Below are 54320 nucleotides of genomic sequence, written 5' to 3' on the forward strand. Positions count from 1 at the left end.
TTGGGGAAAACGGCGGGTACTATTCCATATTGGGGCGGCGCGATCAAAACACATTCTCATTAACACCGACAATCACGTGTGGGGGCAGGCAAGCCGGCCTCCCACACTTTTGATCGGTGTACGGCCGTTAGAAGTCGATGGTGGCTGACAGCAAGTAGGTACGCGGTGTCGACAAGGTCAACCCCGGCTCGCTGTCGTCCGACGCCCCGGCCGAGCTCCAGTAGCGTTTATCGGCGACGTTCTCCACATTCGCGCGCAAGGTGATGTGCTTGTCATCCACGTTGAACCCATACCGCGCGCCGACGTCGACGCGGTTCCACGCATCGATTTCCTTGACGTTGGACTGGTCCAGGTACTGCGAGCTGGAATAAATGCCACGGCTGGTCAACGTCAGGCCTTCAAGGCCCGGCACATCCCATTCGGCGCCCAGGTTAACGTTGTATTTAGGCGTCGCCGGGGCGCGGTTGCCGTCCCAGGCGCCGTTGGTGGTGTCCTTCAGTTCGCTGTCGATGTACATCACCCCGCCCAGCAGGCGCACGCCCTTGAGCGGCTCGCCGAATACACTCAGCTCCACACCGGAGTTCTGACGCTTGCCGTTGGGGCCGAACAACCGCGAGGTGGCGTTAGTTTCATAGGCCGGCTGCTTGATGCGGAACACAGCGGCGGTCACGGCAAAGGCGCCGGCGTCGTATTTGGCGCCCACTTCCACCTGACGGCTGATGAACGGCGGGAAGATTTCGTCCTCGTTGCTCGAGGTCGACGGCGCGATCTTGCCCTGGCTCAAGCCTTCCATGTAGTTGGCGTACAGCGACAGCTTGTCGGTGGCCTTGAACAGGAGGCCACCGGACGGCGAGACCTTTTCTTCGTCATAGCCAGTTTTGCCTTTGATGCCGTCGCTCCAGTCATCCACCTTGACGCGCTGCCAACGCGCGCCGAGGGTGAGCAGCAGGCGGTCGTCGAAGAACCCCAGGGTGTCGGACAAGGCCACGCCGCTGAATTTGTTTTCGGTGTAGACCTTGGCGTCCTGACGTATCGCCGTGGACGGCGCGGGCGTTTGCACCGGGTTGTAGAGGTTACTCGTCGCCGTCCCGAAGCGGGCGCCGCCGTTGGTGAAGTCCATGTCGAAGTAGCTGGCCGCCAGGTTGACCTCATGGCTCACCGGCCCGGTATGGAACCAGTTGCGCACGCCAGCGGTGTAGGTGCGTACGTTTTCATCGCGGGTGAAATCCCGCGGCTGCACAGTGAACGCGCCAGCCGCATTGGTGACGGACACCGCGTGACGCAGAAAGTCGTGGTTGCTTTTACGCGCGCCCACGCCGCCATACAGCATCATGTTATCGCTGAGGTCGTACTCAGCGTTGACCGTGCCGAAGGTGTCGTTGGTGCTGGCCTTGCTCCAGGATTGCGCGTAGTTGCGGCGCACATCGTTGGCGCTGGGCACCGGCGCTGCGGCCGCCACCTGCACGCGCTCTTGCGGTGCATCGGTATCGCGTTCGGTGTGGCCGATATCGGTGGAAAGGCGCAGGCGCTCGCCGCGAAAGTCCAGGCCCAACACAGCCATTTCGCGGTCGACGCGCTGGTGGTCCCACTCGGTGTCGCCGGACTGCTTCACGCCGTTGAAGCGGATGCCGAACATGTTGTCCTCACCGAAGCGTCGCCCCACATCCACCGCGCCGCCAGCCTGGCTGTCGGAGGTCCAGTTGCCGGTAAACGAGTTGATGTCCTTGTCGGTGGCGCGCTTGGGCACTACGTTGATCCCGCCACCGACGCTGCCGCGCGGTGAGATGCCGTTGATCAACTGGGTGGGGCCTTTGAAGATGTCGACGCGGTCGGCCATTTCCATGTCGATGGTGTAGGTCGGCAGTACGCCATAGAGACCGTTGTACGACACATCGCTGTTGAACAGGCTGAAACCGCGAATGGTGAACTGCTCATAACGCCCACCGGCCGGGTTGGTCGCGCGCACTGACGGGTCGCTGGCGATCAGGTCGCCCAAGGTGCGCGCCTGCTGGTTTTTCACCGCGTCAGCGGTGTAGGTGGTCATGCTGAACGGGGTTTCCATAAAGTCCCGTGTGCCCAGCAAACCCTGCGAGCCACGGCGCGCCACTTGCCCACCGGCGTAAGTGTCGCCGTCATACAGGCCGGTGGTGCCAAGGATTGAGGTCGGCGCCAGTTCCAGGCGGCTGCCATCCGGCGCCGGCACCAACATGTAGGCCTGTGCCCCCATGGGTTGCAGTTGCAGGCCGGAGCCTTGCAGCAAGCGGGCGAAGCCCTCCTCCACGGCGTACTCACCGGACAAACCACTGCTGGTACGACCGCTGACCAGGGCCGGGTCTACCGACAGGTTGACGCCTGCCAACCCGGCAAACCGGGTGAGTGCCGCGCTCAGGCTGCCGGCCGGCACCTGGTAGCTGCGGCGGGCGGCAGTGTCTTCGGCATAGCTGACGGCAGCGAATAACGGGCTGGCGCTGAGGCTCAGCAACAGGCTCAGTTTCAGCAAGGGGCGGACTACGGGCATTGGCGGAAGCTCTCGATATTGTTCACTTGCCTTGAATGACAGGCGAGATGAAAAAAAGGGACAAGCTCCGCCAATTTTCCGCTTACCACACTGCGATCGTTGAATCCGCCCTGGGCTCGGTGCCGCCGCACAATACACCACTGACCGGATCACGCAGGATGATCTGCCCACGCCCGAAGTCAGTGAGGTCGCTGGCGATTTGTACCTGATGCCCACGCCGCGCCAGGGCATTGGCCAGGTCGCGGGAGGCGCCCTGCTCAATGCCGACTTTCATGTCGCCCAGCCATTGCCAGCGCGGCGCGTCCAAGGCCGCTTGCGGGTTGAGGCCGAAGTCCACCAGGTTCATCACCATCTGCACATGGCCCTGGGGCTGCATATAGCCGCCCATCACGCCGAACGGGCCCAGCGCCTGGCCGTCCTTGGTGAGGAAGCCGGGAATGATGGTGTGGAAGGTTTTCTTGCCCGGCGCCAGGCAGTTGGCATGGGCCGGGTCGAGGCTGAATTCCTGACCACGGTTCTGCAGGGCGATGCCGCTGTCGGGCAGCACCACACCGGAGCCAAAGCCGTGGTAGTTGCTCTGAATGAAGGAGACCATATTGCCTTCGGCGTCCGCCGTGGCCAGGTAGACCGTGCCACTGGCGTGGGGGTCTCCTGGCTTCGGTGGCTGAGCTTGATCACCGATCTGGCTACGGCGACGGGTGCTGTAGTCATCGCTGAGCAGATCGGCGACGGCCACGCGCATGTGCAGTGGGTCGGTGATGTAGTGCAGGCCGTCGCTGTAGGCAAGTTTCATCGCCTCCAACTGGCGGTGCCAGGTTTGCTGACTGTCGCGGTGATCGAAGCTGAAGCCTTCGAGGATGTTCAGCGCCATCAGCGCCACAAGGCCCTGGCCGCTGGGTGGAATTTCCCAGACATCCACGCCCCGGTAGTTGATGTGGATCGGCTCCACCCACTGGGCGCGGTAGTCCTTGAGATCGCTGGCGCGCAGGTAACCGCCGCTGGCGCGGGAGTGGGCGTCCAGGCGTTCGGCCAGGGCGCCGCGATACAAGCTTTCGCAGCGAGTGGCGGCAAGCTCTTCCAAGGTGCGGGCCTGCGCCGGGTTGCGGAAAATCTCCCCAGCCCGTGGTGCGCGGCCGTCGATCAGGAAAGTGTCGAACCAGGCCGCCAGCACTGGGTCGCGATGAGGCGTGAACTCATCCAACGCAATCTGCCATTGATGAGCAACCACCGGCGACAGCGGGAAACCGTCGCGCGCCAGGCTGATCGCTGGTTGCAGCAACTCGGCAAACGGTAACTTGCCGAAGCGTTGCGACAGCTCGGCCCAAGCCGATGGGCAGCCCGGTACGGTGACTGGGGTCCACCCGTACAGCGGCATTTGATCGTGCCCCGCCGCCTTGACCGTCTCGATACTCAGGGCCGCCGGCGCATGGCCGTTGCCGTTCAGGCCGTGCAACTGGCCTTTGCACCAGACCAGGGCAAACGCATCGCCGCCCAGGCCGCAGCCAGTGGGCTCGACCACCGTCAACGCGGCCGCCGTGGCGATGGCGGCATCAATAGCGTTGCCGCCCTTTTGCATGATCTCGATGCCGGCCTGGGCGGCCAGGGGCTGGGACGCCGCGACCATGCCACGCTTGGCAAACACGCTCTGGCGTTGCGAGGGATAGGGATACTCGTGCGCAGAAAATTTCAACATGGCAAAGGCTCTTCAATTCATTGGCCGAACTTGATGCGGTTCCATTCCCGGGTCATCAGGCGCTGGATATTTTCCGGCAGGTCGGCGGAGACAAAGGTATGGTTGATTACGTCGTCAACGGGGTAGATACCCGGGTTACCGCCGACTTTCGGGTCCATCAGCGGCGTCCAGGCGTTGCATCAGGCGTGGGTCGAGGTGCTTCCAGTTATCCAGCACGTTGCGTTGCAACGGTTGGTAGGCGCCGGCACGAATCTGCTTGGTCAGGAACTGGCTGGACGGCACCACCAGGTCGTAACCCGAATGCCTGGAAAGCAACTTGGCTTCAAGCATTTCATTGGTGTCGAAGATGTCGTATTGCACCTTGATGCCGCTGTCTTTCTCGAAGTTCTTCAAGGTGTCAGGGCCGATGTAGTCGGACCAATTGTAGACCTTGGCCACAGGCGTGGCAGCCTGGCTCATCGGCACAACGGCGGCGCAGCACAGCACCGCAAACAAACTTGATACACGCATGACGGATTTCCTTGGAAAGGTCATAACACGCGGCTGAGAAAGGCCCGGGTACGGGGGTGGCTGGGGTGGCTGAAAATCTGTTCCGGCGGCCCTTGTTCGATGAGTTCGCCCTGGTCGAGCACCACCACGCGGTCCGCCACTTCACGGGCAAAGCCCATTTCATGGGTGACCACCACCATGGTCATGCCCTCCTCGGCGAGCTCCTTCATCACCTGCAGCACTTCGCCGACGGTTTCAGGGTCGAGGGCGCTGGTGGGTTCGTCAAACAACATGGCCTGGGGTTTCATCGCCAGGGCACGGGCAATGGCCACCCGTTGCTGCTGGCCGCCGGAGAGCATCGACGGATAATGGTTGGCCTTGTCCGCCAGGCCCACGCGCGCCAGTAATCCATGAGCCTGTTCCAACGCTTCGGCGCGTGGCGTGCCGAGCACCTGGATCGGCGCTTCGATGATGTTTTCCAGCGCAGTCATATGAGGGAACAGGTTGAAACGCTGGAACACCATGCCGATGTCGCGGCGCTGGCGGGCGATAGTGCGCTCCGAATCGCGCACCAGGCTGCCGTCGTTGCGTTCGCGGTAGCCCATGGCGCGGCCGTTGACGCGAATACGCCCGCCCTGGATGTCTTCGAGCAGGTTGATGCAGCGGATAAAGGTGGTCTTGCCGGAGCCGGAGGCGCCGATCAGCACCACCACTTCGCCGCGTCGTACTTGCAGGGAAATGCCCTTGAGGATCTGCAGCGTGCCAAACGACTTGTGGATATCCAGCGCTTCAATGATCAGTTCTTCACTTTGGTGCGCCATGGTTAGCGTCCCCTCAGCAATTTAAGGGTGTTGCGCCCGAACATGCGACTGGCCGCCGGCGGTGGCGCGGAAGGCCGGTCGGACTGGCCGAAACGCGCCTCCAGCCAGCGCTGGAAAAAGCCCCACAGCGTGGTGAGCATCAGGAAGTAGATCGCCACCACCAAGTACAGCTCGAACACGCGGAACGTTGCCGAGGTGACCATTTGGGTGCTGAGCAGCAACTCCTGCACGCCGATCACGCTGACCAGGGTGGTGTTCTTGAGCATCACGTTGAACTCGTTGCCCAGCGGCGGCACGATCACCCGGAACGCCTGGGGCAGCACGATGCGCCGCATCAGCTTGGCGAAACCCATGCCGAGTGAACGTCCGGCCTCATACTGGCCCTTGTCCACCGCACCGATGCCGGCACGGATGATCTCGGCCATGTACGCACCTTCATTCAGGCCCAACGCAATAATCGCCGCCTGGATGTTGCCGGGGACAACCAGGCCAAACAGATCGATATCCTCAAAGCGGAAAATCCCGCCCGCCGCCAGCGCCGTGTACAGAAACACGATCTGCACCAGCAACGGCGTGCCGCGCATCAGCCACACATAAAAACGCACCGGCAGGTGCAGCAGCGGGTTCTTTGACAAGCGCAACAGCGCCGCCGCCAGGCCCAGTGCGCAGCCCAGCAACATCGCCGACACGGCGATCAGGCACGTCAGCCACAGCCCGGTGAGGTACACCCCGCTGGGCTGCAACAGGTACTGCCAGAACACATCCCAATTGAAGTTCATTGCGGGAAACCTCAGTCGAGAGTGTCGCTGCTGACATGCCATTTATTCAGCAACGCGACGTAGCTGCCATCGCTGCGCATGTCGCTGATCACCTGCTGCACGGCGGCGGTCAGTTGCGGGTCGTCCTTGCGCATGCCCAAGCCGGTGAGGATCCGGCTGAACGCCGGCACGCCTTCCTGGAACAGGTCCGGGGCCATCGCGGCGTAGTAGCCGGCGGTTTCCACGGTAGTGCCGTAGGCGTCAACTTGGCTGATGCGCAGGGCCTGGAACGCATCGGTGTCGGTGTTGTAGACCACCAGTTTCATCGGCGGCTTGCCGGCCTTGGCCAGGTTGTCGTTTTGCGTGTCCAGCAGGGTCTTGATGGTAGAACCGTTGAGTACGGCAACCTTGTGCCCGGACAGGTCATCGAGGGTCTTGATGCCTTTGGGATTACCCTTGGGCACTACTACCGACTGGCTGGAATACATGTAGTTGACGATGTCGATCACTTGGCGGCGTTCGGGCTTGTCGAACAGCTGGTCGACGATCATGTCGCACTGCTGGGCGAGCAGCGCCGGCACCAGCCCGGAGAAAGGGATGACCCGCCACTGCACCTTTTTATCGCCCAGGCGCTTGGCGATCTCCAGGCCGAGGTCGACCGTGAGCCCACGCGGTTTCTGCGCTTCGTCGAAGGACACCAGGGGCGGTGAATCCATCCCCGAGCAGTAGGTGAGTTTGTCGACCGTTAACAGGCGATCCGGCACCTGCGGTGCAGCGCAGGCCCATTGGGTACAGAGACCGAGGGAGACAGCCACCAGCAAGGCGCGGCGTTTATGCATGACCAGACACTCCAGTTCGTGGGTACAACGGGGGCAGGACTCAACGTCAAAACACAGCAGGTCTTTGTTATTTTTCGGTTTGCAGGAACTGGATCAGCGCCGGCACGGTGCCTTCGATGTGCTCGCGCACCACGGCTTCGGCGCGGGCGGCGTCACCGGCGCGAATCGCATCGAGGATCACTGCATGTTCCTGGCGTGCGCTGAGGGGTTTTTCGCCGTGTTGCAGCCACAGGCGCATGGGCGCTTCCACCAGGGAATAGAACGCCGATATCTGCTTCAACAGGCGCGGCCGGCCGCTGAGGCTGCACAGGTATTCGTGGAAAGCGCGGTGGCGGCTGACCCACGCGGCGCTTTCGTCGCGGTAGTCGTCCATCTCATCGAGCATGCGCTCCAGCGCAGCCAACTGACGCTCGCCGATACGACCCACCGCGACGCGCACCGCCAGGCCTTCGAGGGCACTGCGCATTTCGAACACCTCGTGCAATTCGTCGATATCCAGTCCGCTGACGATGGCGCCACGGTTCGGCCGCAACGTCACCAGGCCATGTGCATCCAGGCGGCGGAAGGCTTCACGTACCGGCATGCGGCTCATGCCGATCTCGCTGGCGATGTCTTCGGCGATCAGCCGGTCACCTTTGCGATAGCGACCACCACAAATAGCATCGAGCAGGAAGTTGTAGGCCTCCTCCTCTGCGGTGAGGGGCTGACGGTCAACATAAGCGGGGGCAAATTGCATCGGCAGCACCTTTTGAATTTTTGTATCCAATTATCCACGAATACAAAAAAGCAGAATGTGTGCCAACTTTGCCGAGATGCGCCAAGTGATTGATTCAGATTGAATAGATTGCAAATGTCGAAGGAGAAGCGGAAGGCTTACGTAGGAAATTGCTACGAAATGGCTCATGAACGCCCCATCCGTGAGCACAAGTAACACGTACGGTTGGGTGTGGGGGGGAAGTGGTACAGCCCGCTTGGGCCGTTGAGTGTGAACCTGGCATATCCGATTCGTACGCCTGAGAACGCGCAGAAGCAGGTGTTTCAGTTCTCCATGGGGCAGACGTTTTAAAGGGAACTCAGTGCCCGTCATCGGGTCGGCTGATATACGTATTTACCTTTAGCCGCAAGGTAGGGCCCGATGAAACAGACGTCCCTCGTCAATGCGAAGCCTGTGGACAATATCAAGCAGGCTTTGTACATGCGAGATTCAGCGCGACAGCGTTCAAACAAACGTTGCCTGACTACGCAGGATTTCGGCTCTTGTCGGCACATTGAAACAGGTGCCGTTTTCATCATCGCTTCAGGCGCATCGGCAAAGTCGTTTCCTCTCGAGAAATTTGCGCACGTGCCGATGATCACGATGAATGGCGCTATCTCCATGTTTCAGGACACCGACGTCAAACCGTATTTTTATGCCTGCACGGATAGAAGCTTTTCCGAACAGCAGCCGGAATTATTCAAACACGCCATGGCGATCAGCCAGAGGGTCGCGCTTTGGGAAGACCACGCGCGATCGTCGCGTGCTCGCCCAGCCGGACGTCTGTATCCGCTGACCAAAGCTAAAAGACCTTCTTGGCTGGATTCTATGCTGGGTAGACGCCGCACGTTGGTCGTCAATCATCCCTTGCTACCCCATCGCAAAAGACTGCTGGGATTCAGTAAAGACATGAGCCAGGGCTTCTTTGACGCAAGAACCGTGGCCTATCTGGCGATACAGTTGGCCTTCCACGTCGGATTCATCAAGGTTTTTCTCGTCGGGGTGGATCTGGACGAAAACGCTGGAAGGTTTTACGAGACCCAGGAATCGAAAAACTCTCCCTGCGGACTCGACCAACACTACTTCACACGCATACTGCCGTCGCTCGAGTTGATGTCCAAAAAGGTCATGGGCGAGGACTTCATGGTTTATAACCTCTCTGACATTTCAAGAATTCCGGACAGTGTGGTCCCGCAGGTCACGCTTGCAGAGGTTGAGGCGATGCTCGGGTAGCAGGCATCGTATTTTATCGCCAGTGACCCACCGACTGTTCTGGCTCGCAGGCGTAACGGAGTAAGCAACGGTCACCGTGAGCCGCCCTTGGCTCCATAGACGTCGATTTTGCATGCTGCGCCCATGCTTTTCTCCAGGCAATAAAAAACCGCCTCTCGGGCGGTTGCGGTTCTGCAGGTGGTGATTACACTCGGTCTTCGGCGTATATCTCGGCGCTGATAATCGCACCTCCCCACCGGCGCTCGCCAATGCAGAGCGGTACCGGGTTACCGGAGGCCGTGGTGTTCTTGGCGCTGCCGAAGGCGTAGCCGGGTGTGTTCTCTGGCGCTGCGCTGGTTTTGAGGCCGCCGGCTTGGGGGCTGAGCATTTGAATCACGCCGCCCAGCACCATCGATCCACCCATCATGATCAGCGCGGAACCGAAGGGTGCACCGGCGCCGAACGTGCCGCCTGTTATGACAAGGCCGACAACAATCAGCACAGCGCCGATGATGGTTTGCAGCGCCCCGCCGCGTTTACTGCCGGTGATGATCGGGGCAATTCGAATATCGCCGCCGCCCGCAAACCCAAGCTCCTTTTCTGCCAGGTTCGTCTTTCCTCGGAATACGGCGAACTCAATCCCCCGTGATTTGGCGTTCGATAGGAAGCGTTCAAATCCGGGGATCTGCACACACAGCGCCTTGATCGACTCTGCTGGTGAATTCACAGCCATGCGGAAGGACCGGCCAAACTGTCGAGGTTGACCGTAAAGCAAGATCGTGATCATGGGCTGATAATTGATGGCAAGCTGCCACTGACTTTTCTCCGGACAATAAAAAAGCCCGCCGAAGCGAGCCTTTGATGAAGTGGTGCTGACTATAGGCAACCTTGCGGTGCAGCCAATCGCTTATTCGCAATCCAGTTTCCGACCACCACGTAATACTTCGCTTCGGCCCCCGAGCCTTTAGGCTGGATGTCAACGAAGTACTGGGATCCCTCGGTGAACACGGTGTAACCCGTATCGCGGCCAGGCTGAAGAGTTGCCCCAGGCGTACCGCCGAAGATTGACTGGTTCTGCCATTCGTACTGGACGCATTTAGCGAGCGCGGCGTCCGTTTTTTTGGAAGTGAGAACCTTGTAAGGGCCAGATTGGCGAGCCTCGTTCATGGTTGGCACCATACACCCAGCCAGCATCACCACCGGTACCACCGCTATCAAAATCCGTATGTCGTTCCCTCTTTGGTTTGGCGGGACTGTAGCATTGCCTGCTTTGAAATCTCTCAGGCAGTGAATTTTTTATGCGTCGTCGATGCTGAAAAATTGATGCATTAGAGGCGGTAAATCTAAATTGTCGGGAATAAATACGATCTACTGATCTGCAATCAATGCTTCAAAGCATCACATTGGGCACGCAGGTCCGTGTCGGTGATCGAGCTGCAACTACCGTTGTTGGTTTTCGCCTCACACATATAGCGCTGATTACTGTCGATTATGCTACTACAGCTGTCTCCTTTGGTTTCAGCCATGCAGGTATAGCGTAGATCCCTGTCGTGGATCGAGTCGCAACTACCATGATTGGTCTTGGCATTGCAGTAATAACGCTGGTCAGGGTCGATGATGCTACTGCAAGTACCGCCGCTGGTTTCCGCGATACAGGTATAGCGCAGGTCTCCGGAGGAGATAGAGTTGCAGCTATCACGGCCTTCCTTGGCCCTGCAGTAGGTACGCTGGTCTAAATCGCGAATGCTGTCGCAGCCGGCAAAGGCATAGCTGCTAATCATAAGCAGTACTACAAAAATCAATCTCATCGTTTTCTTCCTTGGTTTGCCGGAAATCCGTCCAGCATCGTCGGCATCCCTGGCGAGCTGCGCAGATGCATGTCAAATTGACACTATCGCAAGAAAAAGTTCCCTAGCATCTTCAGCAGTCTACCCGCTGTCCGGGCGTCCAGCGTGGATGGAATGCCAGTGGCGACCGGGCGGCACTGCTGCGTCATGTTGGTTGTTTTGCGTCTTTGTGCCTGAGGACCAGGCGCGTCCTGTCATGCCCGGGTCCGCCGTAGACGATAATTTCTGACGCCTGCCGTATAGGTGGTGCAGCAGGAATGGGCCAGGGCCGAAGGTGCCTGACTCTTCGCTGGGCAACGCTGTGTCAGTACCCAGGTAAATCCCGGCGTGGTTCGGGTGTACTGTCCGCCCCGCATGCATAACAATCATGTCACCGCGCTGCGGCCAGTCGACCCGCACAAAGCCAAAACGCCTCGTAGTGCTGCTCGCACAGGCTCGCGTTCTCAGCGCTTTCCCACCAGCCATAGACGCGCTGGAAGGCTTCGAACTCCAAACCCCATTCGCGCTGGCAGAAGCGGACGTTGCGCAAAGCATCGATAAATCCACAGCGGCCAGGGATCGACAAGCTGGAGCAAGTCGCAAGGCAACTGACAGCGCAGTAGCGGAAATCTCCGTCATCAGTCAACTCGACAAGGCGATGACGGGCAATATCTCGAGCATGGAATCGCTGGTTCAGGCCGAAGGCTTGCTGGAGCGCGCCCGCAAGGGCGGCTTGGTCACCATCGAGGAGCAGGCGAAGTACCAGGATCAACTGGGAAAGGCCTACGACAAGATTGAAAAGGCGGAAGCCAAAGAGCTGGCCCAGAAGCAAAAGCTGATCGAGGCAGAGAATCGCCAGATTGATGTGCTGAAGCGCACCGTTAACGGTATTGAGATGTCCTGCCGCCGCGCGAGCTGGCCAAGGGCACTCTCGGCGTGTACGCGGTGCACTTCAGACGCTTCCGCCGTCAGTTCGAAGGAAAGGCGGTCGACCAAATATCAATTCGCATGGTTGCTGAAATGTTAGACGCACTCACGCCCCCCACAGCGAACCAGTGCCGTGCACTCCTGGCGGACATTTTCAACCACGCTGCAGCAAAAGACCTGTGCCCAGATAACCCAGCAGCAAGCACGATAAACCGAATCGAGAAGAAACTGCGCAAGCGCCACACCGTCGATGGGCTGAAGGCTATCCGCGAAAAAGCACCGACCTGGCTACAGAACGCAATCGACCTGGCGCTGATCACCGCCCAGAGGCGAACCGACATCCTGGGCATGCGTTTCGATGGGGTTCGGGATGAGTTTCTCTACGTGGTGCAGAAGAAAACTGCCAAGGCAACAGACGCGGCCTGGATTCGGTTCAGGGTCACGCCCGAGTTGCAGGCGGTAATCAGCCGGTGCCGCGATGATGTAGTTTCGCCGTACCTGGTGCACCGTAAGCCGGATCGGCTGAAACAGAAGCAGGCGCAGACAAAGGACCACTGGACGAAGGTTGAAGAGAGGTATTTGACGCGAGCATTCAAGGAGGTACGGGAGGCTGCGAACTGCTACGCGGGGTGGAAGGAAGAAGAGATGCCAGGCTTTCACGAAGTACGTGCGCTGTCGCTGCACCTGTACAAGAAAGCCGGGAAGGATGAGCAGAAGATCGCAGGCCATGCAAGCGAGGGTATGACCAAAAACTACCAGCGGGACCATGAGGAAATCATCTGGTCCGAAGCAATTCCGGACCTGAATATAAGCGAAATCACCGGGTAGTTTTGCGCGGGTTTTGCGCTGGCACAAAAAAGCCGATCCATCTGATCGGCTCAAGTGTCTGATTTTACTCAGGAATAATGGTCGGGACGGAGTGATTCGAACACTCGACCCCTAGCACCCCATGCTAGTGCGCTACCGGACTGCGCTACGCCCCGACTAGGCGTGTTACTGGGTTTGCTTCCTAACGAAGCGAACCGGAATATACCGCAAGCTTTTGAAATGTGGAAGTATTTTAAAAGCCGGAATTACTTCTTCAAAACCACCAATACATCTTCGAGTTCGGAGATCATCTGGCGGATCATTTGCTTGTATTGGGTAGTGTCGTCTTTGGCTTCATCACCGGACATACGCTGGCGCGCACCGCTGATGGTGAACCCCTGGTCGTACAGCAACGCGCGGATCTGTCGGATCATCAGCACATCCTGGCGCTGATAATACCGACGGTTACCTGTGCGTTTGACGGGGTTGAGTTGAGGAAACTCCTGCTCCCAATAGCGCAACACGTGCGGTTTTACTGCACAGAGCTCGCTGACTTCACCAATGGTGAAGTAGCGTTTGCCTGGGATGACGGGTAGCTCGTCGTTATGACTTGGTTCCAGCATAAGCCTCAACTCGGGCCTTCAACTTCTGCCCTGGACGAAAGGTGACCACACGGCGAGCCGTGATCGGGATTTCTTCTCCCGTTTTTGGATTGCGGCCAGGCCGCTGGCGTTTGTCCCGCAGGTCAAAATTGCCGAAACCGGACAATTTGACCTGTTCGTTGTCTTCCAGAGCGTGTCTGATTTCTTCAAAAAACAGCTCGACCAATTCCTTGGCCTCGCGCTTGTTCAGACCCAACTCTTCGTACAGACGTTCCGCCATCTCAGCTTTCGTCAAAGCCCCCATACGTCACTTCCTTAACGTGGCGTTCAACCTTTGTTCGAGCGAGGTGAGGATATTTTGTGTCGTGGTATTCACCTCATCGTCATTAAGAGTGCGCGATGGATGCTGCCAGGTCAAGCCAACTGCAAGGCTTTTTCTATGCGGATCAATGCCTTTACCCTGATAGACGTCAAATAGCCTGAGGTCTGTGAGCCATTCCCCTGCATTTTCACGGATTACATCCAGAACGGCAGTGGCGGCCACTTCACGGTCGGCGATCAGCGCCAGGTCGCGGCGCACTTCAGGGAAGCGCGACAGCTCGCAGAATTTAGGCATTTTGCCCGAAGCAACTTCAGCCAGAACCAGCTCAAACACAAAGACCGGACGGTCCAAGCCGAGGGTTTTCGACAGTTCAGGGTGAATGGCACCAACGAAACCTACCAGGCGCCCTTCACGCTCGATGCGTGCCGTCTGGCCCGGGTGCAGCGCTGGGTGGCTGCCAGGCAGGAAAGTGAAGGCATCCAGCGCACCCGCAAAGCCCAGCACTGCTTCCACGTCAGCCTTGACGTCGAAGAAGTCCACGGCGTCGCGGCCCTGCGCCCAACCTTCCGGCAGACGGCTGCCGCAGACCACGCCAGCCAGCATCGGCTCTTGCTTCAGGCCGTCCAACTGACCGACAAAACGCAGGCCGCTTTCGAACATGCGCACGCGGTCTTGCTGACGGTTTAGGTTATGGGAAAGGGCTTTCACCAGGCCTGGCCACAATGACGAGCGCATGGCAGCCATGTCGTTCGAAATCGGGTTAGCCAGCAACAGTGGCTCGACGCCCGGGTTGAACAGTTCGAACTGCTTTGGATCGATGAAGCTGTAGGTCACCGCTTCCTGGTAGCCACGGGCAACCAGCAGGCGACGTAGCTCAGGCAGGTGCGCACGCGCCTCAGCCTTGGGCTGCGGTGCCAGGCGTGCTTGCGGGTAACGAACCGGTAGACGGTTGTAGCCGTACAGGCGGGCCAGCTCTTCGATCAGGTCGACTTCCAGGCTGATGTCGAAGCGGTGGCTTGGTACCTCAACGGTCCACTGCCCTTCCCCGCTCGAGGAAATACCCAGGCCGAGGGCCGACAGCAACTGCTCGATTTCAGCCGGCGCGATTACCAGGCCGAGCATTTGCTCAACGCTCTTGGCGCGCAGGGTGATCGGGGCAACGGACGGCAAGTACTGCTCGTTGACGGTTTCGGTGATCGGGCCGGCTTCGCCACCGGTGATTTCCAGCAGCAGGCCAGTGGCGCGCTCCATGGCTTCACGGGCGAGTTTCCAGTCCACACCACGCTCGTAGCGGTGCGAGGCATCGGTGTGCAGGCCGTAGGAACGAGCCTTTCCAGCGATAACGATCTGATCGAAGAACGCACTTTCAAGGAATACGTCACGGGTGGTCTCGGACACACCGCTGTGCTCGCCCCCCATCACGCCGGCAATCGCCAGGGCGCGGGAGTGGTCGGCAATCACTAGGGTGTCGGCACGCAGGCTGACTTCCTGGCCGTCGAGCAGAACCAGCTTCTCGCCTTCTTCAGCCATGCGAACACGGATGCCGCCGTTGATTTCGGCGAGATCGAAGGCGTGCAGCGGCTGGCCCAGCTCAAGCATCACATAGTTGGTGATGTCGACGGCAGCGTCGATGCTGCGTACGTCGGCCCGACGCAGACGCTCAACCATCCACAGCGGGGTTGGCTTGGACAGGTCGACGTTGCGGATCACACGCCCCAGGTAACGTGGGCAGGCGTTTGGCGCCAACACTTCGATCGGGCGCACCTCGTCATGAACGGCAGCCACGGCTGCAACCACCGGGCGGGTGACCGGGGCGTTGTACAACGCGCCCACTTCACGGGCCAGGCCGGCGAGGGACAGACAGTCGCCACGGTTCGGGGTCAGGTCGACCTCAATGCTGGCGTCTTCCAATTCCAGGTAAACACGGATGTCCTGGCCCACTGGTGCGTCAGCCGGCAATTCCATCAGACCATCATTGCCCTCACCTACTTGCAGTTCGGCCTGGGAGCACAGCATGCCGTTGGACTCAACGCCACGCAGCTTGGCCCTCTTGATCTTGAAGTCGCCCGGCAGCTCAGCACCGATCATGGCAAACGGAATCTTCAGGCCCGGGCGCACGTTTGGCGCTCCGCACACGACCTGGAAGGTTTGCGCGCCATTGCTGACCTGGCACACACGCAATTTATCGGCATCAGGGTGCTGCTCGGTGCTCAGCACCTCGCCCACTACCACACCGCTGAAAACACCGGCGGCCGGCGTAACGCTATCGACCTCAAGACCGGCCATCGACAGACGAGCAACCAGCTCATCGCGATCTACCTGCGGGCTTACCCAGCCGCGCAGCCATTGTTCACTGAATTTCATCCTGCTCTCCTAAAGATTCGTTACGACTAGCGAAATTGCGCGAGGAACCGCAAGTCGTTGTCGAAGAACAGACGCAAGTCGTTCACGCCGTAACGCAGCATGGCCAGACGCTCAACGCCCATGCCGAAGGCAAAGCCCGAGAACTCTTCCGGATCGATGCCGGACATGCGCAGCACGTTGGGGTGAACCATGCCGCAGCCCATCACTTCCAGCCAGCCAGTCTGCTTGCAGACGCGGCAGCCTTTACCGCTGCACATCACGCATTCCATGTCGACTTCAGCGGACGGCTCGGTGAACGGGAAGAACGATGGACGGAAACGCACCGCCAGTTCCTTCTCGAAGAACACGCGAAGGAATTCTTCGATGGTGCCTTTGAGGTCGGCGAAGTTGATGTCGCGATCAACAAGCAGGCCTTCGACCTGGTGGAACATCGGCGAATGGGTGATATCCGAGTCGCTACGGTACACACGGCCTGGGCAGACAATGCGGATCGGCGGCTTGTTCGCTTCCATGGTACGGACCTGTACCGGCGAGGTATGGGTGCGCAACAGCATGTTCGCGTTGAAATAGAAGGTGTCGTGCATCGACCGGGCCGGGTGATGGCCTGGGATGTTGAGCGCCTCGAAGTTGTGATAGTCGTCTTCGACCTCAGGGCCTTCGGCAATGCCGTAGCCGATATGGGTGAAAAACTGCTCGATACGCTCCAGAGTCCGGGTGATCGGATGCAGACCGCCCGAGGCCTGGCCGCGGCCTGGCAGGGTGACATCAATGGACTCGGCCGCGAGTCTGGCCGCAAGATCGGCCTCCTCGAGCGACGCCTTGCGCGCATTGAGAACCTCTGTAACACGCTCCTTGGCGACGTTGATGAGCGCGCCGACTTGCGGGCGCTCTTCAGCCGGCAAATTCCCCAGGGTCTTCATCACCTGAGTCAATTCACCCTTTTTGCCAAGGTAGTGAACCCGGATTTGCTCCAGGGCATTGATATCTTCAGCGCTTTGCACAGCCTCAAGAGCTTGAGCGACGAGCGCGTCCAGGTTTTCCATGTACAGACTCCAGATACAAAATAGGGGAAGAGCTTGAAGGCTCTTCCCCTATTTATGACGTTTACCACCTAGGGCTGCAGGAGCAACCCAGGGTGACTGTCGGGGGTACTTAAGCCAAGGTGGCTTTAGCTTTCTCGACAATCGCAGCAAACACCGCTTTTTCGTTCACGGCCAGTTCAGCCAGAACCTTACGGTCGATTTCGATGGACGCTTTTTTCAGGCCAGCGATGAAACGGCTGTAGGACAGACCGTTAACACGTGCACCAGCGTTGATACGAGCGATCCACAGAGCGCGGAACTGACGTTTTTTCTGACGACGGTCACGGTAGGCGTATTGGCCTGCCTTGATTACCGCTTGCTTGGCAACACGGAATACGCGTGAACGCGCGCCGTAGTAGCCTTTAGCGAGTTTCAGAATTTTTTTGTGACGTTTACGGGCAATGACGCCACGCTTTACACGAGCCATGAGTTACTTCCTCTATCTTGATCCAAAAATTAACGAAGGCGCAGCATGCGCTCGACTTTTGCCACGTCAGACGGATGCAGCAAGCTGCTACCGCGCAGTTGACGCTTACGCTTGGTCGACATTTTGGTCAGGATGTGGCTCTTGAAAGCGTGCTTGTGCTTGATACCGTTAGCAGTTTTCAGAAACCGCTTAGCAGCACCACTTTTAGTCTTCATCTTTGGCATGTTCGGATACTCCGCATTCAGTTGATAAACATAATCAGAAGGCCTGCCGTGCCCTGTTGATTACTTCTTCTTTTTCGGGGCGATGACCATGATCAGTTGGCGTCCTTCCATCTTAGGATGCTGTTCGACCGAACCGTACTCGAGCAGGTCAGCTTCAACCCGCTTGAGGAGTTCCATCCCCAGCTCCTGGTGGGCCATCTCACGGCCGCGGAATCGCAAGGATACCTTGGCCCTGTCCCCATCACTCAGGAAACGTACCAGGTTGCGCAGTTTTACCTGGTAATCCCCTTCCTCCGTCCCTGGACGAAACTTGATTTCTTTAACCTGGATCTGCTTCTGGTTTTTCTTGGCTGCGGCAACCTGCTTCTTCTTCTCGAAGATCGATTTGCCGTAGTCCATCAGCTTGCAGACAGGCGGTACAGCATCGGCGGAAATCTCCACCAAATCGAGCTTGGCTTCTTCAGCCTTAAGAAGCGCGTCTTCAATTGACACAATCCCAAGCTGCTCACCTTCAGCCCCAATTAACCGAACCTCACGTGCCGAGATATTCTCGTTGATCGGGGCTTTCGGTGCAGCTCGTTTATCTTGTCTCATTTCACGCTTAATAATAATTACTCCGAATCTGGGCGACCACGCCGGGAAACCGCTTGCGCGAGGAACTCAGCGAACTGGGCGACGGGCATCGAGCCCAGGTCAGCACCTTCACGAGTACGCACAGCGACAGTCTGCATCTCGACTTCCCGATCTCCAATAACCAAAAGATAGGGAACCTTGAGCAAAGTATGCTCGCGGATTTTAAAGCCGATCTTTTCATTTCTCAAGTCGGACTTGGCACGAAATCCGCTTTCGTTGAGAGTTTTTTCAACTTCAGCGGCAAAATCTGCCTGTTTATCAGTGATATTCATGATCACTGCCTGGGTCGGAGCCAACCACGCGGGGAATGCACCCTCGTAGTGCTCGATCAGGATCCCGACGAACCGCTCGAACGAGCCGAGGATCGCCCGGTGCAGCATAACCGGGTGTTTACGGCTGTTGTCTTCGGAGACATATTCGGCTCCCAGACGGATCGGCAGGTTAAAATCGAGCTGCAGGGTACCACACTGCCAGACGCGGCCAAGGCAATCTTTCAGCGAGAACTCGATCTTCGGACCGTAGAACGCGCCTTCACCCGGCTGCAGATCGTACGCAAGGCCCGCGCTGTCGAGCGCTGCGGCCAGTGCCGCTTCGGCGCGATCCCACAGTTCGTCGGAGCCAACGCGTTTTTCCGGACGAGTGGACAGCTTCATTTCGACTTCGGTAAAGCCGAAATCTCGATAAACGTCCATAGTCAGCTTGATGAACGCAGCGGATTCAGCCTGCATCTGCTCTTCGGTGCAGAAGATGTGGGCATCGTCCTGAGTGAAGCCGCGCACGCGCATGATGCCGTGCAGCGCACCCGACGGCTCGTTACGGTGGCAAGCACCGAACTCGGCCAGGCGCATTGGCAACTCGCGGTAGCTCTTCAGGCCCTGGTTGAACACCTGCACGTGGCAAGGGCAGTTCATCGGCTTGATAGCGTAATCGCGGTTTTCCGACTGCGTGGTGAACATATTGTCGGCGTAGTTGGCCCAGTGCCCGGATTTCTCCCACAGGCTACGGTCAACAACCTGAGGCGTCTTGATCTCCAGGTAGCCGTTCTCGCGCTGCACCTTGCGCATGTACTGCTCGAGCACCTGGTACAGGGTCCAGCCGTTCGGGTGCCAGAACACCATGCCCGGCGCTTCTTCCTGGAGGTGGAACAGGTTAAGGCGCTTGCCGATCTTGCGGTGGTCACGTTTCTCGGCTTCTTCGATGCGCTGGATGTAGGCAGCCAGCTGCTTCTTGTCAGCCCAGGCGGTGCCATAGATCCGTTGCAACTGCTCGTTCTTGGCGTCGCCGCGCCAGTAGGCGCCGGACAATTTGGTCAGCTTGAACGACTTGAGGAAGCGCGTGTTCGGCACGTGCGGGCCGCGGCACATGTCGACATATTCTTCGTGGTAGTACAGGCCCATGGCCTGCTCGTCCGGCATGTCTTCCACCAGGCGCAATTTGTAGTCTTCGCCACGGGCGGTGAACACGTCGATCACTTCTGCGCGCGGCGTGACTTTCTTGATCACGTCGTAATCTTTTTCGATCAGCGCGTGCATGCGCTGCTCGATGGCGGCCAGGTCGTCCGGCGTAAAAGGACGCTCGTAGGCGATATCGTAATAGAAACCTTCGTCAATGACCGGGCCAATCACCATTTTCGCGGTGGGGTACAGCTGCTTGACCGCATGGCCAATCAGGTGAGCGCAGGAGTGGCGAATGATCTCCAACCCCTCTTGATCCTTGGGCGTGATGATTTGCAGACTGGCATCGGAGGTGATCAGGTCGCTGGCGTCGACCAGCTTGCCGTCGACTTTGCCAGCCACAGTGGCCTTGGCCAGGCCAGCACCAATGGATGCGGCGACCTCAGCTACCGAAACCGAATGATCGAAAGAACGTTGACTGCCATCGGGAAGAGTAATAGTTGGCATGGCGCCTCCTCTCCTAGTGGTGACCCCTACCAAAGGTCACGTGGGTTGGGATGAGCCAGTACAAGATCCAACACCAGGCCGTTCAGTGATGAACGCCTGCCTTACAGCGGCAGGAGCCTTTCGGCCAACCGATAATCAGACCAGAGTGACTGGAGTGAGCTAAAAAGAACATGGCAAGGCGGCAAATGGCGCGCCTGGAAATAGCCAGGCTGCGGATGCTAGCACAGATGAACGGTCATCGCGCCGCCGCCATCTCGCGTAAACAAAAATTCCGGCCTTTATAGCTGCAAAAGTGAACTTGAGCTGTACGCAACGCCTCAAACCCACTGAGAATCGCCGTTCGTCCTCGACCCAAAGGAGCATCCTCATGATGCGTTTCACCTCTACCCTCGCTCTCGCCGCTTCCCTGACCCTCCTTTCTCTCGGCGCACAGGCAGCTGCCCCGTCGAACTGGCCAGCCGGTGCTCGCGACAGCTTCGTCAGCGATTGCAGCGCAGCTGCGAGCCAGAATGTGGATGCCAAAACTGCCAAAGCACATTGCGAATGTGGCGCAGACAAGATCAACGCCGAATTGAGCACTGCGGAGATCAAGGAACTCATGACCAACCAGAACGCAAGCCCGGAGCTTAAAAACAAAGCAGTCGCGGCTATTTCGTCCTGCAAAGTCGTGAAGAAAAAGTAAGATTCTTGGCCGCTCACATGCCTGTTTCGCCGGAAAAATGGCCCGAAAACTGCCGCTTCTCACAAATTACGCAGCTTTTACGGCTTTTTTTACGAGCTGATATTTCGAGCTAAAGCCCCGTAAATCGGGGCTTTCAGCCGACCAAAGAATCAAACGCAACGCGATTGATTAGCAAACAATGCCTTGGGGGGGCTCCCAAGCCGAACATTTCGACTATGATAGCCCTGTGTGCCCAGTTGGCCTGAGCAGCACAGCACTACTGACAAATATATGTTTCTTGGAGATACACCATGTCTAATCGCCAAACCGGCACCGTTAAATGGTTCAACGATGAAAAAGGCTTCGGCTTCATCACTCCTCAAGGTGGCGGTGACGACCTGTTCGTACACTTCAAAGCTATCGAAAGCGACGGTTTCAAAAGCCTGAAAGAAGGCCAAACCGTTTCCTTCGTGGCCGAGAAAGGCCAAAAGGGTATGCAAGCGGCACAAGTTCGCGGCGAGTAATTCTCCGCTGAGCTAAAAAAACCCCGTCCATGTGACGGGGTTTTTTATGGGCGCTGCAAAAGCCAGGAGAGGCTTAGCCGCAATTGACCCGTGTGATCACCAGGTTGTCGTCGGTGCTCAGGTTCAAGCGGTCGGAGCGGTATTCGAGGGTAATCATGTCGTTCGGCTTGAGGATTCGTGCGTTCTGCGCACCGGCTCGCGTACGCGCCTGGTCCAGCAACTGGGGCGAAGCTTTCTGGCCTATGGTGAATTCGGCGGCCTTCGACTCACAGCGGCTGTAACCGGCACCGGCCGCGGCGGCGTCTTTGGCTGGCTCAGAGGCACCCGGGGTGCTGCAACCCGCCAACGCGAGTGCTGCCAACAAAGTACCGAATGATGCGAGCTTCCAAGGCATGAAGCCTCCTATGATAAAAAATGGACAGAGATCGTGCGACAGCGATTGGGCGGATTGGTTTCAAGACGTAAATCGCCGCAGGGCAAGTCTGCCTGACTCTCGACAGGCATTCGCCCGGTCAATCGTGACCAGATATGAATGAAATCAGTAGATGTCGATGTAGGCGAATTCTGGGTGTGGCCAGTTCTGTTTCAACGCGTTGAAAATCTGCGTCACCCAGACCTCGTCGCTGGCGGCCACATTGCCTACGTATCCGGAGCCTTTGGCCCAGGTCTCCAGGCGAAACAGCAGCCCGTCGATATCCACACCGCCTACAGCGCGGCCTGAAGAGATAAAGGCGATTCCGGCTTTGGTCACCCGTAACTGGGTATGTTCGTCGTCGCTGGCACTGGCGAGCAGTTGGCGCACATTCGCCAGGGTCAGGTTCTCGGGGTTGTTCAGGTCGATCTGCACGTGGTGTTCCCCGGCAATTAAACAGGCCGACAGTGTCGCACAGCGCCGACGTCATTCCGAGCCACCTCATGCCTAAGTATCAGTGCCAAACGCAACGTAAAATGGTTAACTGCCCCGGTAAGAACCGCGCTCCAGCGCACTACACAGCACTTTTAGCCCCGCGAGATAGTCATGACCACCGTAACGCTCCAAGCCGACATCAAAGCCAAGTGGCCCCAGGGACAGAGCTCCTACAGCCCCGGAAGCCCGGAGGAATTGGCCATCATCGGTATCGACCTGCTGGTCAAGGAATTGGGCACACGGGCGGCGCAGGCGTTCATCGGCCAGGTATTCGAGAAATACCCGGCCGACCACATGGGGGCACACAACCCCGAGCTCGAATAAGAACCGGCCGACGAACGCCGACCAGTCAACACATTACTTCAGGCGCGCGAGACGCTCGGTCAACAAATCGAAAAAGCCCTGCGCATCACCGCTCTCAACCCAGAACACGTTCTTTTCGTGTTTCAGGCCGTCGTACCAATCGACAATGGTCTGGCCGAAGGTCGGGCCTTCTCGGCTGTCCACCACCACATTGGCCTGACGACCGCTGAACAGCGAAGGCTTGAGCAGGTAAGCAATGACGGTAGCGTCATGCACCGGGCCGCCCGGAATGCCGTAATGCTCCATGTCGCCCTTGACGTACTCATTGAGAATGTCGCCGACAACCTTGCTCGCGTTATTATTGATGTCGGCAATCTTTTTCAGGCGCGCCTCGCTGGTCAGTACCTTGTGAGTCACGTCCAGCGGCAGGTAGGTCAGCTTGACGCCACTTTTGAGCACAATCTCGGCCGCGACCGGGTCAGCGAACAGGTTGAACTCCGCCACCGGGGTGATATTGCCGCCATTGAAGTGCGCGCCACCCATCACCACCACTTCCTTGATGCCTTGGGTGATTTCCGGCGCCTGGGTCAGTGCCAGCGCCAGGTTGGTCTGCGGGCCGAGCATCGCGATAGTAATGCTGTGAGGCTTGGCAGTGCTCAGGGTCTTGATCAGGTAATCAACGGCATTGCCGTCAGCCAGGCCTTTTTTAGGTTCATGCACAGTGACGCCGGAAATACCTTCCTTGCCATGAATATTCTCAGCGTAGATCGGCGTGCGCAGCAGCGGCGCTGGCGCACCGGCGTAGACCGGGATTTCCTCGCGCCCTGCCCACTCGCGGGCCAGGCGTGCGTTGCGGGAGGTCTTGTCCAGGCGCACGTTACCGGCGACGGTGGTCAGCGCACGAATGTTCAGTTCCTCCGGCGAAGCCATGGCGAAGAGCAATGCCACCACATCATCGGCGCCTGGGTCGGTGTCGATGATCAGGTCGATTTTTTCCGCCGCGTGGGCGCTCGCTGCTGTGAGTGCGGACAAAAGCAGGACACTCCGGAACAGGTTTTTCAGGGTTGGGAGACCACGTTGCATAAAACACTCCTTGTCGTTGGGAACTCTAGAAGGTTACGCCGGACACCAGCGCGATATTGCAGTAAGGCTGGCATTCGCCGGTGCGCACCACGGCGCGCGCCTTGCGGCTGAGCAGCTTGAATTCTTCATGGCTGGCCAGGCGCCGCTCACCGAGGGCTGCCTGCTCTGTGAGCGTATTGAGGTCGGCCAGCGCCGGCGGCTGCTTGAGCAGGATTTCTTCGGCCAGCACATGGCTTTCCACCTGCATTTCGCTGAGCACGATACGCAAAGTGCTGATGAAGTCCGGGATGCCCTGGGTCAACGCCAGGTCAATCAACTCGACGCCCGGCGGCACCGGCAGGCCGGCATCGCCAATCACCAGGATGTCGCCATGCCCCAGGGAGGCGATCACACGCGACAGTGCGATATTCAGCAGAGGTGTCTTTTTCATGAGGGCACAAAACCTTGTACGTCGTGCAGCGTTGGAATAGAGGGTTGCGCACCGGCGCGGGTGACCGACAACGCCGCCGCGACCTGACCAAAACGAATCGCCTCGGCCTCGCTTTTGCCATCGGCCAACGCCGAGGCAAAACCACCGACAAAGGTATCGCCTGCCGCCGTGGTATCCACAGCCTTAACCTTCGGCGCCAGCAGATGCTCAAAGCCCTGGCCGTCGGCAAACAGCGCGCCCTGAGAGCCCAGCGTGATGATGACCTTGCCGGCGCCCGCCTGAATCAGCTGGGTCGCCGCCACCTTGGCGCTCTCAATGGAGTCGACCATCACACCGCTCAGAGCGGTCGCTTCGCTTTCATTGGGGATCAGGTAGTCAATCGAGGCGTACCACTCAGCCGGCAATGGACCGCTGGCCGGGGCCGGGTTGAGGATCACCGTCTTGCCCAATTCACGCCCGCGCCTGAGGGTGTAGCCCACAGTGTCCATCGGCACTTCCAGCTGGCAAACGATCACGTCGGCCGCCTGCAGCACCGCGTCGAACGCCTGCAACGAGGCCGGCGTGAGTTCGCCGTTACTGCCCGCGACAATCACAATCGCGTTCTGGCTGCTGTCATCCACTACGATCAACGCCACGCCACTGGAGCCGTCCACGCTGCTGACGGCCTGGCAGTCGATGCCTTCCACCAACAGCGCGTCACGCAACTGGGCGCCATAGGCATCGGTACCGACACAACCTATCATCGAAACATCGGCGCCCAGTCGCGCCGACGCTACAGCCTGGTTCGCGCCCTTTCCGCCAGGCACCGTGGAAAACGTTTGGCCGATGAGTGTTTCACCGGCACGCGGCAACCGGCTGGCGCGGGTGACCAGGTCCATGTTCAAACTGCCCACTACCACTACTTTTGCTGGCATACATCAGTACTCATCAATTCGGTTCAGCGGTATTGCGCGAACGTACCGGCGACGGGCGCCGTCGACTCACGCAATACGATGCTCGGCGTCACGATGCGTTGATCGATCGGCAGTTGGGGGGTTGCAATTCTTCGCAGTAAAAGCTCGGCCGCTGTTTCGCCCAGTTGCACGATCGATTGCCCGACCGTGGTCAGCGCCGGATAGACGTAGCGGCCCATTTGAATGTCATCGAAACCGATCACCGACAGCTCACCCGGCACGCGGATATTACGCTCTGCCGCTGCGCGCAACACGCCGAAACCGATCATGTCGTTGCTGGCAAAAATAGCGCTGGGCGGATTTTGCGCCAGTAATTGCACGGCAGCGGCATAACCGCCAGTGCTGGTGAAATCACTTTCCTGGGTGCGATTGGCCCCCACCGCCACGCCCGCCTCACTCAACGCGCGGTGATAACCCGCCAGACGCATCTGCGCGACGCGGGTATGGGCCGGGCCGCCAATGCAGGCGATATCGCGGTGGCCCTGGTCGAGCAAGTGCCGGGTCGCCAGGTAGGCGCCCTCCTCGTGATCGATACGCACCAGGTCCACGTCAATGCCATCCAGCGCGCGGTCGACGATCACCATGGGCGTACGCACCGCACTCAAGCCTGCGGCAAGGCCACTGTCGTCGCCACCCACCGAGGTCACGATCAAGCCATCGATACGCTTCTCCAGCAATACGCGCAGATAGCTGCGCTGCTTTTCAGCGTTGTCGTCGGAGTTGCAGAGGATCACGCAATAGCCATTACGCTCGCAGTAATCCTCGATGCCCCGGGCCAGCTCCGCAAAATATGGGTTAAGGCTATTGGGCACCAGCAAACCGATAGTGGCCGTGGTCTTGGCTTTGAGTGAACGCGCAACAGCGCTGGGCACATAGTCGAGTTGCTTGATCGCCGCCTCGACCTTGATGCGTACCGGCTCGCTGACAGGGCGAGTCTTATTCACCACATGGGACACCGTGGTGTAGGAAATACCTGCAAGCGCGGCCACATCCTTGATCGTTGCCATGGTTCAGCCTCGCCGACTGGCGCGCTGGCTGCGGTAGGTATCCAGAACCACGGCAATCACGATCACGGCACCGGTGATGATGCGCTTAGTGGGTTCCGTGGCACCGATCTGTGCAAGGCCAGCGGCCAATACCGAAATAATCAACACACCAAAAAAAGTACTGATCACCGAACCACGCCCGCCCATCAGGCTGGTACCACCGATGACCACCGCAGCGATCACTTGCAGCTCCAGGCCGGAACCCGCGTTCGGGTCCGCCGCTTCAAGGCGCGAGATCTGGAACAACGCCGCCACACCGGCCAGCAGGCCCATGAGGCTGAACACCAGGATCTTGTAAGGCTTGGGATTGATCCCAGCCAGGCGCACGGCTTCTTCGTTGGTGCCGATACCGATCAGATAGCGACCAAACACAGTACGCGTCAGTACAAGCTGCGCGGCGATGATCACCAGCAAGGCAATGATGAACGACGGTGAGATACCGAAGAAAATCGGGTTGGACAGCCAGGCAAACGAATCACCGATGTAAGCCGTGCGCGATCCGGTCATCTGGTACGCCACACCACGGGCCATTTCCAGCACGCCGAGGGACACGATAAATGAAGGAATGCGCCAGGCCACGGTGATCGAGCCGGTGATGGTGCCGGCCAATGCCGCGCAGCCCATACCCAGCACAGCGGCCGGCAATACACTCCAGCCCCAACTGAGAATGGCCACGCTGACGGCCGAGGCCGCCAGTGCCAGCACCGAGCCCACTGACAGGTCGATGCCGCCGATGATCAGGATGAAGGTCATGCCCACCGCCAGAACCATCAGGTCCGGAATCTGGTTGGCCAGGGTGCTGAAGGTGGCGTAGGACAGGAAGTGGTCGCTGAGCACCGAAAACAGCGCAATCATCGCCAGCAAAGCGCCCGCCAGGCCCAGGTAAGTGCCCAGGCCGTAGAAGTTACCGCCGGCTTTACCGGGTGAAGTGGTGGTTTTCATGGGGTATCCCTAAGCACTGCGTCGTTGAGCAGCGCATCATGTTTTTGATAGCCGGCAAAGGCGGCGGCGAGCAATTCGTCCTGAGTCCAGCTGTCGCGCTCGAAGGTGTCGATCAGGCGCCCAGCGGACAACACACCGATGCGATCACAGATCAGCATGAGTTCACGCAGATCGCTGGACACCACCACCAGCGCTTTGCCCTGGCGGGTCAATTCGCCGAGCAAGGCATAGATGTCGAATTTGGCACCGACGTCGATACCGCGAGTCGGCTCATCGAACAGCATCACCGAGCAATCGCGCTCCAGCCAGCGGCCAATCACCACTTTCTGCTGGTTACCGCCAGACAGCTCGGACACCAACTGCGCCGGGCTGGAACTGCGAATGCGCATGGCATCGATCTGGCGCTTGGCCAGTGCGGTTTCGTTGCGGCTGTTGACCAAACCGCCTCCAGAAATTTCCGGCATGTTGCCCAGGGCAATGTTGGCGCTGATGGACTGGGTCAGCAGCAGGCCTTCGCCCTTGCGGTCCTCGGTGATCAAAGCAATGCCATGGCCCACCGCGTCTACCGGCGAGCGGATGCTCACCACTTGAGCCGGCGAACCGAGTGCAACAGTGCCGCTGTCGGCCAGGTCGGCGCCGAAGATCAGGCGTAACAATTCAGTACGACCGGCGCCGATCAGGCCGGAAATGCCGTAAATCTCACCTGCGCGCACTTCAAAGGACACGTCGCGGACTTTGTCCGAGCGGGTCAAGCCTTTTACCGTCAGGGCCGGGCCACCGATGGTGCGTGGGCCCAGGTCAATGTGTTCGCCCAGTTCACGACCGACCATCAAAGTGACCAGTTGTTCGCTGTTGTAATTGGCCATCGGCTCGACACACACCAACTTGCCATCGCGCAACACTGCAATGCGCTGAGCAACACGGGCCAGCTCTTCCAGCCGGTGTGAAATGTAAATGATCGCCACGCCCCGGGCCTGCAGACGAGTGATTTGTTCAAACAGCATCTCGACTTCACGGGCGGTAAGCATCGCCGTGGGCTCGTCGAGGATCAATACGTGGCAATCGCCGATCAGGTTGCGGGCGATCTCGACCATTTGCTGATGGCCAATGCCCAGGGTGCCGACCAAGGTATCCGGGTCGATGGCGTCCAGGCCGACCTGGGCCATGGCCTCAATCGCAGCCTTGCGCAGTTGCTTGCGGCTGATCCAGCCACAGTGGCTGGGCAGGTTATCCAGAAACAGGTTTTCGGCCACGGTCAACGTGGGCAGCAGGTTGAGTTCCTGCATAACCATGCGCACGCCCAACTGTTCGGCCTGGGTGCGGCTGGCTGGACGGTAGTCCTTGCCATTGAACTGCATGCGCCCGGTGGTGGGTGTGACCAGCCCGCCGATGATCTTCGACAAGGTACTTTTGCCTGCGCCGTTCTCACCAGTCAGCGCCAGCACTTCACCACGATTGAGCGTCAGGGTGATGTCGGACAGAACCGGTTGGGCATAGGTCTTGCCGATACCGCTGACCGAGAGGACAGCGTTCGGGGCGGAAGATGACATAGGAAAATCTCCAGGCGCCCGCTCAGGACGAGCGGACGCTGTTGGGTGCTGCCAGGATTACTTCTTGAGGACGAGTTCGACCGGGGTTTCGATCACGCCGTCTTTGGAATCGACTTTCTCGCCCTTGACCAGCTTGAGCGCGTTCTGAATACCGAACACGGCTTGCTGGGCAGCGGCCTGGTCGGCGGTCGCCAGCACACGGCCGTCCTGCAGCATCGGCTTGATAGCCTCAATGTTGTCGTAGCCTACGACCAGCACCTTGCCGGCCTTGCCTGCCGCACGCACAGCGGAGACCGCGCCCAGGGCCATGTTGTCGTTACCGGCCAACAGGGCCTTGAGGTCCGGGTACTCGCTCAGCATGGCGGAAGCCACTTTGCGGCCTTCGTCAATTTCCCAGTTACCGGATTGCGTAGAGACGATCTTCAGGCCGGCAGCGTCCATCGCATCCTTGAAGCCAGCTGTGCGCTGCTGGGCGTTGGTTGTGGTCGGGACGCCTTCGATAATGCCGACCTTGTCACCCGAGGCCAGTTGCTTGGCCAGGTAATCGCCCACCAGCTTAGCGCCTTTGCGGTTATCCGGGCCTACGAAAGGGATATCGAGGTTTTTGCTTTTCAGCACAGCCGGATCCAGGCGGTTGTCGATGTTGACGATCTTGATCCCGGCTTTAGAGGCATCCTCCAGCACTTTCACCAGCGCCTTGGAGTCAGCTGGCGCGATAACGATGGCATTGACCTTGGACAGGATCATCTGCTTCACGATATCGATCTGCGCGCTGGTATCGGTTTCGTTCTTGATCCCGTTGGTGATCATGTCGAAATCGGCGGCGTGATCTTTCTGATAAGCCTTGGCACCGTCTTGCATGGTGACGAAGAATTCATTGGCGAGGGATTTCATGACCAGGCCGACCTTAGGTTTGGCGGCGGCGTCATCAGCAAATGCAGAGGAAAGAGGCAAAGCGGCGGATGCGGCAGCAAGCACAGCGACAGCAAGAAGACGTCCAGCGAATGGCAGCTTCATGGGTTCACTCCGATCTTATGATTATTGTGAGCAACGCTTGCACCGAAGAGTGCTTCGGCAGCCTTCCCACCCGGGCGGCTGATACGAGCTGTCACGACACTTCAGGCGTGTTACGTGAAACATCTCGCAAACGTTTGCGTTATTCAAACTATGAGAACCTTGTCGAGATTTGTCAACGGTTGAAAGCAGCCTTTCATTCAAGCCATACAGCACCTCGCTCGCGCCTGAAAAAGGATGTGATTAAACACCGCCCTCCCCGGCCGCTCTCTAAAACGACAGGCCGTGCCGCGCCACGCCTACAAACTCGAAGGACCGACCGCCAACTTTTTTCGGACAACCGAACGCAATACAGCCCGATGTTCGGAAAGCCGGACGCCCACTCGGTCTAACAGGCCACGAAAAGAATATAAATTCTTACAAATCAATAAGTTATTTTACGTCCGCGCGCACAATCGGCCTGGTACAGATCCTGCTCTACTCAACCACCTCGTGGCATTCAGAACCGCCCGGGTGTTCTAGATGAACCTGCTACAGCACTCATCAAAAACCAGAGAGAAAAATAATGAAATCTGCACTGAAGACTTTTGTTCCGGGCGCGTTGGCCCTCCTGCTGCTGTTCCCCGTTGCCGCCCAGGCAAAGGACGTTGAAACCAAGACCAAACTGTCCAACGTGGTGATCCTCGCCACCGGCGGCACTATTGCCGGTGCTGGCGCCTCCGCCGCCAACAGCGCCACCTACCAGGCCGCCAAGGTCGGCATTGAGCAATTGATCGCCGGTGTTCCTGAGCTTAGCCAGATCGCCAACGTACGCGGCGAGCAAGTGATGCAAATTGCGTCCGAAAGCATCAACAATGAAAACCTGCTGCAACTGGGTCGTCGCGTCGCCGAACTGGCTGACAGCAAGGACGTGGACGGCATCGTGATCACTCACGGTACCGACACTCTGGAAGAAACCGCCTACTTCCTGAACCTGGTAGAAAAGACCGACAAGCCCATCGTGGTGGTCGGCTCCATGCGTCCAGGCACCGCGATGTCGGCAGACGGCATGCTCAACCTGTACAACGCCGTGGCCGTGGCCAGCAGCAAAGAGGCACGCGGTAAAGGCGTGCTGGTTACCATGAACGACGAGATCCAGTCGGGCCGCGACGTCAGCAAGATGATCAATATCAAGACCGAAGCGTTCAAGAGCCCATGGGGCCCACTGGGCATGGTGGTTGAAGGCAAATCCTACTGGTTCCGCTTGCCAGCCAAGCGTCACACCATGGACTCGGAGTTTGATATCAAAAACATCAAGAGCCTGCCCGATGTCGAGATCGCCTATGGCTATGGCAACGTGAGCGACACCGCCTACAAGGCCCTGGCTCAAGCGGGCGCCAAAGCCATCATCCACGCCGGTACCGGCAACGGCTCGGTATCGTCCAAAGTCGTACCTGCACTGGTGGAGCTGCGCAAGCAAGGCGTGCAGATCATTCGTTCTTCCCACGTCAATGCCGGCGGCATGGTTTTGCGTAATGCCGAACAGCCTGATGACAAGTACGACTGGGTCGCGGCGCTCGACCTGAACCCGCAGAAAGCGCGCATCCTGGCGATGGTCGCCCTGACCAAGACTCAGGACAGCAAAGAGCTGCAACGGATGTTCTGGGAGTATTGATTCCCGGTGATACCTCGGCAGGAGCGGCTTGCCCGCCCCTGCCTCCTCGCAAACCCTTCGATAAAAACACCTGCGCCCTACACCAAATTACCTGAATTGCTGTCAGACGGACTTCTTGAAGTTTAAGCAGTTGCGAAATCGCCTACAGTTAAATACTGTATGTGCGTACAGCAAACTAAGGAATACTCCGTGGCAAAGTCCTCTCCCGCAGTGCCAACCCCACCTGGTGCCTACGAACGCCTGGCCATTCGTGTGCAAAAGATCATCAATTCGACCAACGCCCAGAAAGCCAAGGCGGCTTTGATTTTCCGTTTGCCGGAAGAGCCGGAGGATGAGTGGGCGCGCTTGCTGGAGGAAATCGCGGAGAACGACAACGTCACCCTCGCCTATCGGGACGATGGCGGTGTGCAGATTTTCTGGGTTGTGCCGAAGGAAGATTGATTCAATGAGTGTCCGTTTTATCGCTGTGTGTTGCCTGTTTTTCGCCGTTACCGCCCACGCCCAAGCGCCCCGAACCTTCAGCGAAGCCAAGAAAGTCGCGTGGAAACTGTACGCCCCACAATCCACCGAGTTTTATTGCGGGTGCAAATACACCGGCAACCGCGTGGACCTGAAAGCCTGTGGCTACATCCCACGCAAAAACGCCAACCGTGCCGCGCGCATCGAGTGGGAGCACATCGTTCCGGCCTGGCAGATCGGGCATCAGCGCCAGTGCTGGCAGAACGGCGGGCGCAAGAACTGCACGCGCCATGATGACGTGTTCAAACGCGCCGAAGCCGACCTGCACAACCTGGTGCCGAGCATAGGCGAGGTCAATGGTGACCGTAATAACTTCAGTTTTGGCTGGCTGCCGGTGCAAAGCGGGCAGTACGGCTCATGCCTGACCCAGGTGGACTTCAAGGCGAAGAAGGTGATGCCACGCCCTTCCATTCGGGGAATGATCGCCCGCACGTATTTCTACATGAGCAAGCGATACGGCTTGCGCCTGTCGAAACAGGATCGCCAGTTATACGAAGCCTGGAACAAGACCTACCCGGTGCAGGCCTGGGAACGTCAGCGCAACCAGACCGTGGCGTGCGTGATGGGACGCGGCAATGAGTTTGTCGGCCCGGTGAACCTTAAAGCCTGCGGTTGAAGAAGGGCGGAAACCCCGCCCATCCAAGTCGTTACTGCGCAGCCTTGTGTTCAATGATTTCTGAAACAGTATCGGTTTTCTTGGCTCGGGCCATTTTCTCGTTGAGCAGCGTCTGCTTGGCTTCGGCTTCGGCCTTGGTTGCAAACGGCCCCAGCAGTACGTCGTCCTTGCCGTCTACCTTCACGATGTAAAAATTGAAACCGTGTTCCAGCAACCAGGCCGTGAGGTCGGTAATCGCCTGCAACTTGTGGTCCGGCGGGCCAACCCGCACGTCCCATTCCTGGGCGGCAATCGCGCCGGTCTGGGGCTGGCTTTCGGTCACGACAGGCTTGGCCTTTGGCGCATCGACGCTTTTGCCTTCACCGCAACCGGCCAGTGCCAACACCGCAATTGCCATCGCTACTTTACGCACTGCCCTGCTCCTTTAAAGATAAAGAGGCGACTTTATCATTCACTGTCTATTCTGGCCGTCATAAACGTTGGATTAAACAATGCGAATGATGTATCGCAGACCTGTATGATGCCGCCATGGGAATTAATGTCGCCTCTATGCGTCCTAAAAAGAGGCAGTCACAGGGAAGCGCTAAGCAGTACGCTACACACATCCGACACCTGCCCTGTCTGAAACATGTGTCCTTAAAAGTAATCAAGGAGAAGTCCATGCTTATACTCACCCGCAAAGTTGGTGAAAGCATAAACATCGGTGATGACATCACGATCACCATCCTGGGCGTCAGCGGCCAGCAAGTACGAATCGGCATCAACGCCCCCAAGGATGTTGCCGTGCATCGCGAGGAGATCTACCAGCGCATCCAGGCCGGCCTGACTGCTCCGGACAAAAACCAAACGCCTTGAAGTGCCTTCAGTAGCCAGCCCTTTCGTTCACTGTAACGGCTGGCGAAAACTCCTTGGAACTGCTTTTGTCTTTATTGCGTGAGTGACGTCGCCAATGTGTTCATCTTCGTGGACAAGATGAAACTGTCTTCACGCTTGGAACTTGCTCTTTCATTCAAGGCCGAATCTCCTGACTGACTCTAGCCATTCGTGTGCATCCAGGAGCACGTCAATGAGGCCTACGACCACCCCCCCATTTGCCTACAGATCTTGGTTGATCGCCCTATTGATAGGGTTGATCTTCGTCGGGCTGACCTATGGCTTGAAGTACGCAATCGAAGGCACTGGCTCCACCGCCCCCCACTCGTGGCTGGACCTGGCGCTGCTGCTCGGCGGCTACCTGTTCCTGTTTTGCCTCAAACCCATCCAGCGGGCCGTGCAACGTCGGTTGTGCCGACAAATGACACGCTGATACCGCATTCGTCGCTATGAGATCGCCGGTGTTTACAGCGCTCCAACTCGACCTATGCTTGGGCGTGCATGATCAGTAAAAGGGGCTGAGGCAAGATGGATACCCTGAGTAAATCGAAAATCGAGTCCGCGCTGGCAGCCCGCCTGCCCAGCTATCAAGTGACTTGCACATTGCATGCGGACGGAACGCTTTCGGCAGTGCTCAGCGGCCCGGAAACCGACCACTTTGCAATTACCGGGATCGTACCGATCCAGCCATTGCCGAACAAGGCCGAGGCCGTTAACGGGCTCGGCCTTTTTTGTGTCAGGCAGCACCGCTCTGCACATACAACAAGCCGTCTGCGTCGCACTGCACCTTCAACGGTTCATACCCGTCAATCGAAGGATGCTCGGTGACCATAGGCGTATGATGTGTCGACGTCACGACCATCACATCCGCCCCTGCTGCCTCTGCCGCCCGGATGCCTACCGCCGCGTCTTCAAACACCAGACAATCCTGCACCGGCACACCCAGGCGTTGCGCGCCCAGCACGTAACACGCGGGGTTCGGCTTGCCGACGGCAACATCTTCAGCGGTCACCAGCACCGCCGGCGGCGCAATACCTGCCGCTTGCAGCCGACGCAACGCCAGTTCCCTGGGTGCGGAAGTGACCAGCGCCCACTGATCACCCGGCAGGCTATTCAAAAACGTGACCGCGCCGGGGATCGCAACAACACCGTCCACATCATTGATTTCAGCCTCGGTAATCCATTGTGCCTCCACCTCAGGATCGACGCCGGGCAATGCCTGGCCTGTGATGGTATCGATCGCACGAGCACCGTGAATGGTCTTCAAAAACGCTGCCACATCCAGGCCATGGCGTTCAGCCCAGATGCTCCACACCCGTTCGGCAGCGGCAATGGAATTGAGCAACGTCCCATCCATATCAAATAGAAAGGCACGGTAACGGCGGTTGAATACAGCTGAACCTTGGATGGACACTGCTTGGTTTCCTCATCGGCTTTAACAAATATCGGCCCGATGCAATCTACGGATCACCTCGGCACTTGTAAACGCAACCGACGTCGGATGCATTACAGGTTTGTAAGGCAGCCGCAAGTCTTGGCAGCACCCTCACTTCATACAGCGAAGTCGTCAGTCACCCACGCCGGATGACGCCACTTCCTCCTGATGAAAAGGGTCCCACCATGAAACCTGCAAGCAAACTCTGCCTGATCGCCGCCAGCCTGCTGATGCTGGGCACTGGCACCGCCATGGCAGGCACGGTCGCACCGATCAAAGCCAATAACGTGGTGCTGGTACATGGCTCATGGGCTGACGGTTCGAGCTGGTCCGAGGTCATCACCCGCCTCCAGGCCACCGGCTTGCACGTTACCGCCGTGCAGAACCCGCTGACCTCGGCGGCCGAAGACGTCGCCGCCACCAACCGCGTACTGGACCAACAAGACGGCCCTACCGTGCTGGTCGGCCATTCCTACGCCGGCGTCAACCCTGAGCCCCGCATTACAAACTTGTCATCATCCTGTTGGTGGGCTGTTCGGGACGGCTGGTTACCGTGTACTCACTGCCACGACGTGACAGCCAACCCTTTTAGAGAGATACCGTCATGAAACTGTTTATCCTCGGCTTTGCCGCTCTGCTCGCAACCGGTTCTGTGTTTGCTGCCGAACCCGTGATCCACGACAAAACCGGCTTCTTCGTGCACCTGGATGTGGCCAAAGTACTGTCGAGCACCGACACCTACGGCCGATGCGGCATTGTCCCGGCGCAACTCAACTACCTGGACAGCCAGGGCCGTGAACACGTGTTGGACTACCAGGTCCTGGCCACCGGTTGCCCTAGTGACAATTGATCGGGCTACACTTGCGCCACGCATAGAGACAAGGCACTTCCCATGAACATTCTTGTAGTCGAAGACGAACCCAAAGCCGGCAACTACCTGCTCAACGGCCTTCAGGAGCTGGGTTATTCCGTCAGCCTCGCCCGTGACGGCGTGGATGGCTTGCACCAAGCCCTGGAAACGCCGTTCGACGTCATCGTGCTGGATGTGATGATGCCGAAAATGGACGGTTGGGAAGTGCTGCGCCGTCTGCGCAAGGAAGCCGACACGCCAGTGCTTTTCCTTACAGCCCGCGACGACATTGCCGACCGCATCAAGGGCCTGGAATTGGGCGCCGATGATTACCTGATCAAGCCGTTCTCCTTCGCTGAATTGGTGGCGCGTTTGCGTACCCTGACGCGCCGCGGCCCGAGCCGGGAAGAGGAGCAGCTACAGATCGCCGACCTGCACATCGACGTGCTAAAGCGCCGCGTCACCCGCGCGGGCACACGCATCACCCTGACCAACAAAGAGTTCGCCCTGCTGCACCTGTTCGCGACCCATCAGGACCAGGTGCTGTCCCGTTCGCTGATCGCCTCGCGTGTGTGGGACATGAACTTCGACAGCGACACCAACGTAGTAGACGTGGCCGTGCGACGCCTGCGCTTGAAAATCGACGACCCGTTCCAGCTCAAGCTGATTCACAGTGTGCGGGGCATTGGCTACCGCTTCGATACCCAGCCATGAGCAGGCGCAGTCATTACTCCTTGACCCTGCGCCTGGCGTTGATCTTCGCGCTGCTCGCCTTCGCCCTGCTGGCTACCCTAGGCGTGGCGCTGTACCGCGAGCTCGAACGGGAACTGATCATGCGCGACGATGCCGCATTGATTTCCCGTGTCGATCAACTGCGCAACTTGCTCAACGACAGCAACACGCTCGACCTGATCAAGACCAAGCCGGAACTGTTCCAGAACATGCTGGGTAACCACGAGTCGGTACTGAGCATTGCCGCGCCGGGACAAAAACCGCTGCTGCTGGTGAACCCGGGTAATATCGATTTGCCGTCTGTGCCACCCGTCGCGAAGGATCACGCGCTGGGACTCGCCGACGTGCACCATCTGCCTGGCGTGAATGGCGTGCCCTTCTCCACCGTCGCCGCCTCCATCGACTCCGGCGACCTGGGCAGCCTGCAAGTCACCAGCGGGCGCCTGATGACCGAGCGCACCGCGGTGCTCGCCAGCTATCGCTTGAGCGTTTATATCTTGGCGAGTATTGCCGCAATCCTCCTGGCAGTGGTCGGTTACCTGCTTGTTCATCGCGGGCTCTTACCGTTGCGCCGCCTGGCCCGACACGCCCAGGGCATTGGCGTCGGCAACCTCGCCGAACGCCTCGATAGCCATGGCGCACCGAAAGAACTGCTGCCGATGATTGATTCGTTCAACACCATGCTTGAGCGGCTGGCCAAGGGCTTTGTGCAACTGGGCCAGGTGTCCACCGACATGGCCCACGAACTGCGCACGCCAATCAATAACCTGCTGGGCGAAACCCAAGTCGCCCTGCAACAGAGCCGCAGCATCGAAAGCTATCAGCAACTCCTGGCGTCCAATGTCGAAGAGCTTGAACGCCTGGCACGGATGCTCGACAACATGCTGTTCCTGGCCCGCACCGACCCGGCCAGCGCCCTGCGTCAACGCCAGGAGCTCAGTGCCACGGATGAGGTTGAACGCATTGCCGAGTACTTTGAAGGCCTGGCGGGCGATGTGGACATCAGCATTCAGGCCAGAGGTGAAGGGGTGATCTGGGCGGAGCCGATGTTACTGCGCAGGGCGCTGGCGAACCTGTGCGCCAATGCCATCAAATATGGTGCGCCGGGGACTGAGTTGTTGATTCAGGCGGTTCCTGATGCCGAGGGCATTTACCTGAAGGTCAGCAACCAAGGCGAAACCATAGCGGCCGAGCATCTGCCGCGACTGTTCGAACGGTTTTACCGGGTGGATGAATCACGAGAACGCTCCGCCCAATCCAATGGGTTGGGCTTGTCGATTGTGGCGACCATCATGCAGTTGCATAGCGGGCGGTACAGCGTGAGCAGCCACGATGGCGTGACCTGCTTTGAGCTGTTTTTCCCAGGACGCGTGGCGTAACGTTTGCCCCGTCAGTCAAAGGCGCCATTGAGTACTTCGTAAATGATGCCCGACGCAATGGTCACCAATATCAGATCGGTACCTGCTTGCTGCCATTCATACCCATCATAACGGGGCAACTGGCCCAATAAACGACCATCCAGTTTTTTGGCGATGCCCGGCGGTAATGGCTTACCGCGCGCTAGGTTCTTCTGGATACCGGGGGGCAAGGCTGGCCCCGGGCTCCAGTAGTTGCGGTAGCCACCCAATACATTCAGTACCCTGCCTCGATCGACACTGGGGCCGTGACTACCCGATGCGCCTTTGCCTTTGGGTTTGTCATGCCCCTGCCCGACCGAGCTATTGCCTTTATTGTTCCCCTGCCCCTTGCCATTACCAGGATCGGCCAGGGCCATACCACTGCCAGCAAACAAGAAAAGCGAAAGCACGACAGACACGCATTTCAGAGACTTGATCATGGCGATTACCGTGGAGTGGGTGCCCCTGAACTGTAGTTGAAGGTTGGCGCTCACGCCCAGCCCTCAACTGACCTGACCGCCCACTTCGACTATATCCGTCGAGGTTTGCCATGCCGCAGACACCGCGATGCGCAACCCCTCGACCAGGGTCGACAGCACCATCGGCGGCTGGCATGCCCCGTAAACATCAGGCACATGGATAAAGCCACTGCGCACGCCCGACCCCGCCAACTGGTGCTGCAGCCGATAGAACACCTGATTGCACACAAAGGTGCCTGCTGTTTGCGATACCGATGCCGCAATTCCGGCTTTGCCCACAGCCTTGACCATCGCCTTGATCGGCAGCGTCGTGAAGTAGGCTGCCGGGCCGCCAGCCAAGACTGCCGTATCGATAGGCTGCTCGCCCAGATTATCGGGGATGCGTGCATCGTTAATGTTGATCGCCACCCGCTCCATCGAGATAGTGCTACGCCCCGGCCCCAGACCGGTGGCGATCACCATCGCCGGGTGCAGCTCATCGATCAACTGGGTCAGGCACTCGCCAGCGGTCGCAAAGGCGCAAGGCAGCCGACGCGCGACAATCTGCACATCGCTTCCCAGCAGCACGCCATCCAGTTGGCGCACAGCTTCCCAGGAAGGATTCACCGGGTCTTGATCAAAGGGCTCGAAGCCCGTCAGCAGTACAGTTTGCATCTCAACCTCACATCAACAGGTAAAGCAGTACGATATTGACCACCAGCATCATCAGCGCGGTCGGCAATTGGGCCTTGATCACCGCGTTCTTGTCCGGCAGCTCCAGTAACGCAGCCGGCACAATATTGAAGTTGGCGGCCATGGGCGTCATCAAGGTCCCGCAGTAGCCGGAGAACATGCCGATCGCTGCCATCACCGCCGGGTTACCGCCGTAGATTCCCACCAGTACCGGCACGCCGACGCCGCCAGTCATCACCGGAAACGCCGCGAAGCCGTTCCCCATGATCACTGTAAACAAAGCCATGCCCAGCACGTAGACCATCACCGCCACCAACTTGAAATCCAGGTTGATATAGGTGGTAGTGACATGCGCTACAGCCGTGCCGACCCCAGCTTCGTTGAACAGCAAGCCGAGCATCGCCAGCATTTGCGGCAGCACCATGGCCCAGCCCAGGGCTTCTGTGAGGCGGCGGGATTCGCGCAAGGCTTGTACCGGCGTATCGCGGGTCAGCCAGCAGGCAAGGCCGAGGGCGATCAGGCAGCCGATGCCGAGGGAGACGAAGGTGGTGTTTTTCGGGTCCAACAGCGGTGTGCCGCCGATTTCGGTGTGTTTGAGCAACACCGAGCCGATCACCGTGGTCAGGGGGATGGCCAACGCAGGGATAAACAGTTTGTGACCCAGCCGACCGGCACTGGCACGCGAAGCCTTTTCATGCAGCTCAACATGCTTGCCACGTCCGACGCCGCCCATGCCGGCGATCAATGCCATGACCACGATGCCGACACCGATAACCACCGACGGCAAGCGTTCACCGATCAGGAACGGAATGGCGAACAACAGCCAGAACAACGCACTGGACCAGCGCTTGGGATGGGTTCTGTCCATCACGATCATGCCCGCCGTGATCAACAGCAGAACCCCGGCCAGCCAGTAGAGGTATTGAATGGAAATGATCATTGCGCGGCCTCCACGGGGGTGGCGGCAGACGTCATCTCACGGGTGAGCCTTCGGTCAAACCGATGCAGACGGATCGCATGGATAATAAACGCGCAGATCGCCGTAGGAATGCCCCACACCGCGATGTGCAGAGGTTCCACATCAATCCCTGAGCCGAGCAGGAAGGTGTGCATCAATGCGATGGCGCCAAAGGCGACAAAGATGTCTTCACCAAAAAAAAGCCCGACGTTGTCTGTCGCGGCGCACATGGCCAACACCTTGTGACGCAATTTGTCTGGCAGCTTGCCGTAGCGTTTTTCCGCCGCACCCTCGGCCATTGGCGCCAGTAACGGGCGCACCATCTGCGGGTGCCCACCCAGACTGGTCAAGCCCATGGCGGCCGTGGATTCGCGCACAAACAGGTAAATGATCAACAAGCGCCCGACCGTGGCGCGCTCGAACCGTGCAATCCAGTTCTGCGCATGCAGGCGCAGCCCATGGCGCTCCAATAGGCCGATGACCGCCAGGGGCAACAACAGAATCAACTGCAGAGCTCGGGTCTGAAGGAAGCCATCGCCCATGGTGGCAAGGATTTTCTCCAGTGGAAAATGGGCGGCAAAACCGGTGGCGATAGCGGCGGCGGTGACCACCAGCAGAGGGTTGATGCGCAAGACAAAGCCAACCACGATCACAAGTACGCCGATCAACGGCCATAAGTTCACAACAGTTTGCATGGCGGAGAGGTCCTTTAGTGCGCGCTGCGGCGCCATTACAGCAGGATGTGAACAAAGGGTTCACAGCAAGAAGTGGCGTGCAGTCGGCTCGGTTTTTATTGTTGACCCGGAAGGTCGAGCGTCAGTGGCGGCAACTTTGCTGGCTGGGGCGGGAGGTGTCCAACAAGAAAAATTGTTGCTGCAAACCAATAAATTTTGTGGGTGATTGAGTCGCGCGTACGTAGCAAGGTGTGGACAGACCGGGAAGAATTCGCGCATCTTAGCGCCGCCCGTTTATCAGCCGTGTGCTGGCAACCCGCGCACGCTTCACTCAATACTGCTGTGGATATGGAAATTCAATGAAAGCCCAAAAAATCCTGATCGCCCTCTCCTGCGCCGTTGCTTTATCCATGCTGGGTGGCTGCGCCGCCAAGGTAAAAAGCGGTGGTAGCGCCGCGCTGACCATCTCGGATTCCGCCAAACACAACCTCGTGGTGAGCATCAAGGGCGAAGGCCCGGTCGAGCAAAATCCGGACTGGAACCTACTCAAGCGCGACTGGAACAACGCGCTCCAGGTAGAAGCCCGCCAGGCCGGTTTCAATGTCACGGAAAGCCCTGCTGTAGCACCGAGTGATGAGGAAGGTGTAGCCATCAGCATCAACGTGAGCAAGTTCCGCTACATCGAGCCGGGCTCGCGGTATGTCGCCGGAGTGTTGGTCGGTAACGCCTGGGTCTTCTCCCGCGCCGACTACTCCGACCTGAAATCCGGCGCACCGATTGGTTCGCGCACCTACGACACCTCATCGTCCGCCTGGGAAGGCATTGCCTCGGCCATGACGCAGAAGCAGGTGCAGGCGATTGCCAAGCAGATGATCAGCGATATCAAGAGTGCCAAGGCGAAGTAAGCCGTCCTTGTGAGCGAATTTTTCGAGCTGACCTGGAAGCTGATCGACCTGGTGCTCAGATATCTAGATATCGCAAGCGACCGCACCCCGCCACGGCGAAAACGCGTGTTCTCATTCGGATTCGTAATGTTTTTACTGTTGGTCGCGGTGGTTGAACTGGTGGTGCTGCAGGCATTTCTTGGAGGGAACGGCTGAGGCTGTCGCTTCGGTTTCCAGCGGCGCGACTGACCTCAAAAACCCTGTTTATAGTGGCGGGATACTTGCGGGGTTCAACATGCAAAAAGCCCAGCGAATAGCTGGGCCTGCATTGAAAAACCTACTCTGCAGGTGACTCGGAGGCTGGCGAAACCACCTTGAGTGTGAGCTTTGGATCAGCCACCTCCACCCAGCCCTTCTTCAAAGACTCATCCGCCACAATTTTACGTATCAAAAAGCAGTAGATGATTGGCAAACCGGCACTTAGGATTGCCATCCAAGGCGGGCCTGCGATAAAACTCAGCCCTATGACGATCATCCAGATAAACAAATGCCGCCAGAGTCCGGCCAAGCGGAGATCAGGGAAACCCAGAAACTATATCGCCAGAACCTGAAACGAATCGACGTATTCAATCTGGTCGCTGCCTGGACGTTTGAAGTAGCGGGCCACTGCACTGCCTTTTTGGGTTTAACCCAGCGAACCTAGCACTGTAAGCCCGGGACGAACAAGGCTGCGCGAGACGGGAGCTCGGTGTATAGAGCACGCCGGAATGCGACACAAAAACAAAAAAGGGCCCACCTTTCGGTGAGCCCTTCTAGACCGCCCAGCAGAGCGGATTTTGTTTGGTAGGCGCGATTGGACTCGAACCAACGACCCCCACCATGTCAAGGTGGTGCTCTAACCAACTGAGCTACGTGCCTGCTGTGAGGCGGCATTCTACGGAATTCCGGAGGGGTGTCAACATCTTTTTTGCAGCTAACCCTATGAATATGCGAATTTTTTATTGGCGTGGAGCCCACGCGTGAATTTCGGGTGGCTGGCAGGCAATTTTCAACTCAGGTAGGATCAGCGCACTCGTAAAAAATATAAAACAGAGGTTCCAGGATGGCGAACACCCCCTACCCCCAGTCGTATTACGCCGCTTCCGCGAATACCGTTCCACCTCGCCCGGCACTGCAAGGCGAGGTCGAAACCGACGTGTGCGTGATTGGCGCCGGCTATACCGGCCTTTCCAGCGCGCTGTTTCTGCTGGAGAACGGTTTTCGCGTGACGGTACTGGAAGCCGCCAAGGTGGGGTTTGGCGCCTCGGGCCGAAACGGCGGGCAGATCGTTAACAGCTACAGCCGTGATATCGACGTGATCGAGCGCAGCGTCGGGCCGCAGCAGGCGCAGTTGCTGGGGCAGATGGCGTTTGAGGGCGGCAGGATCATTCGTGAACGCGTCGCCAAGTATCAGATCCAGTGCGACCTCAAGGACGGCGGGGTATTCGCCGCACTTAACAGCAAGCACATGGGCCACCTGGAGTCGCAAAAGCGCCTGTGGGAACGCTACGGCCACACGCAGCTGGAGTTACTGGACGAACGCCGCATCCGCGAAGTGGTGGCCTGTGACAACTACGTCGGCGGTTTGCTGGACATGAGTGGCGGGCACATCCACCCGCTCAACCTGGCCTTGGGCGAAGCAGCAGCAGTTGAATCGCTGGGCGGAACGATCTACGAGCAATCGGCAGCAGTGCGCATCGAGCGCGGCGCCAACCCAGTGGTGCACACCGCCGAGGGCAAGGTCAGGGCCAAGTTCATCATCGTCGCGGGCAATGCCTACTTGGGCAACCTGGTACCGGAACTGGCCGCCAAATCAATGCCGTGTGGCACGCAAGTAATCACCACGGCGCCGCTGGGCGATGAGTTGGCGAAGACGTTGCTGCCGCAGGATTACTGCGTCGAAGACTGTAACTATCTGCTCGACTACTACCGCCTCACCAGCGACAAGCGCCTGATCTTCGGCGGTGGCGTGGTGTATGGCGCACGCGACCCGGCAAACATCGAGGCAATCATCCGTCCGAAGATGCTCAAGGCCTTTCCGCAGCTCAAAGACGTGAAAATCGACTACGCCTGGACCGGCAATTTCCTGCTGACCTTGTCGCGCTTGCCGCAAGTTGGTCGGCTGGGTGACAACATTTACTACTCGCAAGGCTGCAGCGGCCATGGCGTGACGTACACGCACCTGGCGGGCAAGGTACTGGCGGAGGCGCTGAGAGGCCAGGCAGAGCGTTTTGATGCGTTTGCTGACCTGCCGCACTACCCGTTCCCGGGTGGGCAACTGCTGCGCACGCCGTTTGCGGCGCTTGGGGCCTGGTATTACGGGCTGCGCGACAAGTTGGGCTTCTAACGCTATCCAACTGTGTGCGGGCTTGCTCGCGAATGCGGTGGTTCAGTCACTGGAAATATTGACTGACGAACCGCCTTAGCTAGCAAGCCCGCTTCCCACATAAGCCAAATCGCAGACACAAAAAACCCCGGTCTTTCGACCAGGGTCTTTGCTATCGGATCAAAGCAGCCAAAGGCTTTCTTTGTGCTTCAAGGCGTTCAGTGGGCCTTGAAGCAGATATGGCGCAGCGGACGGGACTCGAACCCGCGACCCCCGGCGTGACAGGCCGGTATTCTAACCGACTGAACTACCGCTGCGTATCGCTTGACCAGTTGAACGTAAACCCTCAACTGTCTTTAAACATCTGATCGATCAGCCTTGGCTGTTCAATCTCAAGCCTGATAGATCAAGCCTGGAAAATATGGCGCAGCGGACGGGACTCGAACCCGCGACCCCCGGCGTGACAGGCCGGTATTCTAACCGACTGAACTACCGCTGCGCGTCGGTGCAACCTTTAACGTTGCGTCTTGCCCTGAAGCAAAACTCTCAAGAAGTGGTGGGTGATGACGGGATCGAACCGCCGACCCTCTGCTTGTAAGGCAGATGCTCTCCCAGCTGAGCTAATCACCCTTTGCTTCGTTGAGGCCGCGAAATTTACGCAGGTAGCGGACCTAAGTCAATAGCAGGATTGAGTTTTTTTTCAAAAACAGCTGTAAGTTGCAAGCTTCAAGCTGCAAGTTAAAAGCTACCGAAAACCGGCTTTCACTTACAGCTTGAAGCTTGCAACTGCCCCTCACTGCTCATAGACCATCTTCTTGCTCATGCCACCGTCCACCACAAACTCTTGCCCGGTGACAAACCCCGCTTGGCGCGACAGCAACCACGCCACCATCGCCGCCACGTCCTCGACCTTACCCACCCTGCCCGCCGGATGCTGGGCGTGATCGGTATCACTCAGCGGCTCTGCGCGACGGGCTGCGGGATCACGCGCATCGATCCAGCCAGGGCTGACCGCATTGACCCGCACTTCCGGCCCAAGGCTCATGGCCAAGGCGTGAGTCAGCGCCAGCAGGCCACCCTTGCTCGCCGCATAGGCTTCGGTGTCCGGCTCCGACTGGCGAGCCCGCGTCGACGCCAGGTTGACGATGGCACCGCCATGGGCACGAAGATACGGCGCACAGTGCTTGGCCAATAACATCGGCCCACTGAGATTCACAGCCAGCACCCGATTCCAGTAAGCCAGATCCAGGCTTTCCAGGGTAATGTTGCGCGGGTCGGCGACCGCCGCATTGCACACCAGCGCGTCCAGGCGCCCGAACTGCCCGAGCACTTCGGCGACGCCCTGGGCCACTTGCTTCTCGTCGGCCACGTCCATGGTGATAAACCAGGCGTTTTCGCCCAGCACCTTGGACACCCTGGAACCGCGCTCGCGGTCCAGGTCGGTCAACACGACTTGCCAGCCTTCGCTGATCAGCCACGCGGCAATCCCGAGGCCAATGCCCCGCGCCGCGCCTGTCACCAGCGCGACACGCCCGTTACTGGCTGCCGCCGTATCCATGGACCACTCGATCACAAGGCCGCCAGCCCGCGAGCCAGGTCAGCCTGCAAGTCGGCAACGTCCTCCAGGCCCACCGCAACGCGGATCAGGCTGTCACGGATACCCGCCGCCTCGCGCTCCTGTGGCGCCAGGCGCCCGTGGGAGGTGGTGCTCGGGTGAGTGATGGTGGTCTTGCTGTCACCCAGGTTGGCAGTGATGGAGATCAGGCGAGTGGCATCGATAAAGCGCCAGGCGCCGTCTTTGCCGCCCTTCACTTCGAAGCTCACCACGGCACCGAAACCACGCTGCTGGCGCTGGGCTAACGCGTGTTGCGGGTGGCTCTTAAGACCGGCGTAATGCACTTTCTCGATACCGTCCTGTTGCTCCAGCCACTCGGCCAGGGCCTGGGCGTTGGCGCAATGGGCCTTCATGCGCAGGCTGAGGGTTTCCAGGCCTTTGAGGAAGATCCAGGCATTGAACGGGCTCAAGGTCGGGCCAGCGGTGCGCAGGAAGCCGACGACCTCTTTCATCTGCTCACTGCGACCGGCGACCACACCGCCCATGCAACGACCCTGGCCGTCGATGAACTTGGTGGCCGAGTGCACAACAATGTCCGCGCCCAGCTTCAACGGCTGCTGCAGCGCCGGGGTGCAGAAGCAATTGTCGACCACCAGCATCGCGCCCTTGGCGTGAGCGACTTCGGCCAACGCGGCGATATCCACCAGCTCAGCCAAAGGGTTGGATGGCGACTCGACGAACAGCAACTTGGTGTTGGCTTTGATCGCAACGTCCCAGCCGGACAGGTCCGCCAGGGGCACGTAGTCCACTTCAATGCCAAAGCGCTTGAAGTACTTTTCGAACAGGCTGATGGTCGACCCAAACACGCTGCGCGACACCAGCACATGGTCGCCGGCGCTGCACAGGCTCATCACCACCGCCAGGATTGCCGCCATGCCGGTCGCCGTGGCCACCGCTTGCTCAGCACCTTCAAGCGCCGCGATACGCTCCTCGAACGCGCGCACGGTCGGGTTGGTGTAACGCGAATAGACGTTACCCGGCACTTCGCCAGCAAAGCGCGCAGCGGCGTCGGCCGCTGTGCGGAACACGTAGCTGGACGTGAAAAACATCGGATCACCGTGCTCACCTTCCGGCGTGCGGTGTTGGCCGGCGCGCACAGCCAGGGTATCGAAAGCTACGCCATCGAGGTCGCTGTCCAACCGACCGGCATCCCATTCCTGACTCATGCTGCCACTCCTTACTCAATTCTTTATTTAAGATACAAAACCGGCCCCTCAGGGCCGGTTGTCACTCAGTTGTTGTACAGATCGATGATCGCGCTGACCGCCTGGGTCTTGATCTTCGACGAGTCATTACGCGCCTGCTCGATCTTGTTCAGGTAGGCATCGTCGACATCCCCGGTCACGTACTTGCCGTCGAACACGGCGCAGTCGAACTGGTCGATCTTGATCTTGCCACCGCCGACCGCTTCGATCAGGTCCGGGAGGTCCTGGTAGATCAGCCAATCCGCGCCGATCAGGTCGGCAACATCCTGGGTCGAACGGTTGTGGGCGATCAGTTCATGGGCGCTCGGCATGTCGATACCGTAAACGTTCGGGTAACGCACGGCAGGCGCGGCAGAACAGAAGTACACGTTCTTAGCACCGGCTTCGCGGGCCATCTGGATGATCTGCTTGCAGGTGGTGCCACGCACGATGGAGTCATCCACCAGCATCACGTTCTTGCCGCGGAACTCCAGCTCGATCGCGTTGAGCTTCTGGCGAACCGACTTCTTGCGCGCCGCCTGGCCCGGCATGATGAAGGTACGGCCGATGTAGCGGTTTTTCACGAAGCCTTCGCGAAACTTGACACCCAGGTGGTTGGCCAATTCCAGCGCAGCGGTACGGCTAGTGTCCGGAATCGGGATTACCACGTCGATGTCATGCTCAGGACGCTCGCGCAGGATCTTCTCAGCCAGCTTCTCGCCCATACGCAGGCGTGCCTTGTACACCGAAACGCCGTCGATGATCGAATCCGGACGCGCCAGGTAGACGTGTTCGAAGATGCACGGGGTGAGTTTCGGCGCCACGGCGCACTGGCGGGTGTGCAGCTTGCCGTCTTCGGTGATGTACACCGCTTCGCCCGGCGCGAGGTCGCGAATCAAGGTGAAGCCCAGGACGTCCAGGGACACGCTTTCGGAAGCGATCATGTACTCGACGCCTTCGTCGGTGTGACGCTGGCCGAACACGATCGGGCGGATGCCGTGCGGGTCGCGGAAGCCGACGATGCCATAACCAGTGATCATGGCGACAACGGCGTAACCACCGACGCAACGGTTGTGCACGTCAGTCACGGCAGCGAACACATCCTCTTCGGTCGGCTGCAGCTTGCCGCGCTGGGCCAGTTCGTGGGCGAACACGTTGAGCAGCACTTCCGAGTCAGAGTTAGTGTTGACGTGGCGCAGGTCAGATTCGTAAATCTCCTTGGCCAGCTGTTCAACGTTGGTCAGGTTACCGTTGTGAGCCAGCGTGATGCCGTAAGGCGAGTTGACGTAAAACGGCTGAGCTTCGGCAGACGTCGAGCTGCCGGCAGTCGGGTAACGCACATGGCCAATGCCCATGTGCCCGACCAGGCGCTGCATGTGACGCTGGTGGAACACGTCACGCACCAGGCCATTGTCCTTGCGCAGGAATAACCGGCCGTCGTGGCTGGTCACAATACCGGCAGCGTCCTGGCCGCGGTGCTGGAGGACGGTTAGCGCGTCATACAGCGCCTGATTGACGTTCGACTTACCGACGATACCGACGATGCCACACATGCGACGCAACCCCTACTTAATGAATCTTGACTGAACCCAGCTTACTGAGGCGTTTTGGCCGGTAAGAGGTGTTCCTTGAACGGAAGATCAGCGGGTACGCTGATTCCGCTGGCCAGCCACTGACTGCTCCACCCCAAAATGAGGTTCTTGGACCAATCTGCAACCAATAGAAATTTTGGCACGAGTACCGACTCCTGCCACCACGAATCCTGCTGTACCGGCCCCAGGCTCAACAGCCCGACTGCCACGACCACCAGCAACGCACCACGCGCAGCGCCAAAGGCCATGCCGAGAAATCGATCGGTCCCGGAGAGGCCGGTGACACGTATCAACTCGCCAATAAGATAATTGACCATTGCCCCCACCAGCAGCGTGGCGATGAACATGATGGCGCAGCCCGCGATGACGCGGGCCGAAGGTGTCTCGATGTATCCGGCCAGGTAGACCGACAATGAACCGCCGAACATCCAGGCTACGACTCCTGCGATGATCCAGGTCAGCAACGACAGTGCTTCTTTTACGAAGCCGCGGCTTAGACTGATCAAAGCGGAGATGGCGACAATTGCAACAATCGCCCAATCAACCCAGGTAAATGGCACAGTGCAGCCTACGGACAGATGAGGCGGCGCATTTTAGCAGAGCGCTGGGCTGTCGGTAAGCTGTGATTGCGGCTGCTTTGCAAATCAATAGTTTGTGGCGAGCCAACGCGATTTCAAGCCCACCACAAAACGAATGTGGGAGCTGGCTCGCCTTCGATGGGGCCGGCACATTCAACATCACTGTTGATTGATCCGGCGTCATCGCAGGCAAGCCAGCTCCCACGTTTGGCTTGCATCCCTACCAAGTGCTGGCGGTATCAGCCGCGCTCAGGCTGGAAGCGGGTCACAAAACCCTTGAGGTTCTGCTGGCGATCCAGCAAGTCCCGCAGGCGATCCGCTTCGGCACGCTCGATCAACGGCCCGACAAACACGCGGTTCTTGCCGTCGGCGCTACGGATATAGGCGTTATAGCCCTGGCTACGCAGCTTCTTTTGCAAGGCGTCGGCGCCCTCGCGGCTGCCCAGGCTGGCCACTTGAATCGACCAACTGATCGGCAAGCCATTCGGATCGATACGACTCTGGCCCACATCCGGCTTGCCCGGTGCGGCGGGCTGCGGTGCTACCGGCTTGGGCGCAGGTGCAGGCGCGACAGGCTTCGCAGCGGGTGCCGGCTTGACCACTGGCACGCTTGGCTGCACCGGCATCGACGGTGCTTGCTGCGCAGCCACTTCATCATCCGTCGGCACAGGCTCTTCTTCCGGCAAGGCCTGGGGCTCAGGCACGACCACAGACTCGACCTGAACCTGCGGCACCGCCGGGGCTTGTGGCGCGGCCGGAGCCTCAACCACGACCTGGCGCGCTTCGTCCTGACGAGAGAACAGCATCGGCAGGAAAATCACCGCCAGCGCTACCAGAACCAAGGCTCCGACCATTCGCTGCTTGTACGCGCTATCCAGTAATGCCATGTGCAGCTTCCTCCGTGGAGCGCCGGGCTAACCACTCAAGCGCCTCGGCAACGCAATAAAATGACCCGAACAATAGAATTTCATCGTCGGGCGTAGCAACGGCGCACTGCGCTTCAAGGGCCTCGGTGACGCTTGTATACGACGCCACAGGTGCACCAAGGTTCTGCAACGCCAGTTCCAGCTCAGCAGCCGGGCGACTACGCGAAGTATCCAGCGGCGCCACAGCCCAGGCCTGGACGCTGCCCAACAAGGGCGCGACCACGCCATCCAGGTCCTTGTCCGCCAGCAGACCGAATACGGCAAGACGACGACCGACCTGCGGCGTGCGTGAAAGGCGCTGAGCCAGGTACTCGGCCGCATGGGGGTTGTGCCCCACATCCAACAGCAAGTTCAGGCGCTTGCCCTGCCATTCGAACGCACGACGATCCAGGCGCCCTACCACGCGAGTCGCCAGCAATGTGGCAGCAATCTGCTCGGCATTCCACGGCAGATCCAGCAGCAGATAGGCTTGCAGCGCGAGCGCGGCGTTTTCCAATGGCAGGTTCAATAGCGGCAGGTCACGCAGTTCCACCGCCTGGCCACGGGCATCGAGCCCACGCCATTGCCAGTGCTGCTCACCGATCTCAAGATTGAATTCGCGGCCGCGCAGGAAGAACGGGCAACCCAGCTCGCGCACCTTGTCCAGCAGGGTATGCGGCGGATTTAGGTCACCACACAGCGCAGGCTTGCCCTGGCGGAAGATCCCGGCTTTTTCATAAGCCACGGACTCACGGGTGTTACCCAGGTAGTCGGCGTGGTCCACGCCAATGCTGGTGACCAGCGCCAGGTCGGCATCCACCACATTGACCGTGTCCAGACGCCCGCCCAGACCGACTTCCAGCACCACCACATCCAGTTGCGCACGCTCAAACAGCCAGAACGCCGCCAGGGTGCCCATCTCGAAATAAGTCAGGGAAATCTCGCCTCGGCCCGCATCGAGTGCGGCGAAGGCTTCGCAGAGTTGCGTATCAGTGGCTTCGACGCCATTGAGTTGCACCCGCTCGTTGTAACGCAGCAGGTGCGGGGAATTATAGACGCCAACTTTCAGCCCTTGGGCCTGGAGCAGCGCCGCGACAAAGGCACAGGTAGAGCCTTTGCCGTTGGTGCCGGTTACCGTGATCACGCGCGGCGCCGGACGACCCAACCCGAGGCGGGCCGCTACCTGTTGCGAACGCTCCAGGCCCATGTCGATGGCGGAGGGATGCAACTGCTCAAGGTAGGCAAGCCATTCGCCCAGGGTGCGCTGGGTCATAGGTTTGCAGGCACCGGCGGCACCACAATCGGCTCGACTTTAGGCGCGACGTAGACAGGCGTAGGCAGGCCCATCATTTGCGCCAGCAGGTTGCCCAGGCGCGGGCGCAGCTCACTGCGCGGGATGATCAGGTCGATAGCACCGTGCTCCAGCAGGAACTCGCTGCGCTGGAAACCTTCGGGCAGCTTTTCGCGTACGGTCTGCTCGATCACGCGCGGGCCGGCAAAGCCGATCAGGGCCTTTGGCTCGCCGACGATCACATCACCCAGCATTGCCAGGCTGGCGGAAACACCGCCGTAGACCGGGTCAGTGAGCACGGAGATGAACGGGATGCCTTCTTCGCGAAGACGCGCCAGTACCGCGGAGGTCTTGGCCATTTGCATCAGGGAAATCAGGGCTTCTTGCATACGAGCCCCACCGGAGGCGGCGAAGCAGATCATCGGGCAACGGTTTTCCAGGGCATAGTTGGCCGCGCGGACAAAGCGCTCACCGACGATGGCCCCCATGGACCCCCCCATGAAGGAGAACTCAAACGCCGACACCACAACTGGCATGCCGAGCAATTTGCCGCTGACGGAAATCAGCGCGTCTTTCTCGCCGGTCTGCTTCTGCGCACCGACCAAGCGGTCCTTGTACTTCTTGCTGTCACGGAACTTGAGACGGTCAACTGGCTCCAGATCAGCGCCCAGTTCGTTGCGGCCGTCAGCATCCAGGAAAATGTCGATGCGGTCGCGCGCGCCAATACGCATGTGGTGGTTGCACTTGGGGCAAACGTCCAGGGTCTTTTCAAGCTCGGGGCGATACAGCACCGCGTCGCAGGATGGGCACTTGTGCCACAGACCTTCAGGAACCGAGCTTTTCTTCACCTCGGAACGCATGATCGAAGGGATCAGTTTGTCTACTAACCAGTTGCTCATGCTTTCTTTCTCCAGTACCGGTGGCTTGAACACAGCCCCGCGTATGCCCTTGAGCTAAATTCATATGTGGCGATGACACATGCTGGACGGGGTCAGACGTTCGACCGGCCATTTCCTGCATGCACCCTCAGCCTTCCAGACAACCTGCCAGCGCAGGGTTGCCACTTCATTTCCGGGCCACCCACAGGCGGCGCCGGGCTGTTTTACACAGTGGTAGTTATGGACGGCGGCAGACTGCCAGCCGTCACATCCCACCACCGCTGTTGCGCACGGCCCGCATGAATGCGCGAATCTTGCTGTGGTCCTTGATGCCCTTGCCCTGCTCTACCCCACCACTGACATCCACGGCATACGGCCGAACCTGTTCGATCGCGGCTGCGATATTCGCAGGGTTGAGCCCGCCAGCCAGGATGATCGGTTTGCTCAAATCTTCGGGAATCAGCGACCAATCAAACGCCTCGCCGGTACCGCCGGGCACGCCTTCGACGTAGGTGTCGAGCAGAATCCCGCGAGCGCCACCATAGGCGGCACACGCCGCCGCGATATCATCCCCGGCCTTGACGCGCAACGCCTTGATATACGGGCGCTGATAGCTTTCACATTCTTCCGCCGTTTCGTCGCCATGGAACTGCAGCATGTCCAACGGTACGGCATCCAGGGTTTCGTTGAGCTCACACCGGCTGGCGTTGACGAACAGACCCACGGTGGTCACGAACGGCGGCAATGCGGCAATGATCGCCCGCGCCTGCAACACATTCACCGCCCGCGGGCTCTTGGCGTAAAACACGAAACCGATGGCATCCGCGCCCGCCTCGACCGCCGCCAGCGCGTCTTCTATGCGGGTAATCCCGCAAATCTTGCTGCGAACGGCTGACATGTCGTGAAAACCTCGGGGTTGGAACCAGAAAGTCCCGGATGGTAACAAAAGCTTTTCCGGGCGTCAGCCGCCAAGTTCGCTGAAACCTGTGAGGAAGTGTGGCCCGATGAAACGTTCCGGCAATTCAAACTCGTCGCGGTACTCCACATCCACCAGGTACAGACCGAACGGATGTGCCGTGACCCCGCCCGTGCGGCGAATTCGGCTTTCCAGTACTTCCTTGGCCCACTCCACCGGGCGCTCGCCCGTGCCGATAGTCATCAGCACCCCGGCAATGTTTCGAACCATATGGTGCAGGAAGGCCCCGGCGCGAATATCCAGCACAATCATCTTGCCGTGACGGGTCACCCGCAAATGGTGGACCTCCTTGATCGGCGACTTGGCCTGGCACTGGCCGGCACGAAACGCGCTGAAATCATGCACGCCCACCAGGTGCTGCGCCGCTTCGGCCATGCGCTCGGCATCCAGCAGGCGGTGGTTCCAGGTAATTTCTTCGTTGAGGTGCGCCGGGCGGATCTGATCGTTGTAGATCACGTAGCGATAACGCCGGGCGATCGCCTTGAAGCGTGCATGAAAGTGCGCCGGCATCACCTTGGCCCAGCTGACACTGACGTCATGGGGCAGATTGATATTGGCGCCCATCACCCAAGCTTTCATTGACCGTTCAGCCTGGGTGTCGAAGTGCACTACCTGGCCGCAGGCGTGCACGCCGGCGTCGGTGCGCCCGGCGCACATCAGCGATACCGGCGAATCGGCGACTTTGGACAGGGCCTTTTCCAGGGTTTCCTGCACCGTCAGCACACCGGAGGCCTGGCGCTGCCAGCCGCGATAGCGCGAGCCTTTGTATTCCACGCCAAGGGCGATGCGGTAAAAGCCTGCGGCCGCCATTTCGGCGGCCGCGTTATCTATATTTGCCAAGAACTGAGAGCCTGATGAGTTGCGCAGAGGGGGTCATTATGCCGGTTTGTGTGGGAGCCCACAAAAGCAAAACGGCGCCCCGAAGGGCGCCGCTGCTTTAACAGTCGACGATCACGCCAGCCGGTCGAGCATTTCCTTAGCCTCGCCGCGCTGGGTCTCATCACCTTCGGTCAGCACTTCGGAGAGGATGTCCCGCGCGCCGTCCGCATCGCCCATGTCGATATAGGCTTGGGCCAGGTCAAGCTTGGTGGCCACCTCATCCGTGCCGGAGAGGAAGTCGAATTCCGGCTCATCATCGCCCAGTGCCGCGTCTTCCGCGGTAAAGGACGGCTCGATGGACGGATGTTCCAGGCTCTGGGACAGGCGGTCCAGTTCGGCATTGACGTCATCCAGCTCCGACGCAAAAGCATCAGGCTTGGCGCTTGCTTGCGGCTCATCGGCCAGGGACAGGTCGAAATCTTCCGACAGATCGAAATCGTCCAGCGCCGCAGGGGTCAGGGTCGGCGGCTCGACAGCAGGTACGTCCTTCATCTGCTCGTCCAGGCCCGAGAGGAAGTCGTCATCGGATTGCGCCGAAGCCGGTGCATCAGGTTGCAGGTCCAGGTCGAAGTCCGACAGATCATCCGGAGCGGCCTTGGCTTCAGTCTGCTGCTGCAGGAGCGACTCGAATGTCTGCTGATCGTCCTTGACCTCAGCCGGGGATGCCGCTTCCAGATCGTCCAGGCTCAAATCGAAATCGGT

Annotated in this window: 59 protein-coding genes, 5 tRNA genes and 6 pseudogenes (1 of these 70 only partly in view); 20 read left to right on the forward strand and 50 right to left on the reverse strand. The window is 59.1% G+C overall.

Going from position 1 to position 54320, the window contains the following annotated elements; all coding sequences use genetic code 11:
* Positions 1–127: 127 nt before the first annotated feature.
* From AACY30_RS02110 to AACY30_RS02145, 8 genes and pseudogenes are all read right to left on the reverse strand, one after another.
* A complete protein-coding gene (locus tag AACY30_RS02110) occupies positions 128–2518 on the reverse strand; it encodes a TonB-dependent receptor (RefSeq protein WP_339539574.1) in 2391 nt (796 codons plus the stop codon).
* 82 nt (positions 2519–2600) lie between these two features.
* A complete protein-coding gene (locus tag AACY30_RS02115; RefSeq protein WP_339539575.1) occupies positions 2601–4211 on the reverse strand; it encodes a gamma-glutamyltransferase family protein in 1611 nt (536 codons plus the stop codon).
* Positions 4212–4228: 17 nt separating this feature from the next.
* Positions 4229–4369 carry a hypothetical protein gene (locus tag AACY30_RS02120; RefSeq protein ID WP_339539577.1) on the reverse strand — a complete coding sequence of 47 codons (141 nt, stop codon included), beginning with the start codon at positions 4367–4369 and terminating at the stop codon, positions 4229–4231.
* Positions 4368–4721: pseudogene (locus tag AACY30_RS02125) on the reverse strand (spermidine/putrescine ABC transporter substrate-binding protein PotF); the annotation flags it as partial. The pseudogene AACY30_RS02125 and the gene AACY30_RS02120, both read right to left, overlap by 2 nt.
* A 20-nt stretch (positions 4722–4741) precedes the next feature.
* Positions 4742–5521, reverse strand: a complete 780-nt coding sequence (locus AACY30_RS02130) for an amino acid ABC transporter ATP-binding protein (RefSeq protein WP_339539578.1) — start codon at positions 5519–5521, stop codon at positions 4742–4744.
* Between the two features lie 2 nt (positions 5522–5523).
* Positions 5524–6300: an amino acid ABC transporter permease gene (locus AACY30_RS02135; protein ID WP_065874057.1), complete on the reverse strand. Its 777-nt coding sequence runs from the start codon at positions 6298–6300 to the stop codon at positions 5524–5526.
* 11 nt (positions 6301–6311) lie between these two features.
* Positions 6312–7118, reverse strand: coding sequence for an ABC transporter substrate-binding protein (locus AACY30_RS02140; RefSeq protein WP_065880894.1), 807 nt, complete (start codon positions 7116–7118; stop codon positions 6312–6314).
* 67 nt (positions 7119–7185) lie between these two features.
* The gene (locus AACY30_RS02145) at positions 7186–7854 is read right to left on the reverse strand and encodes a GntR family transcriptional regulator (RefSeq protein ID WP_339539580.1); all 669 of its coding nucleotides are present in this window, start codon (positions 7852–7854) and stop codon (positions 7186–7188) included.
* 204 nt (positions 7855–8058) lie between these two features.
* On the opposite strand from AACY30_RS02145, the pseudogene AACY30_RS02150 reads away from it, so the two are divergent.
* A pseudogene (locus AACY30_RS02150) lies at positions 8059–8184 on the forward strand (BamA/TamA family outer membrane protein); the annotation flags it as partial.
* Positions 8185–8253: 69 nt separating this feature from the next.
* Positions 8254–9105 carry a lipopolysaccharide biosynthesis protein gene (locus tag AACY30_RS02155; RefSeq protein ID WP_339539582.1) on the forward strand — a complete coding sequence of 284 codons (852 nt, stop codon included), beginning with the start codon at positions 8254–8256 and terminating at the stop codon, positions 9103–9105.
* Positions 9106–9289: 184 nt separating this feature from the next.
* Here AACY30_RS02155 and AACY30_RS02160 read toward each other — a convergent pair whose 3' ends face one another.
* The 4 genes and pseudogenes from AACY30_RS02160 to AACY30_RS02175 all read right to left on the reverse strand — a co-directional run.
* On the reverse strand, positions 9290–9871 hold the full coding sequence (locus tag AACY30_RS02160; RefSeq protein WP_339539583.1) for a tail assembly protein: 582 nt from the start codon (positions 9869–9871) through the stop codon (positions 9290–9292).
* Between the two features lie 89 nt (positions 9872–9960).
* The gene (locus AACY30_RS02165) at positions 9961–10251 is read right to left on the reverse strand and encodes a hypothetical protein (protein WP_339539584.1); all 291 of its coding nucleotides are present in this window, start codon (positions 10249–10251) and stop codon (positions 9961–9963) included.
* A gap of 215 nt (positions 10252–10466) precedes the next feature.
* Positions 10467–10892, reverse strand: a complete 426-nt coding sequence (locus AACY30_RS02170; protein ID WP_339467723.1) for a hypothetical protein — start codon at positions 10890–10892, stop codon at positions 10467–10469.
* Between the two features lie 184 nt (positions 10893–11076).
* Positions 11077–11439, reverse strand: a pseudogene (locus AACY30_RS02175) (NlpC/P60 family protein); the annotation flags it as partial.
* Here AACY30_RS02175 and AACY30_RS02180 point away from each other — a divergent pair.
* Positions 11440–11805: pseudogene (locus tag AACY30_RS02180) on the forward strand (phage tail tape measure protein); the annotation flags it as partial.
* Positions 11805–12665 (forward strand): annotated as a pseudogene (locus AACY30_RS02185) (tyrosine-type recombinase/integrase); the annotation flags it as partial. The pseudogenes AACY30_RS02180 and AACY30_RS02185, both read left to right, overlap by 1 nt.
* 78 nt (positions 12666–12743) lie before the next feature.
* Here AACY30_RS02185 and AACY30_RS02190 read toward each other — a convergent pair.
* From AACY30_RS02190 to thrS, 9 genes are all read right to left on the reverse strand, one after another.
* Positions 12744–12820 (reverse strand) — tRNA-Pro (locus AACY30_RS02190).
* A 90-nt stretch (positions 12821–12910) separates the two neighbouring features.
* The gene (locus AACY30_RS02195) at positions 12911–13267 is read right to left on the reverse strand and encodes a MerR family transcriptional regulator (protein WP_003219935.1); all 357 of its coding nucleotides are present in this window, start codon (positions 13265–13267) and stop codon (positions 12911–12913) included.
* Positions 13248–13550 carry an integration host factor subunit alpha gene (gene ihfA / locus AACY30_RS02200; protein WP_002553164.1) on the reverse strand — a complete coding sequence of 101 codons (303 nt, stop codon included), beginning with the start codon at positions 13548–13550 and terminating at the stop codon, positions 13248–13250. Before ihfA ends, AACY30_RS02195 begins: the two co-directional genes overlap by 20 nt.
* 3 nt (positions 13551–13553) lie before the next feature.
* The gene (gene pheT / locus AACY30_RS02205; protein ID WP_339471271.1) at positions 13554–15932 is read right to left on the reverse strand and encodes a phenylalanine--tRNA ligase subunit beta; all 2379 of its coding nucleotides are present in this window, start codon (positions 15930–15932) and stop codon (positions 13554–13556) included.
* A 26-nt stretch (positions 15933–15958) separates the two neighbouring features.
* Entirely contained in the window at positions 15959–16975 is a 1017-nt protein-coding gene (gene pheS / locus AACY30_RS02210) for a phenylalanine--tRNA ligase subunit alpha (protein WP_078733896.1), read from the reverse strand.
* Positions 16976–17084: 109 nt separating this feature from the next.
* Positions 17085–17441 (reverse strand): 50S ribosomal protein L20, encoded by a 357-nt coding sequence (gene rplT, locus AACY30_RS02215; protein WP_003174975.1) that lies wholly within the window; start codon positions 17439–17441, stop codon positions 17085–17087.
* Between the two features lie 29 nt (positions 17442–17470).
* Complete coding sequence (rpmI, locus tag AACY30_RS02220; RefSeq protein WP_002553160.1) at positions 17471–17665, reverse strand: 50S ribosomal protein L35; 195 nt, start codon at positions 17663–17665, stop codon at positions 17471–17473.
* 60 nt (positions 17666–17725) lie between these two features.
* Complete coding sequence (gene infC, locus AACY30_RS02225; RefSeq protein WP_170947229.1) at positions 17726–18277, reverse strand: translation initiation factor IF-3; 552 nt, start codon at positions 18275–18277, stop codon at positions 17726–17728.
* On the reverse strand, positions 18277–20199 hold the full coding sequence (thrS, locus tag AACY30_RS02230) for a threonine--tRNA ligase (protein WP_024076468.1): 1923 nt from the start codon (positions 20197–20199) through the stop codon (positions 18277–18279). Before thrS ends, infC begins: the two co-directional genes overlap by 1 nt.
* Positions 20200–20566: 367 nt before the next feature.
* On the opposite strand from thrS, the gene AACY30_RS02235 reads away from it, so the two are divergent.
* Both AACY30_RS02235 and AACY30_RS02240 read left to right on the forward strand, forming a co-directional pair.
* Positions 20567–20881, forward strand: coding sequence for a hypothetical protein (locus tag AACY30_RS02235; protein WP_015884935.1), 315 nt, complete (start codon positions 20567–20569; stop codon positions 20879–20881).
* Between the two features lie 290 nt (positions 20882–21171).
* Positions 21172–21384: a cold-shock protein gene (locus AACY30_RS02240; RefSeq protein ID WP_003234260.1), complete on the forward strand. Its 213-nt coding sequence runs from the start codon at positions 21172–21174 to the stop codon at positions 21382–21384.
* Between the two features lie 73 nt (positions 21385–21457).
* Here AACY30_RS02240 and AACY30_RS02245 read toward each other — a convergent pair whose 3' ends face one another.
* Complete coding sequence (locus AACY30_RS02245) at positions 21458–21778, reverse strand: I78 family peptidase inhibitor (protein ID WP_339420637.1); 321 nt, start codon at positions 21776–21778, stop codon at positions 21458–21460.
* A 144-nt stretch (positions 21779–21922) separates the two neighbouring features.
* The gene (locus tag AACY30_RS02250) at positions 21923–22231 is read right to left on the reverse strand and encodes a hypothetical protein (protein WP_339471272.1); all 309 of its coding nucleotides are present in this window, start codon (positions 22229–22231) and stop codon (positions 21923–21925) included.
* Positions 22232–22402: 171 nt separating this feature from the next.
* On the opposite strand from AACY30_RS02250, the gene AACY30_RS02255 reads away from it, so the two are divergent.
* Positions 22403–22615 (forward strand): hypothetical protein, encoded by a 213-nt coding sequence (locus AACY30_RS02255; protein WP_339420635.1) that lies wholly within the window; start codon positions 22403–22405, stop codon positions 22613–22615.
* A gap of 33 nt (positions 22616–22648) precedes the next feature.
* Here AACY30_RS02255 and AACY30_RS02260 read toward each other — a convergent pair whose 3' ends face one another.
* From AACY30_RS02260 to AACY30_RS02290, 7 genes are read right to left on the reverse strand one after another with little or no spacing between them, the layout of a single operon-like run.
* Positions 22649–23677, reverse strand: coding sequence for a nucleoside hydrolase (locus tag AACY30_RS02260; protein ID WP_339539586.1), 1029 nt, complete (start codon positions 23675–23677; stop codon positions 22649–22651).
* 25 nt (positions 23678–23702) lie between these two features.
* On the reverse strand, positions 23703–24107 hold the full coding sequence (gene rbsD, locus AACY30_RS02265) for a D-ribose pyranase (RefSeq protein WP_314566768.1): 405 nt from the start codon (positions 24105–24107) through the stop codon (positions 23703–23705).
* Positions 24104–25021, reverse strand: a complete 918-nt coding sequence (gene rbsK / locus AACY30_RS02270; RefSeq protein WP_339539587.1) for a ribokinase — start codon at positions 25019–25021, stop codon at positions 24104–24106. Before rbsK ends, rbsD begins: the two co-directional genes overlap by 4 nt.
* A gap of 23 nt (positions 25022–25044) precedes the next feature.
* A complete protein-coding gene (locus tag AACY30_RS02275; RefSeq protein WP_339471275.1) occupies positions 25045–26067 on the reverse strand; it encodes a LacI family DNA-binding transcriptional regulator in 1023 nt (340 codons plus the stop codon).
* 3 nt (positions 26068–26070) lie between these two features.
* Complete coding sequence (locus AACY30_RS02280; protein WP_339420631.1) at positions 26071–27048, reverse strand: ABC transporter permease; 978 nt, start codon at positions 27046–27048, stop codon at positions 26071–26073.
* Positions 27045–28598 (reverse strand): sugar ABC transporter ATP-binding protein, encoded by a 1554-nt coding sequence (locus AACY30_RS02285; RefSeq protein WP_339471276.1) that lies wholly within the window; start codon positions 28596–28598, stop codon positions 27045–27047. Before AACY30_RS02285 ends, AACY30_RS02280 begins: the two co-directional genes overlap by 4 nt.
* 57 nt (positions 28599–28655) lie before the next feature.
* A complete protein-coding gene (locus AACY30_RS02290; protein ID WP_049712409.1) occupies positions 28656–29615 on the reverse strand; it encodes a sugar ABC transporter substrate-binding protein in 960 nt (319 codons plus the stop codon).
* Positions 29616–30177: 562 nt separating this feature from the next.
* Here AACY30_RS02290 and AACY30_RS02295 point away from each other — a divergent pair.
* The 3 genes from AACY30_RS02295 (at position 30178) to AACY30_RS02305 (ending at position 32401) form a co-directional block, all read left to right on the forward strand.
* The gene (locus AACY30_RS02295) at positions 30178–31266 is read left to right on the forward strand and encodes an asparaginase (protein WP_339420628.1); all 1089 of its coding nucleotides are present in this window, start codon (positions 30178–30180) and stop codon (positions 31264–31266) included.
* Between the two features lie 189 nt (positions 31267–31455).
* The gene (locus AACY30_RS02300) at positions 31456–31707 is read left to right on the forward strand and encodes a DUF1654 domain-containing protein (RefSeq protein ID WP_082224448.1); all 252 of its coding nucleotides are present in this window, start codon (positions 31456–31458) and stop codon (positions 31705–31707) included.
* 4 nt (positions 31708–31711) lie between these two features.
* Entirely contained in the window at positions 31712–32401 is a 690-nt protein-coding gene (locus AACY30_RS02305) for an endonuclease I family protein (protein WP_339539588.1), read from the forward strand.
* 31 nt (positions 32402–32432) lie between these two features.
* Here AACY30_RS02305 and AACY30_RS02310 read toward each other — a convergent pair whose 3' ends face one another.
* Entirely contained in the window at positions 32433–32798 is a 366-nt protein-coding gene (locus AACY30_RS02310) for an SPOR domain-containing protein (RefSeq protein WP_339471357.1), read from the reverse strand.
* A 263-nt stretch (positions 32799–33061) separates the two neighbouring features.
* On the opposite strand from AACY30_RS02310, the gene csrA reads away from it, so the two are divergent.
* The 3 genes from csrA (at position 33062) to AACY30_RS27325 (ending at position 34102) form a co-directional block, all read left to right on the forward strand.
* The gene (csrA, locus tag AACY30_RS02315) at positions 33062–33256 is read left to right on the forward strand and encodes a carbon storage regulator CsrA (protein ID WP_003192511.1); all 195 of its coding nucleotides are present in this window, start codon (positions 33062–33064) and stop codon (positions 33254–33256) included.
* A 211-nt stretch (positions 33257–33467) separates the two neighbouring features.
* Positions 33468–33707, forward strand: coding sequence for a hypothetical protein (locus tag AACY30_RS02320; RefSeq protein WP_339539589.1), 240 nt, complete (start codon positions 33468–33470; stop codon positions 33705–33707).
* A gap of 95 nt (positions 33708–33802) precedes the next feature.
* Complete coding sequence (locus tag AACY30_RS27325; RefSeq protein WP_445261406.1) at positions 33803–34102, forward strand: hypothetical protein; 300 nt, start codon at positions 33803–33805, stop codon at positions 34100–34102.
* Here AACY30_RS27325 and AACY30_RS02325 read toward each other — a convergent pair.
* Entirely contained in the window at positions 34011–34688 is a 678-nt protein-coding gene (locus AACY30_RS02325) for an HAD family hydrolase (protein WP_339420623.1), read from the reverse strand. The genes AACY30_RS27325 and AACY30_RS02325 overlap by 92 nt on opposite strands.
* A gap of 206 nt (positions 34689–34894) precedes the next feature.
* Here AACY30_RS02325 and AACY30_RS02330 point away from each other — a divergent pair.
* The 4 genes and pseudogenes from AACY30_RS02330 to AACY30_RS02345 form a co-directional block, all read left to right on the forward strand.
* Positions 34895–35221, forward strand: a pseudogene (locus AACY30_RS02330) (alpha/beta fold hydrolase); the annotation flags it as partial.
* Positions 35222–35313: 92 nt separating this feature from the next.
* The gene (locus AACY30_RS02335; RefSeq protein ID WP_339420622.1) at positions 35314–35559 is read left to right on the forward strand and encodes a DUF2790 domain-containing protein; all 246 of its coding nucleotides are present in this window, start codon (positions 35314–35316) and stop codon (positions 35557–35559) included.
* A gap of 42 nt (positions 35560–35601) precedes the next feature.
* On the forward strand, positions 35602–36273 hold the full coding sequence (locus tag AACY30_RS02340; RefSeq protein ID WP_049712399.1) for a heavy metal response regulator transcription factor: 672 nt from the start codon (positions 35602–35604) through the stop codon (positions 36271–36273).
* Positions 36270–37670 carry a heavy metal sensor histidine kinase gene (locus AACY30_RS02345; RefSeq protein ID WP_339420620.1) on the forward strand — a complete coding sequence of 467 codons (1401 nt, stop codon included), beginning with the start codon at positions 36270–36272 and terminating at the stop codon, positions 37668–37670. The genes AACY30_RS02340 and AACY30_RS02345 overlap by 4 nt, the downstream gene beginning before the upstream one ends.
* A gap of 11 nt (positions 37671–37681) precedes the next feature.
* Here the strand turns inward: AACY30_RS02345 and AACY30_RS02350 are convergent, their stop codons facing one another.
* From AACY30_RS02350 to AACY30_RS02365, 4 genes are all read right to left on the reverse strand, one after another.
* A complete protein-coding gene (locus AACY30_RS02350; protein WP_339471279.1) occupies positions 37682–38128 on the reverse strand; it encodes an anti-virulence regulator CigR family protein in 447 nt (148 codons plus the stop codon).
* A 63-nt stretch (positions 38129–38191) separates the two neighbouring features.
* Positions 38192–38821 (reverse strand): pyroglutamyl-peptidase I, encoded by a 630-nt coding sequence (pcp, locus tag AACY30_RS02355; protein ID WP_339471280.1) that lies wholly within the window; start codon positions 38819–38821, stop codon positions 38192–38194.
* 7 nt (positions 38822–38828) lie between these two features.
* Complete coding sequence (locus tag AACY30_RS02360) at positions 38829–39779, reverse strand: DUF979 domain-containing protein (RefSeq protein WP_339471281.1); 951 nt, start codon at positions 39777–39779, stop codon at positions 38829–38831.
* On the reverse strand, positions 39776–40492 hold the full coding sequence (locus AACY30_RS02365) for a DUF969 domain-containing protein (protein WP_339420616.1): 717 nt from the start codon (positions 40490–40492) through the stop codon (positions 39776–39778). The genes AACY30_RS02360 and AACY30_RS02365 overlap by 4 nt, the downstream gene beginning before the upstream one ends.
* Before the next feature lie 338 nt (positions 40493–40830).
* On the opposite strand from AACY30_RS02365, the gene AACY30_RS02370 reads away from it, so the two are divergent.
* Together AACY30_RS02370 and AACY30_RS02375 are read left to right on the forward strand one after the other, a co-directional pair.
* Positions 40831–41376: a hypothetical protein gene (locus AACY30_RS02370; RefSeq protein WP_339471282.1), complete on the forward strand. Its 546-nt coding sequence runs from the start codon at positions 40831–40833 to the stop codon at positions 41374–41376.
* Positions 41377–41385: 9 nt separating this feature from the next.
* On the forward strand, positions 41386–41571 hold the full coding sequence (locus tag AACY30_RS02375; protein ID WP_339437348.1) for a hypothetical protein: 186 nt from the start codon (positions 41386–41388) through the stop codon (positions 41569–41571).
* A gap of 625 nt (positions 41572–42196) precedes the next feature.
* On the opposite strand, the gene AACY30_RS02380 is transcribed toward AACY30_RS02375, so the two are convergent.
* Positions 42197–42273: transfer RNA gene (locus AACY30_RS02380), tRNA-Val, on the reverse strand.
* A 184-nt stretch (positions 42274–42457) separates the two neighbouring features.
* Here AACY30_RS02380 and AACY30_RS02385 point away from each other — a divergent pair.
* The gene (locus AACY30_RS02385; RefSeq protein ID WP_314566789.1) at positions 42458–43741 is read left to right on the forward strand and encodes an NAD(P)/FAD-dependent oxidoreductase; all 1284 of its coding nucleotides are present in this window, start codon (positions 42458–42460) and stop codon (positions 43739–43741) included.
* A 219-nt stretch (positions 43742–43960) separates the two neighbouring features.
* Here the strand turns inward: AACY30_RS02385 and AACY30_RS02390 are convergent.
* The 13 genes from AACY30_RS02390 to AACY30_RS02450 form a co-directional block, all read right to left on the reverse strand.
* Positions 43961–44037 (reverse strand) — tRNA-Asp (locus AACY30_RS02390).
* Between the two features lie 105 nt (positions 44038–44142).
* Positions 44143–44219, reverse strand: a tRNA-Asp gene (locus tag AACY30_RS02395).
* Between the two features lie 55 nt (positions 44220–44274).
* Positions 44275–44350 (reverse strand) — tRNA-Val (locus AACY30_RS02400).
* 163 nt (positions 44351–44513) lie between these two features.
* Positions 44514–45278 carry an SDR family oxidoreductase gene (locus AACY30_RS02405; RefSeq protein ID WP_339539591.1) on the reverse strand — a complete coding sequence of 255 codons (765 nt, stop codon included), beginning with the start codon at positions 45276–45278 and terminating at the stop codon, positions 44514–44516.
* 11 nt (positions 45279–45289) lie between these two features.
* Positions 45290–46501, reverse strand: a complete 1212-nt coding sequence (locus AACY30_RS02410) for an O-succinylhomoserine sulfhydrylase (protein WP_339437350.1) — start codon at positions 46499–46501, stop codon at positions 45290–45292.
* Positions 46502–46566: 65 nt separating this feature from the next.
* Positions 46567–48072, reverse strand: coding sequence for an amidophosphoribosyltransferase (gene purF / locus AACY30_RS02415; protein ID WP_339420611.1), 1506 nt, complete (start codon positions 48070–48072; stop codon positions 46567–46569).
* A 41-nt stretch (positions 48073–48113) separates the two neighbouring features.
* Entirely contained in the window at positions 48114–48671 is a 558-nt protein-coding gene (locus AACY30_RS02420) for a CvpA family protein (RefSeq protein ID WP_003192538.1), read from the reverse strand.
* A 257-nt stretch (positions 48672–48928) separates the two neighbouring features.
* Complete coding sequence (locus AACY30_RS02425; RefSeq protein WP_339539592.1) at positions 48929–49576, reverse strand: SPOR domain-containing protein; 648 nt, start codon at positions 49574–49576, stop codon at positions 48929–48931.
* Positions 49560–50867, reverse strand: a complete 1308-nt coding sequence (folC, locus tag AACY30_RS02430) for a bifunctional tetrahydrofolate synthase/dihydrofolate synthase (protein ID WP_339471285.1) — start codon at positions 50865–50867, stop codon at positions 49560–49562. Before folC ends, AACY30_RS02425 begins: the two co-directional genes overlap by 17 nt.
* A complete protein-coding gene (gene accD / locus AACY30_RS02435; RefSeq protein ID WP_339471286.1) occupies positions 50864–51784 on the reverse strand; it encodes an acetyl-CoA carboxylase, carboxyltransferase subunit beta in 921 nt (306 codons plus the stop codon). Before accD ends, folC begins: the two co-directional genes overlap by 4 nt.
* Positions 51785–52028: 244 nt before the next feature.
* Positions 52029–52661, reverse strand: coding sequence for a phosphoribosylanthranilate isomerase (locus AACY30_RS02440; RefSeq protein WP_339471287.1), 633 nt, complete (start codon positions 52659–52661; stop codon positions 52029–52031).
* A gap of 63 nt (positions 52662–52724) precedes the next feature.
* Positions 52725–53549: a tRNA pseudouridine(38-40) synthase TruA gene (gene truA / locus AACY30_RS02445; RefSeq protein ID WP_339539613.1), complete on the reverse strand. Its 825-nt coding sequence runs from the start codon at positions 53547–53549 to the stop codon at positions 52725–52727.
* Between the two features lie 141 nt (positions 53550–53690).
* A protein-coding gene (locus AACY30_RS02450; protein WP_339539594.1) for a FimV/HubP family polar landmark protein crosses the window boundary here: on the reverse strand, positions 53691–54320 show its end. It continues 1935 nt past the right edge of the window; 630 of the gene's 2565 nt are visible here — the last part of the coding sequence; its start codon lies beyond the right edge, outside the window; it ends in the stop codon at positions 53691–53693.

It is taken from the genome of Pseudomonas sp. RA_5y_Pfl1_P24 (assembly GCF_963970945.1).
Classification (GTDB): Bacteria; Pseudomonadota; Gammaproteobacteria; order Pseudomonadales; family Pseudomonadaceae; genus Aquipseudomonas; species Aquipseudomonas tritici.

Bases quoted from the DNA above. Each gene is read 5' to 3' on its own strand.
- AACY30_RS02110 (WP_339539574.1), bottom strand. From the start codon at position 2,518: ATGCCCGTAGTCCGCCCCTTGCTGAAACTGAGCCTGTTGCTGAGCCTC.
- AACY30_RS02115 (WP_339539575.1), bottom strand. From the start codon at position 4,211: ATGTTGAAATTTTCTGCGCACGAGTATCCCTATCCCTCGCAACGCCAG.
- AACY30_RS02120 (WP_339539577.1), bottom strand. From the start codon at position 4,369: ATGGACCCGAAAGTCGGCGGTAACCCGGGTATCTACCCCGTTGACGAC.
- AACY30_RS02130 (WP_339539578.1), bottom strand. From the start codon at position 5,521: ATGGCGCACCAAAGTGAAGAACTGATCATTGAAGCGCTGGATATCCAC.
- AACY30_RS02135 (WP_065874057.1), bottom strand. From the start codon at position 6,300: ATGAACTTCAATTGGGATGTGTTCTGGCAGTACCTGTTGCAGCCCAGC.
- AACY30_RS02140 (WP_065880894.1), bottom strand. From the start codon at position 7,118: ATGCATAAACGCCGCGCCTTGCTGGTGGCTGTCTCCCTCGGTCTCTGT.
- AACY30_RS02145 (WP_339539580.1), bottom strand. From the start codon at position 7,854: ATGCAATTTGCCCCCGCTTATGTTGACCGTCAGCCCCTCACCGCAGAG.
- AACY30_RS02155 (WP_339539582.1), top strand. From the start codon at position 8,254: ATGAAACAGACGTCCCTCGTCAATGCGAAGCCTGTGGACAATATCAAG.
- AACY30_RS02160 (WP_339539583.1), bottom strand. From the start codon at position 9,871: ATGATCACGATCTTGCTTTACGGTCAACCTCGACAGTTTGGCCGGTCC.
- AACY30_RS02165 (WP_339539584.1), bottom strand. From the start codon at position 10,251: ATGAACGAGGCTCGCCAATCTGGCCCTTACAAGGTTCTCACTTCCAAA.
- AACY30_RS02170 (WP_339467723.1), bottom strand. From the start codon at position 10,892: ATGAGATTGATTTTTGTAGTACTGCTTATGATTAGCAGCTATGCCTTT.
- AACY30_RS02195 (WP_003219935.1), bottom strand. From the start codon at position 13,267: ATGCTGGAACCAAGTCATAACGACGAGCTACCCGTCATCCCAGGCAAA.
- ihfA (WP_002553164.1), bottom strand. From the start codon at position 13,550: ATGGGGGCTTTGACGAAAGCTGAGATGGCGGAACGTCTGTACGAAGAG.
- pheT (WP_339471271.1), bottom strand. From the start codon at position 15,932: ATGAAATTCAGTGAACAATGGCTGCGCGGCTGGGTAAGCCCGCAGGTA.
- pheS (WP_078733896.1), bottom strand. From the start codon at position 16,975: ATGGAAAACCTGGACGCGCTCGTCGCTCAAGCTCTTGAGGCTGTGCAA.
- rplT (WP_003174975.1), bottom strand. From the start codon at position 17,441: ATGGCTCGTGTAAAGCGTGGCGTCATTGCCCGTAAACGTCACAAAAAA.
- rpmI (WP_002553160.1), bottom strand. From the start codon at position 17,665: ATGCCAAAGATGAAGACTAAAAGTGGTGCTGCTAAGCGGTTTCTGAAA.
- thrS (WP_024076468.1), bottom strand. From the start codon at position 20,199: ATGCCAACTATTACTCTTCCCGATGGCAGTCAACGTTCTTTCGATCAT.
- AACY30_RS02235 (WP_015884935.1), top strand. From the start codon at position 20,567: ATGATGCGTTTCACCTCTACCCTCGCTCTCGCCGCTTCCCTGACCCTC.
- AACY30_RS02240 (WP_003234260.1), top strand. From the start codon at position 21,172: ATGTCTAATCGCCAAACCGGCACCGTTAAATGGTTCAACGATGAAAAA.
- AACY30_RS02245 (WP_339420637.1), bottom strand. From the start codon at position 21,778: ATGCCTTGGAAGCTCGCATCATTCGGTACTTTGTTGGCAGCACTCGCG.
- AACY30_RS02255 (WP_339420635.1), top strand. From the start codon at position 22,403: ATGACCACCGTAACGCTCCAAGCCGACATCAAAGCCAAGTGGCCCCAG.
- AACY30_RS02260 (WP_339539586.1), bottom strand. From the start codon at position 23,677: ATGCAACGTGGTCTCCCAACCCTGAAAAACCTGTTCCGGAGTGTCCTG.
- rbsD (WP_314566768.1), bottom strand. From the start codon at position 24,107: ATGAAAAAGACACCTCTGCTGAATATCGCACTGTCGCGTGTGATCGCC.
- rbsK (WP_339539587.1), bottom strand. From the start codon at position 25,021: ATGCCAGCAAAAGTAGTGGTAGTGGGCAGTTTGAACATGGACCTGGTC.
- AACY30_RS02275 (WP_339471275.1), bottom strand. From the start codon at position 26,067: ATGGCAACGATCAAGGATGTGGCCGCGCTTGCAGGTATTTCCTACACC.
- AACY30_RS02280 (WP_339420631.1), bottom strand. From the start codon at position 27,048: ATGAAAACCACCACTTCACCCGGTAAAGCCGGCGGTAACTTCTACGGC.
- AACY30_RS02285 (WP_339471276.1), bottom strand. From the start codon at position 28,598: ATGTCATCTTCCGCCCCGAACGCTGTCCTCTCGGTCAGCGGTATCGGC.
- AACY30_RS02290 (WP_049712409.1), bottom strand. From the start codon at position 29,615: ATGAAGCTGCCATTCGCTGGACGTCTTCTTGCTGTCGCTGTGCTTGCT.
- AACY30_RS02295 (WP_339420628.1), top strand. From the start codon at position 30,178: ATGAAATCTGCACTGAAGACTTTTGTTCCGGGCGCGTTGGCCCTCCTG.
- AACY30_RS02305 (WP_339539588.1), top strand. From the start codon at position 31,712: ATGAGTGTCCGTTTTATCGCTGTGTGTTGCCTGTTTTTCGCCGTTACC.
- AACY30_RS02310 (WP_339471357.1), bottom strand. From the start codon at position 32,798: ATGGCAATTGCGGTGTTGGCACTGGCCGGTTGCGGTGAAGGCAAAAGC.
- csrA (WP_003192511.1), top strand. From the start codon at position 33,062: ATGCTTATACTCACCCGCAAAGTTGGTGAAAGCATAAACATCGGTGAT.
- AACY30_RS02320 (WP_339539589.1), top strand. From the start codon at position 33,468: ATGAGGCCTACGACCACCCCCCCATTTGCCTACAGATCTTGGTTGATC.
- AACY30_RS27325 (WP_445261406.1), top strand. From the start codon at position 33,803: ATGGATACCCTGAGTAAATCGAAAATCGAGTCCGCGCTGGCAGCCCGC.
- AACY30_RS02335 (WP_339420622.1), top strand. From the start codon at position 35,314: ATGAAACTGTTTATCCTCGGCTTTGCCGCTCTGCTCGCAACCGGTTCT.
- AACY30_RS02340 (WP_049712399.1), top strand. From the start codon at position 35,602: ATGAACATTCTTGTAGTCGAAGACGAACCCAAAGCCGGCAACTACCTG.
- AACY30_RS02345 (WP_339420620.1), top strand. From the start codon at position 36,270: ATGAGCAGGCGCAGTCATTACTCCTTGACCCTGCGCCTGGCGTTGATC.
- AACY30_RS02350 (WP_339471279.1), bottom strand. From the start codon at position 38,128: ATGATCAAGTCTCTGAAATGCGTGTCTGTCGTGCTTTCGCTTTTCTTG.
- pcp (WP_339471280.1), bottom strand. From the start codon at position 38,821: ATGCAAACTGTACTGCTGACGGGCTTCGAGCCCTTTGATCAAGACCCG.
- AACY30_RS02360 (WP_339471281.1), bottom strand. From the start codon at position 39,779: ATGATCATTTCCATTCAATACCTCTACTGGCTGGCCGGGGTTCTGCTG.
- AACY30_RS02365 (WP_339420616.1), bottom strand. From the start codon at position 40,492: ATGCAAACTGTTGTGAACTTATGGCCGTTGATCGGCGTACTTGTGATC.
- AACY30_RS02370 (WP_339471282.1), top strand. From the start codon at position 40,831: ATGAAAGCCCAAAAAATCCTGATCGCCCTCTCCTGCGCCGTTGCTTTA.
- AACY30_RS02385 (WP_314566789.1), top strand. From the start codon at position 42,458: ATGGCGAACACCCCCTACCCCCAGTCGTATTACGCCGCTTCCGCGAAT.
- AACY30_RS02405 (WP_339539591.1), bottom strand. From the start codon at position 45,278: ATGGATACGGCGGCAGCCAGTAACGGGCGTGTCGCGCTGGTGACAGGC.
- AACY30_RS02410 (WP_339437350.1), bottom strand. From the start codon at position 46,501: ATGAGTCAGGAATGGGATGCCGGTCGGTTGGACAGCGACCTCGATGGC.
- purF (WP_339420611.1), bottom strand. From the start codon at position 48,072: ATGTGTGGCATCGTCGGTATCGTCGGTAAGTCGAACGTCAATCAGGCG.
- AACY30_RS02425 (WP_339539592.1), bottom strand. From the start codon at position 49,576: ATGGCATTACTGGATAGCGCGTACAAGCAGCGAATGGTCGGAGCCTTG.
- folC (WP_339471285.1), bottom strand. From the start codon at position 50,867: ATGACCCAGCGCACCCTGGGCGAATGGCTTGCCTACCTTGAGCAGTTG.
- accD (WP_339471286.1), bottom strand. From the start codon at position 51,784: ATGAGCAACTGGTTAGTAGACAAACTGATCCCTTCGATCATGCGTTCC.
- AACY30_RS02440 (WP_339471287.1), bottom strand. From the start codon at position 52,661: ATGTCAGCCGTTCGCAGCAAGATTTGCGGGATTACCCGCATAGAAGAC.
- truA (WP_339539613.1), bottom strand. From the start codon at position 53,549: ATGGCGGCCGCAGGCTTTTACCGCATCGCCCTTGGCGTGGAATACAAA.